Annotated in this window: 46 protein-coding genes (2 of these 46 running past the window's edge); 16 read left to right on the top strand and 30 right to left on the bottom strand. The window is 55.9% G+C overall.

Annotation, left to right across the window (positions count from 1 at the left end; all coding sequences use genetic code 11):
* Both C1719_RS08380 and C1719_RS08375 read left to right on the top strand, forming a co-directional pair.
* Positions 1–347, top strand: partial view of a 4Fe-4S dicluster domain-containing protein gene (locus tag C1719_RS08380; protein WP_102374688.1) — the 3' portion only. 226 nt of this gene lie to the left of the window's left edge; the window shows 347 of its 573 coding nt (coding positions 227–573); its start codon lies off the left edge, out of view; it ends in the stop codon at positions 345–347.
* Positions 344–1,237: a 4Fe-4S binding protein gene (locus C1719_RS08375; protein ID WP_102374687.1), complete on the top strand. Its 894-nt coding sequence runs from the start codon at positions 344–346 to the stop codon at positions 1,235–1,237. The genes C1719_RS08380 and C1719_RS08375 overlap by 4 nt, the downstream gene beginning before the upstream one ends.
* 164 nt (positions 1,238–1,401) lie before the next feature.
* On the opposite strand, the gene C1719_RS08370 is transcribed toward C1719_RS08375, so the two are convergent.
* The 3 genes from C1719_RS08370 to C1719_RS08360 form a co-directional block, all read right to left on the bottom strand.
* Entirely contained in the window at positions 1,402–6,336 is a 4,935-nt protein-coding gene (locus C1719_RS08370; protein WP_180963537.1) for a cell wall-binding repeat-containing protein, read from the bottom strand.
* A gap of 101 nt (positions 6,337–6,437) precedes the next feature.
* The gene (locus C1719_RS08365) at positions 6,438–9,866 is read right to left on the bottom strand and encodes a cell wall-binding repeat-containing protein (protein WP_180963536.1); all 3,429 of its coding nucleotides are present in this window, start codon (positions 9,864–9,866) and stop codon (positions 6,438–6,440) included.
* A 1,559-nt stretch (positions 9,867–11,425) separates the two neighbouring features.
* Positions 11,426–12,985: a helix-turn-helix transcriptional regulator gene (locus C1719_RS08360; protein ID WP_102374684.1), complete on the bottom strand. Its 1,560-nt coding sequence runs from the start codon at positions 12,983–12,985 to the stop codon at positions 11,426–11,428.
* 420 nt (positions 12,986–13,405) lie between these two features.
* Here C1719_RS08360 and C1719_RS08355 point away from each other — a divergent pair, with 420 nt between their 5' ends.
* From C1719_RS08355 to C1719_RS08340, 4 genes are all read left to right on the top strand, one after another.
* On the top strand, positions 13,406–14,671 hold the full coding sequence (locus C1719_RS08355; protein ID WP_180963535.1) for an MFS transporter: 1,266 nt from the start codon (positions 13,406–13,408) through the stop codon (positions 14,669–14,671).
* Positions 14,672–14,878: 207 nt separating this feature from the next.
* The gene (locus C1719_RS08350; RefSeq protein WP_102374682.1) at positions 14,879–17,095 is read left to right on the top strand and encodes a molybdopterin-containing oxidoreductase family protein; all 2,217 of its coding nucleotides are present in this window, start codon (positions 14,879–14,881) and stop codon (positions 17,093–17,095) included.
* On the top strand, positions 17,088–17,429 hold the full coding sequence (locus tag C1719_RS08345) for a 4Fe-4S dicluster domain-containing protein (protein WP_102374681.1): 342 nt from the start codon (positions 17,088–17,090) through the stop codon (positions 17,427–17,429). The genes C1719_RS08350 and C1719_RS08345 overlap by 8 nt, the downstream gene beginning before the upstream one ends.
* A gap of 114 nt (positions 17,430–17,543) precedes the next feature.
* Entirely contained in the window at positions 17,544–18,686 is a 1,143-nt protein-coding gene (locus C1719_RS08340) for a YkvI family membrane protein (protein WP_102374680.1), read from the top strand.
* A 115-nt stretch (positions 18,687–18,801) separates the two neighbouring features.
* Here C1719_RS08340 and C1719_RS15715 read toward each other — a convergent pair whose 3' ends face one another.
* Positions 18,802–19,167 carry a hypothetical protein gene (locus C1719_RS15715; protein ID WP_180963534.1) on the bottom strand — a complete coding sequence of 122 codons (366 nt, stop codon included), beginning with the start codon at positions 19,165–19,167 and terminating at the stop codon, positions 18,802–18,804.
* Here C1719_RS15715 and C1719_RS16210 point away from each other — a divergent pair.
* Positions 19,157–19,918, top strand: a complete 762-nt coding sequence (locus C1719_RS16210; protein WP_180963533.1) for a helix-turn-helix transcriptional regulator — start codon at positions 19,157–19,159, stop codon at positions 19,916–19,918. The two genes, C1719_RS15715 and C1719_RS16210, sit on opposite strands and share 11 nt — an antisense overlap.
* Positions 19,919–20,046: 128 nt before the next feature.
* Here C1719_RS16210 and C1719_RS08330 read toward each other — a convergent pair whose 3' ends face one another.
* Entirely contained in the window at positions 20,047–21,429 is a 1,383-nt protein-coding gene (locus tag C1719_RS08330; protein WP_180963532.1) for a helix-turn-helix transcriptional regulator, read from the bottom strand.
* Positions 21,430–21,740: 311 nt separating this feature from the next.
* Here C1719_RS08330 and C1719_RS08325 point away from each other — a divergent pair, with 311 nt between their 5' ends.
* Positions 21,741–23,330 carry an FAD-dependent oxidoreductase gene (locus C1719_RS08325; RefSeq protein WP_180963531.1) on the top strand — a complete coding sequence of 530 codons (1,590 nt, stop codon included), beginning with the start codon at positions 21,741–21,743 and terminating at the stop codon, positions 23,328–23,330.
* Positions 23,331–23,477: 147 nt separating this feature from the next.
* Here the strand turns inward: C1719_RS08325 and C1719_RS08320 are convergent, their stop codons facing one another.
* Together C1719_RS08320 and C1719_RS08315 are read right to left on the bottom strand one after the other, a co-directional pair.
* On the bottom strand, positions 23,478–24,896 hold the full coding sequence (locus tag C1719_RS08320; RefSeq protein ID WP_102374677.1) for a helix-turn-helix transcriptional regulator: 1,419 nt from the start codon (positions 24,894–24,896) through the stop codon (positions 23,478–23,480).
* Between the two features lie 164 nt (positions 24,897–25,060).
* The gene (locus C1719_RS08315; RefSeq protein ID WP_102374676.1) at positions 25,061–27,589 is read right to left on the bottom strand and encodes an oxidoreductase; all 2,529 of its coding nucleotides are present in this window, start codon (positions 27,587–27,589) and stop codon (positions 25,061–25,063) included.
* An 895-nt stretch (positions 27,590–28,484) separates the two neighbouring features.
* Here C1719_RS08315 and C1719_RS08310 point away from each other — a divergent pair.
* From C1719_RS08310 to C1719_RS16075, 7 genes are all read left to right on the top strand, one after another.
* Positions 28,485–30,164 carry an ATP-binding protein gene (locus C1719_RS08310; RefSeq protein WP_180963530.1) on the top strand — a complete coding sequence of 560 codons (1,680 nt, stop codon included), beginning with the start codon at positions 28,485–28,487 and terminating at the stop codon, positions 30,162–30,164.
* Between the two features lie 3 nt (positions 30,165–30,167).
* Positions 30,168–30,848: a response regulator transcription factor gene (locus C1719_RS08305; protein WP_102374674.1), complete on the top strand. Its 681-nt coding sequence runs from the start codon at positions 30,168–30,170 to the stop codon at positions 30,846–30,848.
* A gap of 108 nt (positions 30,849–30,956) precedes the next feature.
* A complete protein-coding gene (locus tag C1719_RS08300; RefSeq protein WP_102374673.1) occupies positions 30,957–33,581 on the top strand; it encodes a molybdopterin-dependent oxidoreductase in 2,625 nt (874 codons plus the stop codon).
* 15 nt (positions 33,582–33,596) lie between these two features.
* Positions 33,597–34,175 carry a 4Fe-4S dicluster domain-containing protein gene (locus tag C1719_RS08295; RefSeq protein WP_102374672.1) on the top strand — a complete coding sequence of 193 codons (579 nt, stop codon included), beginning with the start codon at positions 33,597–33,599 and terminating at the stop codon, positions 34,173–34,175.
* 111 nt (positions 34,176–34,286) lie between these two features.
* On the top strand, positions 34,287–34,973 hold the full coding sequence (locus C1719_RS08290; protein ID WP_180963529.1) for a TorD/DmsD family molecular chaperone: 687 nt from the start codon (positions 34,287–34,289) through the stop codon (positions 34,971–34,973).
* Between the two features lie 985 nt (positions 34,974–35,958).
* On the top strand, positions 35,959–36,318 hold the full coding sequence (locus tag C1719_RS08285; protein WP_102374670.1) for a helix-turn-helix domain-containing protein: 360 nt from the start codon (positions 35,959–35,961) through the stop codon (positions 36,316–36,318).
* A 404-nt stretch (positions 36,319–36,722) separates the two neighbouring features.
* A complete protein-coding gene (locus C1719_RS16075) occupies positions 36,723–37,229 on the top strand; it encodes a hypothetical protein (RefSeq protein WP_102374669.1) in 507 nt (168 codons plus the stop codon).
* Between the two features lie 367 nt (positions 37,230–37,596).
* Here C1719_RS16075 and C1719_RS08275 read toward each other — a convergent pair whose 3' ends face one another.
* The 15 genes from C1719_RS08275 to C1719_RS08210 all read right to left on the bottom strand — a co-directional run bounded on the left by C1719_RS08275 (position 37,597) and on the right by C1719_RS08210 (position 47,830).
* Positions 37,597–38,406 (bottom strand): rolling circle replication-associated protein, encoded by an 810-nt coding sequence (locus C1719_RS08275; RefSeq protein WP_146007872.1) that lies wholly within the window; start codon positions 38,404–38,406, stop codon positions 37,597–37,599.
* Positions 38,407–38,653: 247 nt separating this feature from the next.
* Entirely contained in the window at positions 38,654–38,869 is a 216-nt protein-coding gene (locus C1719_RS08270) for a hypothetical protein (RefSeq protein WP_102374667.1), read from the bottom strand.
* A 65-nt stretch (positions 38,870–38,934) separates the two neighbouring features.
* Positions 38,935–39,588, bottom strand: coding sequence for a zonular occludens toxin domain-containing protein (locus tag C1719_RS08265; RefSeq protein WP_102374666.1), 654 nt, complete (start codon positions 39,586–39,588; stop codon positions 38,935–38,937).
* A complete protein-coding gene (locus C1719_RS08260) occupies positions 39,585–39,842 on the bottom strand; it encodes a hypothetical protein (protein ID WP_102374665.1) in 258 nt (85 codons plus the stop codon). Before C1719_RS08260 ends, C1719_RS08265 begins: the two co-directional genes overlap by 4 nt.
* 8 nt (positions 39,843–39,850) lie before the next feature.
* Positions 39,851–41,602 (bottom strand): hypothetical protein, encoded by a 1,752-nt coding sequence (locus C1719_RS08255; protein WP_102374664.1) that lies wholly within the window; start codon positions 41,600–41,602, stop codon positions 39,851–39,853.
* A 73-nt stretch (positions 41,603–41,675) separates the two neighbouring features.
* On the bottom strand, positions 41,676–41,834 hold the full coding sequence (locus C1719_RS15710; RefSeq protein WP_180963528.1) for a hypothetical protein: 159 nt from the start codon (positions 41,832–41,834) through the stop codon (positions 41,676–41,678).
* A gap of 161 nt (positions 41,835–41,995) precedes the next feature.
* Entirely contained in the window at positions 41,996–42,190 is a 195-nt protein-coding gene (locus C1719_RS08250; protein WP_146007871.1) for a hypothetical protein, read from the bottom strand.
* A gap of 156 nt (positions 42,191–42,346) precedes the next feature.
* Entirely contained in the window at positions 42,347–42,793 is a 447-nt protein-coding gene (locus C1719_RS08245; RefSeq protein WP_102374662.1) for a Lar family restriction alleviation protein, read from the bottom strand.
* A gap of 11 nt (positions 42,794–42,804) precedes the next feature.
* Positions 42,805–43,137, bottom strand: coding sequence for a hypothetical protein (locus C1719_RS08240; protein ID WP_102374661.1), 333 nt, complete (start codon positions 43,135–43,137; stop codon positions 42,805–42,807).
* 152 nt (positions 43,138–43,289) lie between these two features.
* Positions 43,290–43,721, bottom strand: coding sequence for a hypothetical protein (locus C1719_RS08235; protein WP_102374660.1), 432 nt, complete (start codon positions 43,719–43,721; stop codon positions 43,290–43,292).
* Positions 43,722–43,862: 141 nt separating this feature from the next.
* The gene (locus C1719_RS08230) at positions 43,863–44,273 is read right to left on the bottom strand and encodes a MerR family transcriptional regulator (RefSeq protein ID WP_102375994.1); all 411 of its coding nucleotides are present in this window, start codon (positions 44,271–44,273) and stop codon (positions 43,863–43,865) included.
* A 360-nt stretch (positions 44,274–44,633) separates the two neighbouring features.
* Entirely contained in the window at positions 44,634–45,077 is a 444-nt protein-coding gene (gene dut, locus C1719_RS08225) for a dUTP diphosphatase (protein WP_102374659.1), read from the bottom strand.
* 3 nt (positions 45,078–45,080) lie between these two features.
* On the bottom strand, positions 45,081–45,527 hold the full coding sequence (gene nrdR / locus C1719_RS08220) for a transcriptional regulator NrdR (protein ID WP_102375993.1): 447 nt from the start codon (positions 45,525–45,527) through the stop codon (positions 45,081–45,083).
* Between the two features lie 96 nt (positions 45,528–45,623).
* Positions 45,624–47,141, bottom strand: a complete 1,518-nt coding sequence (locus tag C1719_RS08215; protein ID WP_102374658.1) for an ATP-binding cassette domain-containing protein — start codon at positions 47,139–47,141, stop codon at positions 45,624–45,626.
* Between the two features lie 392 nt (positions 47,142–47,533).
* Positions 47,534–47,830, bottom strand: a complete 297-nt coding sequence (locus C1719_RS08210; protein WP_102374657.1) for a hypothetical protein — start codon at positions 47,828–47,830, stop codon at positions 47,534–47,536.
* Between the two features lie 115 nt (positions 47,831–47,945).
* On the opposite strand from C1719_RS08210, the gene lexA reads away from it, so the two are divergent.
* Entirely contained in the window at positions 47,946–48,590 is a 645-nt protein-coding gene (lexA, locus tag C1719_RS08205) for a transcriptional repressor LexA (RefSeq protein ID WP_102374656.1), read from the top strand.
* 84 nt (positions 48,591–48,674) lie between these two features.
* Here lexA and hflX read toward each other — a convergent pair whose 3' ends face one another.
* The 8 genes from hflX to rny form a co-directional block, all read right to left on the bottom strand.
* Positions 48,675–49,985 (bottom strand): GTPase HflX, encoded by a 1,311-nt coding sequence (gene hflX / locus C1719_RS08200; protein WP_102374655.1) that lies wholly within the window; start codon positions 49,983–49,985, stop codon positions 48,675–48,677.
* A 186-nt stretch (positions 49,986–50,171) separates the two neighbouring features.
* Complete coding sequence (locus C1719_RS08195; RefSeq protein ID WP_102374654.1) at positions 50,172–51,329, bottom strand: LL-diaminopimelate aminotransferase; 1,158 nt, start codon at positions 51,327–51,329, stop codon at positions 50,172–50,174.
* 18 nt (positions 51,330–51,347) lie between these two features.
* A complete protein-coding gene (gene dapF, locus C1719_RS08190; protein WP_180963527.1) occupies positions 51,348–52,274 on the bottom strand; it encodes a diaminopimelate epimerase in 927 nt (308 codons plus the stop codon).
* 13 nt (positions 52,275–52,287) lie between these two features.
* Positions 52,288–53,256: a tRNA (adenosine(37)-N6)-dimethylallyltransferase MiaA gene (gene miaA / locus C1719_RS08185; protein WP_102374653.1), complete on the bottom strand. Its 969-nt coding sequence runs from the start codon at positions 53,254–53,256 to the stop codon at positions 52,288–52,290.
* The gene (gene miaB / locus C1719_RS08180) at positions 53,246–54,640 is read right to left on the bottom strand and encodes a tRNA (N6-isopentenyl adenosine(37)-C2)-methylthiotransferase MiaB (RefSeq protein ID WP_102374652.1); all 1,395 of its coding nucleotides are present in this window, start codon (positions 54,638–54,640) and stop codon (positions 53,246–53,248) included. The genes miaA and miaB overlap by 11 nt, the downstream gene beginning before the upstream one ends.
* Before the next feature lie 26 nt (positions 54,641–54,666).
* On the bottom strand, positions 54,667–55,014 hold the full coding sequence (locus C1719_RS08175; RefSeq protein ID WP_281255977.1) for a stage V sporulation protein S: 348 nt from the start codon (positions 55,012–55,014) through the stop codon (positions 54,667–54,669).
* Positions 55,015–55,144: 130 nt separating this feature from the next.
* The gene (locus C1719_RS08170; RefSeq protein WP_102374650.1) at positions 55,145–56,230 is read right to left on the bottom strand and encodes an ATP-binding protein; all 1,086 of its coding nucleotides are present in this window, start codon (positions 56,228–56,230) and stop codon (positions 55,145–55,147) included.
* Between the two features lies 1 nt (position 56,231).
* A protein-coding gene (gene rny / locus C1719_RS08165) for a ribonuclease Y (RefSeq protein ID WP_102374649.1) crosses the window boundary here: on the bottom strand, positions 56,232–57,671 show its 3' portion. Its footprint extends 93 nt past the window's final position; only the last 1,440 of its 1,533 coding nucleotides appear in the window; its start codon lies beyond the right edge, outside the window; the stop codon is at positions 56,232–56,234.

Below are 57,671 nucleotides of genomic sequence, written 5' to 3'. Positions count from 1 at the left end.
ACGCGCGGACTCCTTATCTTGATTTCAAACGGGGGTACTGCGATTTCTGCGGGAAGTGCGTCGGGGTGTGTCCGACCGGCGCGCTTGAGGCGTGGGATGGCGATTCTGAGCCGCTTATCGGTGTTGCTGTGGTCGAAGCGGCCAAATGCGTCTCGTGTGAAAAATGTGTTCCTGCTTGCTCCTACGAGGCATTGTCGTGGAACGACGAGAGCAGGCTACCTCTTGTCGATGAATCTCTCTGCAACGGATGCGGAGCATGCGAATACGCATGCCCGTCTTCCAGCCTTAGCTATTACGATGGCGATGGCAGACGAGCGATTCGCGTTGTCGGAAGCATGGTGTCATGATGAAGATGTCGCGCATGCGAGCGCTCGTTGCGCTTGTCGTTATCGGTTTAACCATCGGGTCGTTCGTGTTTCGTCTCGGGTTCGGGTCGTATTCGTCGTTCGGCTTCGGTGGCTTGATGTACGCGTGTCCGGTGGGCATTCTCGAAAGCATGCTGAGCACCAAGATTCCCACGTGGAGCGGTGTTTTTTGCTTCGCCATCGTGGTTGTGATCACCCTTATTGCAGGCAAGGCGTTTTGCTCGTGGATATGCCCCACTCCTTGGGTGCGCCGTATCTTCGGCGTGAGGGATTCGAAGAACGACGATGCGCGCTTGGGAAGCAAATGCGCTTCATGCTCCTGCGATCAGCTGGAAGGGGAGCGAAAGGTTGCTCATCGTGCAGCATGCAGCAAGGATCCGTTACCCGCAGTTGGAGGCAAGCGAGACGGCAGGCTTATAGACGGGCGCCACGGGGTTCTTGCTGGCACCTTGCTTTCAAGCTTCGTTTTGGGCTTTCCCGTCTTCTGCCTCGCGTGCCCCATAGGGTTGACATTTGCCTCCGTTTTAGCGATTGGCTACGCGTTTTCCCAGCACGTGTTCATGTGGGACTTGATCGTGTTCCCCGCTGTGCTTGTTGTCGAGTTGGTTATTTTCGGATCGTGGTGCTTTAAGGTATGCCCCGTATCTGCCATGCTGTCGCTTCTTTCGAGCAGGAAGCGAATCGTTCGTCCGCGCGTGGGCGAAGACGCTTGCCTGAGAACGCAAGGGGTGGATTGCCGCGTATGCGTGGATATCTGCCCTGAAAAGGTCGATCCCCATAGCCTCGATATACCCGAGTGCACCCAGTGCGGTGCATGCGTTGACGCTTGTCCCATGAGGGCTATTTTATTGGTTCCCAGTGCCAAGAGGTGAGGGCTGCGACGGGTTTTCGGGGGAAGATGATCCCTTCGTTCCATCGCTGTTTCTTTTGCGCCCCGTTCGGAGCGAACCCGTTTACGATGGCGTCTCCTTAAGAGTTTGCACCTCTGTCGCTGCTCTTCTGAGGCTTGGCTCAATGCCGAGCCAAGCCCCTTCACTCATTGTCGGATGGCTTTCCGTATGGCGGCATGGATCGCGTCCGAGACGCTGTTCTTGTCGCCCAGCACGTAGACCTTCTCCGCCTGCGACTTGTGCGGGGCGATCACCTTCGAGACGCAGAGGGTTCCGTCCGCCCCGTCGTCCACCAGCAGGAGGGGGGAGGCGCTGATGCCGCCGAGCGACGAGGCCACGAGGGCGTCCGCGTACTTGCCCTCCCGCCCCGCCGTCGCGACGGCGTTCCTGCACGTGAAGCCGTTTCGAAGCGCCCACTCCGCCGTGAGCTTCGAGGTCTCGTAGCGGGTTTCCCCGCTGAAGCGGACGGTCGCCGCATGCTTCTTCAGCGCCTTCTCGGCGCTCGCGGAGACCGAGTACCCGGAGCCCATGACGAGCACGGTGTCGAAGCCTCCCTTCCGGATGGCGTCGAGCGTGCCTCCCGAGAGGCTCCCGTCCGAATCCGCGAGGAAGATCGGCGCCTTCAGGCGGTAGGCGAGGGGGGAGGCGGAGAGCGCGTCTGCGGCCTTGGAGCCGGTGGCGACGATGGCGGTGGTCCCCCAGCCGCCTCCCCCCGCCTCGTGGATCTTGAGCGCCGTGTCGATGCGGTCTTTGCCGCCGACCCTCTCGGCGTTGCCCCCTACGAGCCTCTTGATGTCGCCGAACGTCTTGTCGGAGACCGCGTTCTTGTCGCCGAGGACGTAGGCCTTGGCGGCCCCGAGGCGCTTGATCTCGGCTTTCGTCTCGGGGGTGAGGGAATCGGTGTCGGTCAGGAGCACCTGGCCCCCCTTCACGCCGGCGAGCCCCGCCGCCGCAAGCGCGTCGGGGAAGTTGTCGCCGCGCGCCACGACGACGGTCCCGCACGACCCGCTTTGCGGGAAGGCCCGCTGGGAGACGAGCGCCATCGTCTTGTAGCGGTCGGCGCCCCCGCAGCGCTCTGCGACCGCAGGGGCGGGTTGGGGGTCGGGCCCGGGTTCCGGTTCGCCGGCTTCAATGGTAAACGTTGTTTGCGCGGTGCCTGTATAATTTCCTGCACCCGTCACTGTCACAGTCGCTATTCCGATCGCGCTGTTTTGGCTATAGGAAACTTCGAAATCGGTTCCTCCCGTAAGCGCTACGCCCCCGAGCGAGACGTTCACGTTCGGTTCAATCGCTGAGCCAGTATGGGGAAATGAGTACGAAGATAGCTCTACCTTCGCATCGGCAAGCGAGGTCGGTGCAATCTCGAACCCGATGGTCTTGCTGCCGCTGTATTTCCCTTTTCCTTCCGCAATCGCAGAAGCCGTTCCCGCGTTGACGTTTCCGTCGTATCGCAGGTCGTAGTCGACGCCCGTTTCAAGCGCCACACCCGAAAGAGCCAGCTCGACGCTTGGTTCGATTGGAGATCCCGTGTAGCATTGGTCCTTTATTTCTTCTGCAACAGCTTCCCCGATGTCTTCAGTAGGCCGCTGCTCGATTGTGGTTTTGTCCAGCTCAATGCTTTCGATCGCGTTACCTGCCGAATCCCGTAAAACAAGATCGGGTTCGCCCGAAGAGCAATCTGCATACAGTTCGTCTCCGTTTAGGTCAGTGGCCTGCACGGTGGCCGCGTTTCTCAAATCGGAATCTTCGGCCGTATCCATGCTTGCCAGGCGGCAATCGGTGACCGTGCCGCCCGAGAAAGATACCTCGACAGCGGACGCGTCGTATTCGAACTCGAAAGACCCTTCTCCGTTGCTCAAGAAATAGCCATAAGGCTCGAATGTTTCGCAAGGAGAAGCGGCATCCATCTCATGCAGCATATTGCCGTCCAGATCGCGTACGTACGCGGTTTGGACGCCCTTGACGGCCACGGAAGCAATGGTGCCGCCTTCGCTGGCTTCTAGAGACTCCGACCGGACCGAGCGAAAATCGGCTTTCCCGCTCATCAGCTTTTTAAGGGTTGTCTTATCTCCGTTTTTGTCGAGGATCTCGAAGTCTTGTCCGAACAGGCGATTTTTGTTTAGGTTGATTCTGGACTCACCATATTCAATGACGTAGTATTCGCCCGTTTCCGAAACGGACAATCCGCTCATTTCTGCATGAGGCAGGTATAACCTGTCTTTTTGGAGCAAGCTTTCTTCATCCAGGAGTTTGATGATCTTGTAGGTGCCGTTCAAGGCACCCCAGGCGATGTCATCGGAATCGACGAATTCCTTTCCGAGATTGAAGAATTTTTTGATGTTCACGCCCGACTGCAAACCCGTTTGGGCGTAATCGTCGATCGTCACAGTGCATTTTTCCCCTTTGATTACATAGAGGTCGCCGCCCCAGCCGCCATTCAGCTTCGAGGTTCCGTCTCCGGCAACGATGGTGTCGTTCCAGTTTCCCGTTTTGGCTTTGTCGCTCCCCGAACCGGCGTCTCCCAGAAGAACCAGCTGGGTGAACCAATTCTCCGAATCGTTCCAAACGGAATTGAAGGAATCGGGCTTGCTTGTTCCGAGCGATAAGACAATGCTCTTGGAGAATAGCGAGAGATCCGGTTTCCCTTGCACGGCGCTTGCGAGCGTGCTGAAAAGAGCGGAGGGCTCCATGGAAAAGCGGCCGGTCGCCCGTGAGCTTTCCTCCCTCAACAGGTTGTTGAATGTAAAGGCGCCGTCCACGGCGGAGTACATCGAGCAGATATCAGACGCGTCATCGGAAAGCCCGTTGTCGGCAACCGAAATGGACGGGTAGGACCAGAAATTGTCCATCGCGTCGCGCAGGCCGAGGATGCCCGAAGACAGACGATCGTCGTAATAAGTTGGCGTATAGTAGTGGGTGCAGGCGATGCCATCCACGCCCGTATAGTTTGCAAGATCTAGGTAGCTGTTGATGACCGCCGCGTCGTAGCCTGCACCCGAAGCGTTGAAGATGCAGCCTTTCGCCCCTGTCAGCGTGCAGACATAGGAGGCAAGCGAACCTCCGTATTCGCTTCCCGTGATGAACATGCGATCGGCTCCGTATCGGTCCGCATATGTTCGATAAACCTGCAAGGCGTTTTTCAAGTGCTCGTCCGCGGTCTTCAAGTCCATGCCATGATGGTTCCCGAACGCGATGATGCAGCCGCTTCCGCTTTCGATGACGACATAGTTCGGCGAAAACGAGTACTCCAAGACGCGGGCGGAGTCAAGCTCCTGGTCGATGAGGTCGCAGCGCTTTGCGTCCGATCCTTTCCATATCGGCCGATCGTAGAAGCTTGCGGCCTCCGTCCATTCGGAAAGCTCGCAGCTCGTCAGTTCCCGTAGGATAGACGACTGCCCGAGCACGCCCTCGGTACCGCCGCTCGTCACGAACGCCGCGAGTTCGCTCGCGGCAACGGCGGTGAGGGGATCGGGCTCGATCCAAGGGTCCACGACGGGCTTATCCGGAATGCCGTTCGGATCGTTGCTGGCGTATCCGTTCGGTATTCCCCTCAGAGTGGGATAGGGGTAATCTTCTGGCCCCATCCCCCAAACGTTTTCGAAATCAAAGCCGGAGAACAAGGATGCCTTTTTCATACTCTCCTCATCCAGCGCCGTACATTGAGCGGTTGAATCGATTATGGCTGCTTCGAGGGTGGCGCTTTCCAGGGAATAGTTGTCCGATGACGGAACCGCATCCCCATGGTTGTCGCCCCTTGCCCATATGTGGCCGACTTTCGTTTTTGCCGGGTTGTCTGACGTCGCATGCAGGTTTCCCCTGTTGTAGCATCGCGCAACTTCGACGGAATCCATATTTCCGCTGCCTTTTATACCTCCGGCTGATGCCGAATCGTATTCGAGGTCGCCGTTCGTGTTGATCGCCCTTATTTCTCCCGTGTTGAAGCAGTCCGTGATCACGACATGGCTGATGTCTGTCGATGATTCGCCCGCTATGATGCCGGCCGCCACCTGATAGGTTCCTTCGACGTTCGTCGTATTGGAGCTCTCTACAGCTCCCGTGTTGTAGCATTGCCGCACGGTTTGCCCCCATGCGCAAATTCCTGCCACGTAGTTGCTTCCACGGATTTCCCCGGCATTCATGCACTTTTCGAAGGAGGAACATGAGAATCCAGCGATCCCTCCGGCGTATCCCGAGGAAGAGGCCCCTTTCGCAGTCGCCGTAATATTCCCATAGTTCGCACACTCGGAGAAAGACGATCCGTTCGTACTCGCATAACCGCAGATTCCGGCGGCATCCATTCCCGAGACCGCTCCGTAGTTCGTGCATTTTCGGATGGAGACCTCGCTTCCGTCGAGTTCTCCGCATATGCCCCCGCTGGTCAGGTCGAAGCCGCAGCCAACCGGGCTCGTTACGGAGGCGCGGTTGGTGCATTGTTCGATCAGGCTGTTTCCCGAAACGCTGCCGCATATGCCCCCTGTGCGCGTCCAAAGGCCATCGCCGGTGTCTTCGGCGTACACTGTTCCTTCCACGGTGCAGTTGAAAATAGTGGAGTCTTTTGCATGGCCGCATAGAACGCCGATGTAGCGTATGGAGTCGTTGGTCCGTTCGTGGTCCACGAACTTGATATTGGCGTTTTCGAATGCGAGATTTCGTATGGAGGCGCCTCTTATAGCTCCGAAGAGCCCAGTCAGGGCTTGCCTGTTATCCGGTTCGTCGATAGATATCTTCATCCCATCGATGACATGCCAGTTGCCTTCCAGCTCGCCCGTGAATCCATCGGCTCCTATGTTCGAGCCTCCAATCGAAAGAGTTCCAGAGTAGCTTGAGAGGTCGATATCGTCCATGAGGATGAATTTTCCGTCGAGGTCGTTTTCGATGGCGAGAAGACCATCGACATCGTAGATTCCGATGAAGCCGTCGGGGACCTCGCTGAGTGGACTTTCGAAAAGGGAATACCCTATCCCGGGTTCACCTGATTCGTTTATTGTCTCGGCTTCCGCCTCTCGGGGACAAATTGGAAGAAGGGATGCTGTAATGGCGATAGCGAGAAGGGCGGCGAGAAAACGCTTCGAAGCTGCCATTGTCACTGATCCTCCGATCTGTTTCCTGTTAAGTTTTATCCTGAACATACGGTTTTCCAATATGTACTTCTTTTGCATTCCAGAGGATACAAGCATTTTAATTACTCGATGGCTTTCCGTATGGCGGCATGGATCGCGTCCGAGACGCTGTTCTTGTCGCCCAGCACGTAGACCTTCTCCGCCTGCGACTTGTGCGGGGCGATCACCTTCGAGACGCAGAGGGTTCCGTCCGCCCCGTCGTCCACCAGCAGGAGGGGGGAGGCGCTGATGCCGCCGAGCGACGAGGCCACGAGGGCGTCCGCGTACTTGCCCTCCCGCCCCGCCGTCGCGACGGCGTTCCTGCACGTGAAGCCGTTTCGAAGCGCCCACTCCGCCGTGAGCTTCGAGGTCTCGTAGCGGGTTTCCCCGTTGAAGCGGACGGTCGCCGCATGCTTCTTCAGCGCCTTCTCGGCGCTCGCGGAGACCGAGTACCCGGAGCCCATGACGAGCACGGTGTCGAAGCCTCCCTTCCGGATGGCGTCGAGCGTGTCTCCCGAGAGGTTCCCGTCCGAATCCGCGAGGAAGATCGGCGCCTTCAGGCGGTAGGCGAGGGGGGAGGCGGAGAGCGCGTCTGCGGCCTTGGAGCCGGTGGCGACGATGGCGGTGGTCCCCCAGCCGCCTCCCCCCGCCTCGTGGATCTTGAGCGCCGTGTCGATGCGGTCTTTGCCGCCGACCCTCTCGGCGTTGCCCCCTACGAGCTTCTTGATGTCGCCGAACGTCTTGTCGGAGACCGCGTTCTTGTCGCCGAGGACGTAGGCCTTGGCGGCCCCGAGGCGCTTGATCTCGGCTTTCGTCTCGGGGGTGAGGGAATCGGTGTCGGTCAGGAGCACCTGGCCCCCCTTCACGCCGGCGAGCCCCGCCGCCGCAAGCGCGTCGGGGAAGTTGTCGCCGCGCGCCACGACGACGGTCCCGCACGACCCGCTTTGCGGGAAGGCCCGCTGGGAGACGAGCGCCATCGTCTTGTAGCGGTCGGCGCCCCCGCAGCGCTCTGCGACCGCAGGGGCGGGTTGGGGGTCGGGCCCGGGTTCCGGGGTTTGTCCGACGATCCTGAAAGACATCCAGGTATTGCCCGTAAACAAGCCCATGCCCGACGCGCATACGTAAGCCTCGCCCGCGTCTGTGTTCTGCTCATAGGAAAGCGCGTAATCGACGCCTTCTTCGAGCAGTATGCCGTCATAGGTCATTTCCACGCTTGGAGTGATGGGGTTTCCCGTCCAGTTCTGGTCTGGGATATCAGAGCAGTCGGCATAGTAGATATCGATTGCTTCGGCCGAAGTGGATGCATCGATGTCTTCTTTGGTGATGGGCAGGGTCCCAATTTCGCTTTCGGAACCGTCTCCATTCATGCCTACGAGCCGAACATCGCCATCGGTTCTGATCTCGACGCTGTCGAATTCGCTTGGATCCACTCCATCCGAATACTTGATTCCCTCGTCTATGCTGCCGACTGCGGGGCTTGTCATGATGCGGCTCATGGTTCCGTTTGACAAAACGACATTCACCTTCGTTGCGTCGTAAGCCGCATCGACGCAGCCCGTCTCGCCGCAGCATGTGAAGGAGCCGTACGAATCGCAGTAGTCGAAATCCGCATTGGAATCGAGCGAGAGCAACTCGTTGCCCGTTGCAACATCCTGGACGCTCACCGTCACATCCGTTCCTTGGAAGTGGGCGACAACCGCATTGGATGCGTCCGTTGCCGGATCACTTTCCAAAAGGCCCGTGGTTTCCCTTACCGTCTTCCCGTTTTTCTCTCTGTACAGGTCTTCGAGGTTCCTGCCTTCCGCTTTGCGGGCGTTCTCGCCGCTTGCACTGGCATCGATGATCAGGAAGTCGCGCTTCAGGAAGAACCGTTTCTGCACCTGCACGGTGCTTGTACCCGCTTTGATCTCGTAGTAATCGGAATTGGGGAACGGGGCATCGACAAGCGTCACTTCCATGTCCGCAAACGAGCAGTTCCGGAACACGATGGTATCTTGCTTCGTGTCCTTCAGGATCTCGACGGCGGAATCGAGCACATCTTCGAGGCCGTCTTTCACTTTATCGGGCTGTTCGAGGTTGGTGAACACGATGGTTTTCATCACGCCCATGAGGCCCTTGCAGAGAACGTTGCCATCCGAAGCGCAGGTGTCGCTGATGCGGACATCGGCATCCTCTCCGATGACATACAGGTCGGAGCCTTCGTTCCCGATAAAACGGGAGGAGCCGGAACCCGCCACAAAGATATCGGCCGTCTGCCCTCCCCGCATGAGATCGCCATCGCCTGAACCCGTGTAGATGATCTGCGGGAGGAACATATCGTAGGGGCCGATTGCCCCGTCAACGCCTGTGAGCCTTGTGTCTTTGCCGGTCGTCCCGAGTGTGAGCTGGATGCTTTTTTTGGCGAAGGAAAGATCGGGTTTGCCCGTATCGAGGTTGTTGACCGTATTGGCTATGGATGTTAGCACAGCGGGCGTATCCGCTATGTAATACGTCTTCGCCTCGTAGACAGGAGCTGATTGAACGGAATTGCACAGAGCGTAGCCCTCTTCGGTTGTTTCATACAGCGAATTCAATCGGTATTTCGAACCGTTCGGATTCGCATTGATTTCAGCCGATCCGATCACGTCTGTTCCGTAGCCGTAGAGAAGCCTCATCGTCGAGGCGTAATAGTTCGTGCACATCGGGCTGTCGATCCCTTTGAAATTGTTGCCGTCCACGAACTCACCTTGCGTGAGCCAGGAGAGCTTTGCGCCGTAGCCCGCCGAGGCGTTGAAGACGTTAGCGGGGCTGCCCGAGGTGTTGGACACGTAGGAAGCCGCCATGCCGCCCAGGAAGCAGCCCGTCACGTGTATGGGGGAGCTGGGGTTCGCCTGCCTCACTTCCTGCGAAACGTCCATGGCGGCATCGAAGCAGCCTTTCGTATCGCTTTGAAGGATCGAGTTGAAGGAATCCGCGTAGGTGATAATCCCTTTCGGGTCGAGCGCCAGAACAATGTGTCCCGTATTGGGGTCCTTGAGCGCCACGTGCTTTCTCGCGCCTTCTCCTTCGGCACTGACGAACTCGTATCCTGCGAGGACTTCCCCGAAGAAATCCGAGTAAGTTTGCTCCCGACCGTCCCAGATGGTTTTGTCCTTCGAAAGGAAAGGGGCGGATGCAAGGAAATCGTCTACGGTTTGCCCGACCCAGGAGGAACCGGGATTGAAGCCTGCGAGCTCGCATGCAGCGAGCTGTGCGAGTGGCTCGGTGGCAGGGTATCCCGAATGGCCCGAATCCGGCGGCTGGCTATTTGAAGCCACCCGCAACACGGGGTAAGGATAGTCTCCGCTTCCCATCTGCCATACGTTTTCGAAGTCCCATCCAGCAAAGGATGACTGTTCTTGCATGGCGGAAGGGGAGAGCGGCTGCCCGCTGTCATTGTCGTTGACATGATGGGCTGAGAAGATGCTGGATGATGGATAATAGCACGAGATGTAGTGATTATTGTTTTCTACGAAATATTCATCGAATGCCACAATGCCACTTGCATATGAAAAATCAGTGTCTTCTACTCCCGCCATCGGTATGGATACGGCGGAAGAGCTACCGATGCTGTAGCAGCGAGCAACCTGCTCTTCAGCAGGAGGTTCGGGGCTGCTTCCGCAGTATAAACCTATGATACCTCCAGCATAAGCCTCAGAGCCAAATTCTCCATCTGCGATAGCCTTAGCGGATACATCGCCGTTATGGTAGCAATCTCTAACCCCTCCGCTTGGGCTGTTAAAGTAATAACCAACGATACCACCCGCCATAGCGTTGTAGGAAATATTTTCAACAGATATGGATCCTATACAATAGCAGGAGGAAATCGAACCTCTCGTCTCGCCAACCAGACCGCCGGCCGCTTGAGTGCGATGCCGCGTCACCATATCGGAGGGGGAGATGATTGCCACATCAGCGATACTGCCACATGAGGAAATATCCCCCGAACTAGAATATCCTGCAAGTCCTCCACACCAAATGGAGGCGTCTGCCTGTACGGACACCTTACCCTCGTTTTTGCAGAACAATAAGCTATCATAATGAGTACTGTATTCAGCGGTTATGGAGCCGACTACGCCCCCGACCATGGCAGAATCCGAACCTGTGTGCCCTTGCAGGTGGTTTGCAACGACAATGGTTCCATAATTAATGCAATTCGTTATGGTTGGGGACTTGTAAGCTATCCCCGCTATGCCGCCAACATAGAGATTGGCGGATGTTGAATCGGTCGTTATGGATACATCACTTGTGCAATTGTCAAATGTGGTATTTGATGCATCGGCAGCGATTCCCGCCACATTGTAGTCGCTTAAACCGAACACATCAATTCCCGTAAGCGAAACGGAACCGGAAACCATCAGGTTTTTGAACGTAGCGAATTTCACCGCACCGAAGAGTCCGGCGTAAGCGCTATGGGTGTCGTTCATTTCATTTACCGTGACATGAAGAGACGTGATTCGATGTCCGTTGCCGTCAAGCGTGCCATTGAATTCGCTTTTGAACCGTCCGATCGGATCCCATTGCAGACCGGATAGGTCGATATCGTCCATAAGGATATAGTTGGCATTAAGGTCGTTTCGGATATTGTCGAGATCTTCGGCGGTATAGATTCCGATATAGTCTTGGGGAACACTGTCTATCTGTTCAACAGGCACCACGAAGTCGTTGCTTGTTGCTTCATCAGCATATGCCGTCTTATCGTTCAAGCTGATGTTGAAGCCCAAGAAGCATAGATATAAGACGATAAGCGCCGCCATGTAAAAACGTTTTTTGTTAACCGTTCCCATTCCCGCTCCCAACCCAATTCGATTAGCGTTTTAATTATAAATGGGTTTGCGGTTTCTTGGTGCTGAAGGTAGCCTAACGGTCCATGCTGAATGAAAAAATGCTTGCGGGAAGAAATCCGTGGGCAAAAGAGCTACACACGTTGCCCCTCATGCGAATATCCAGACCTAAAGGTAGCGGATCAATGGATATCAATCTGCGAAGAAATGTCGAAAAACAAAATCTTGATCCAGGTGCCTCTCGGGAAATTAGATTAATCCCCGTCTGGTCAGCTCGCCTCGTGGCGGGTTGCCGCCTTCTCCTTTTCTAGGCATTCTTCGAAGATCGCTAGAAGCTCTTTTCTGCTGTTGATCCGCAGCTTCTGATAGATGTGGTACACATGTGTCTTCGCCGTATGCGCCGAGATGCAAAGCGTCTCGGCAATATGCTCTGCACTGTACGCCTTGAGTGCCAGCTCGAGGATCTCTGCTTCACGCGAGGTGAGCGAATACTGCTCGACAAGGCCGGCGCACGAGCGCTTCCATGCGCCGGCCCTCCTCGAAGCGCCTTCGTCATCAGCTTTCTGGGATACGCTCTCGACAGACGATGAGGAGGCGGCTGAAGCAGCGTCAGAACCTTCAGTGCGATCCCTTTCTTCCCGAACGAATGTAACGAGAACGGCGAGAATCGCGATCATCGCCAATTTTGCATACTGGAGCAAATCGGGAATAGCCGATACGGCAAACGTCGCAATCGCCGCAAGGGAGCCTGCCAGAAGCCCTTTTACAAAGGAGCGCGATCCTAAAACGATAGGGTAGAGGGGAGGTACGGAATATTCCTTGGAAAGAAAGCAGTGGGTATCGAAAGCGAATGCAACGAACATCGCGCACCCGGCGAAGATCAATGCATACGTAACAGCGGCAAGATTCTCGCTCACCATCGTCCAGGGCAGAAGGCCGACGACGAAAACCGGAAACACGCTGCGTTGTATGACCCCGATCTGCATACGGTTTTGATTCTTCACCATCAACCAGAGAGATACGGCGGTGCCTGCGGCGAACCCTAAGGAACCCGCAATCCAAAGCGAATCGCCGCCAATCGCCTGCGATTCGTTGACTTCGCCGACCACCAACCCGACGGTGATTCCGTACAGGACGAAAAACCAACCTGTTTTAGAGTTGAGCATAAGCCTGTCGAATGCTTGAGCAGCCAAAAGCCTCTCAGGGTTGTCGGTTTCGACGAGACCTTTCGCATAGCAGACACCGCACAGCGATCCTGCGGCTGAAAGGGCGATGAAGCAGATGACGCATGCCCACATCCCGATAAGGGACATAGTGCAAAAGAGCATGATTCCGCAGATCATCGATGCGCATAGGCAAACGGCAAACGTGGTGCGCTTGAACCCTGCCGCAAACTCAAGTGCCAAAAGCGCCGTTACGCCGATGGCGTAGCCTCCAACGACCGAGGCGATAACGGAGAGGACGACAGAAGGGAGGTAGCCGAACGCATGAGCGGCTCCGAGGATCAGGGCCGCAACGGCGCATGCGGCGCCTCCGACGATGATGACCTTCGCCCGTTTCTGGAAATCCTCAAACGCCGGAACGCGAAGAACGGTTACGTATGCCAGGAGCAGCCCCGAGACGGCGAATGCTTCGGGAAGAAGGTTCGCCAAGGAAAACGTTTCAATCCGAACGGTTTGCGGTGCGGCAAAAAGAAAGAAGGCGATGCCGTACCAGGCGAAGACGAGATGCGCAACCGAATACAGCGACAAAAGCAGTTCCCTGTCGCTCTCGGCACTCGTTACCCGTGCTAAATCTATCGTATGGGAAAGATCGGTGCTGTGGCTCACGTCGTCCTCCTGCCTCGCGTATCGCACGGGGCATGCATTGCATTGCGTTGATTTGATTGCTGTGTTGTTCAGCTAGGCGCCTGCCCGCGATGAACCCCCGATTTGCCGCAAAATCATCGCATCCCATCGCAAGTCGCCTTGAACGGTTGCTAGCATAGCCTATTCTGCGGCACATGAACAGAGCGGCCGGGAGTGGGCATATATGTGCCGAAAGCCCGCATAATGGTTTTCCATATATCTTGAACTGGGAAAATGCCCTTCTACTACTTTTCGTGCTAGATACGTGGTATGTACTGCAGCTCTTCGAAATGCGTCTTTTCTTGCGATTCGAGCAACTGTGGCGAACCCTATATTGAACGATATCGCTTGCCAGAAAGGAGGACTGGGAAAGCGAAACATCCGAATTCGAAAGGGGTTGAAATGACGGAAGTCACAAAGGCTCGCGCAACAGCAGCAGCTGTTGGGTGCGCAATCATTCTGACTACGGGAACGGGCATGACCAACGTTCTCAATGCGATGATCCCGGACATCATGGTGGGATTGGGGAACCCGCCGCTTACGTTGTTCATGCTCGGTCCCAGCGTCGCCACCATCATGGCGTTTCTCGGCAGCATGGTTGCCACGAAGCTCATTGAAAAGCTGACGCCCAAATGGTCGCTTCTGATCGGCACCATCTGCGTGACGCTGATGCTTACGGTGTTCGCCGTGGCCGACCACGTATGGATGTGGATCGCCGCAAACGCCGTCAACGGCATCGTCATGTCGTTCGGGGCTCATGCCGCAGCATCGGGCGTTACCGCCAAGTTCTGGGGTTCCCGCACGCAATCGGTTTACGGCATCGTTTCCGGCGTCTATTCTCTCATGTGCGCTGCAGAGGTGTTTCTTGGTGCGTGGCTCTTGAGCATCGCGGACTATCGTACGGCCATGTGGTTCCTGGTTGTCAGCTGCCTGGTCCTCGGCGTTGGCGCCAACCTGCTTCTGATCGGCAAGATTCCCGGTAAGCCTCTGCATTTCAAAGAAGATGACGTTAAGGTCGAGGAGACCCCCGTTACCCAGATCGGCGTCGATTTGAGCACGGCTCTGAAAAGCCCCTGCTTCTATTTCTTCGCCGCTGTCGTGTTCATCGGCGCGTGGGCGATGAGCGCGATCGGTTCGTTCTCTACGGTGTTCTTCACTACCTACGGCGTCGATTCGGCGACAGCAGCCTCTTGGTTCGGCATTCATACGCTGGCGGGAGCCATCCTGATGCTTTTCGCTGGTTTTCTGACGAATAAATTCGGGGCACGCACAACGGGCGTGATCGTGTTCGGGCTTTTCATCATCGGAATCGTATCGCTGTTCGTATGGTCTTCGGCTGGCGGATTCCCGCTCGTGTTTGCGGGTATGGCGCTCACTTCGACCATCCTCGTCGTTGCCATCCTGCCCTCGCTGTTCATCCCCGATCTGTTTGGCATGAAGCACTACACCAGCATCAACGCCGCTTGTATGGCCGCGTACTTTCTAGGTCACACGGTTGTCATGGTCGCGCTCTCCGGACTCACCGAGATGATGGGCATCAACAACGCGTTTCTCTTTACCGCGTTTCTCGGGGCCATCGCTATCGCCTGCATGATCCTTGCATATGCGACTCGCCCTATGAAGAAGCTGGAGAAAAAGGACGCCGGAACCGCTTTATCCGAATCGTAAACGCAACGGCACCGCTCATCCGGGCGGCTCGATCACCCGGATGAGCACCTTGCGATGTCTCATCTTGATTCGGGCAGGTGCGTCGATCGCCGCAAACCCCCTTCCATCCTCCTCGCCGAAGCAGGGAGCGGCAACCAGCATGCCTGCGAACGAATTGATTTCGCATATCGCTTAACGACACCGAGAGAAAGAGTAAGGAGACAAGCAATGACGGTTAGAAAAACCCGCACGGTGTGCACCACGTGCCATGCGAGATGCGGCGCGGTTGTCTATTCGGAAGACAACAAGATAGTGCGTGTGGAGGGCGATCCGGACAGCCCGCGCTCCCAGGGCGTGTTCTGCGGATCGGGTTTATCCCAGAAAGAAATCCACAACGATACCGATGGGCGCATTCTCTACCCGATGAAGCGCGTTGATTGGGATCCTAAGGGCGAGCGCCATCCTGAAACCCGAGGAACAAGCGAGTTCGAGCGAATTTCATGGGACGAAGCGCTCGACATCATCACGGAAGAATGCTTCCGCATCAAAGACGAATACGGTCCTGAGGCCATCGTCACAGGACAGGGGACGGGTCGCACGACGAACCACTGGCACTGCCGGCTCAATTCCTCGCTCGGGCTTGAAGGCTGGTCGCTCGCTCCGACGCATGTATGCCTCATGCCGCTTATGCTTCCGAACGCCTTCACGCTGGGAATCTACAGCGACTGCGACGGCGATATGGCGAATGCGAGCACGATCGTTCATTGGGGGGCGAGTCCCGCAACTCAGCGCTCGAAGGCGAAGATGATCCTCGATCGCATCGAATCGGGACAGACTAAATACGTTGTGATCGACGTTCGCTATACCGACTTGGCCAAGAACGCCGACTACTGGCTTCAGCCCCGTCCCGGTACGGATTGCGCCTTGGCGCTCGGCCTCATGAACGTGCTTGTGGAAGAGAAGCTCTACGATTCCGATTGGATAGAGAAGTGGACCTACGGGTTCGACGAACTTGCCGAACGCGTGCGCAACTACCCGCCCGAGAAGGTTTCCAAGATCACCGGCGTGCCGGCAGACGACATCGTCGGATGCGCGCGCCTGCTCGGAACCAACGGCCCCACCGCATTCCAAACCATCCTGGGCCCCGGTTGCATGCATACCAATGCGATCCAGACGGGCCGCGCCATCGCCTGCCTTCAGGGTATGCTCGGACACCTCGATGTGCCCGGTGGAATTCCGATCAACGTCGCGTTTTCCGCAATGCTCGATGATCGCATCACCCTATGGGATCCCATGAAGGACCCCGGTCGCTCCGACCTGTTCACCTTCGGCGGCGAGGATTACCCGCTCTACAAAGTATTCGGACGTTCGAATGATCCCGCAACAACCTTCGAAGCCGCCATAACCGGCGAGCCGAGACCCGTCAAGATGATGGTCTTCATCGCGAACGACCCGCTTTTGTGCTACGAAAACGCCAATCGCGTGCACGAGGCTATCACTTCGCCCAACGTCGACACGATCGTGTCGAAGGATTTCTACTTCTCGCCGACGACCAAGCTTGCCGATATCGTGCTTCCCTCATCCGACTGGTCCGAGCGCGACACGATTGACGAAGAGCTTTTCGGAGGACTCGTTATCTCCTCGGAGCGCGCCGTCGACCCACCGGGGGAATGCTGGGACGACTGGAAGTTCTTCCTCGAATGGGGCAAACGGCTCAACCCCGAACACTGGCCGTGGAAAGACGAGAAGGAAATGGTGCTCTGGAGGCTGCGCGAGCTTCTTGGGATGGATATGACCTGGGAAGAGTACGTCGAAGGAGCCTACTTCAAGCTCGATGACGGCAGCGGAAGCGAGGGGCCGGTCTACAAGAAGTACGAGAAGGGGATGATCCGCCCCGACGGGCAGCTCGGCTTCAATACGCCGACCGGACGAATCGAGTTCTGGTGCGACGCCCTCGCTCGATTCGGCTACGATCCGCTTCCCGATTACGATGAACCCGCCGAAACCCCCGTATCGCAACCCGAACTTGCGAAGGAGTACCCGTTCACCCTTGTCACAGGGCATCGCCTCTACGCCTTCTTCCATTCGGCATGGACGAACATCCCCGCTCAGCGCGAGCTGTATCCGCACCCTTTCTTCCTTATACACCCCGACGATGCACGGGAAATCGGGGTCGACAACGGCGAGTGGGCGACCATCGAATCGCCGCGCGGACGCATCAAATCGAAAGCGCATGTAACCTACGAGATCCTCAAAGGCGTCATTGCCGTTCCGCGCCATGGTTGGCGCGACGAATGCAAAGAGCTCGGCTTGCCTGGGTACGGATGGGATCAGGCAAATCCGAACGTGCTGGTTCCTTCCCGCCCGGCCGAGCCGCGATACGGCGCAACCGCGATGCGCTCGTCGTTGTGCCGCGTAAAGAAGGGAGTTGATTTCAATGAGTAATATCGCCATGCTGCTCAATATCGATCGATGCACGGGTTGTTTCGCCTGCCAGACCGCTTGCCGCTCGAACAACGGATTCAGCTATAAGGAAAAATGGATGGAGGTCGTCCGCCGCGATCCGGGCTACGTCGACGGAAAACTGCGCCTTTACCACCTTGTGGCTCCTACGATCGATAAATGTGTAGAATGCTACGAGAAGGATCCGAATCCTCTGTGCTCCAAGCTTTGTACGACAGGGGCTTTGCATGTCGGCCCCGTCGAGAACCTGATGTGGCTGCAGGAAAAGAGCAACGTCGTCATGTTCATGCCAAAAAAGGCCAGTAACGACCAATAGCGGAACAGAGCGCTGCCCGCACATGTGGCGCGTCATCTCGGGAAGAGCGGCGCGCCGCTGCGAGCGGGCAGGATCGGACATGCTTGCATCGTCTTCAGATGGGGGATAGGGGATATGACCGAAATCGCCAAAGGCGAAGCTCAGCCGATCGGGCTGCAGGCAGATGATCGCATCGATATGAAAAGGGTGCTCAAGACCACGGGTGCGATTATCGGATTCATGATTGGAGCGGGGTTCTCAACGGGTCAAGAGACGCTTCAATACTACACTTCAGAGGGATGGGTGGGCATTGCGGGCGCGTTCGTTGCATACGCCTGCGTGTTCCTCATCTTCTACAGCTTTATGGTTACGGGCGTTCGGACGGGCATGTGCCACTCGAAAGACATCTTTCGCTACTACTGCGGTAAACGCATCGGTGCGTTTTACGAGATGGCCACCGTTTGTTTGCTGTTCTTGGTTTCCGTTACCATGGTGTCTGGGGCCGGCACGGTTTTCGGGCAGTACTTCGGCATAAGCGAAGCGATCGGTCGGGGCATAATGTGCCTGCTTATCATGGTGTCGGTGCTTGCCGGCTTGCGCAAGCTGCTCGACGTTCTCGGCTTTCTGGGCCCGCTCATCATCACCTGCCTTGCATTGATCGCGATTGTATCGCTCGCCGGGAATCCGGGTGGAGTGGCGCATGCCCCCGAGTTCATAGAGTCATGCGACCCTCCCATCTTGAAAGCCTCCGGATTCTGGCTTTTGTCAGCCGTTCTGTACGGTATGTCCAACGTCTACCCGTTGACCTCGTACGCTTCAGCGCTCGGAGCGAGGTCTTCCTCCAAGAAAGAGGCCGTTTTCGGCGCCGGGTTGGCTGCCATCGCGTTGGCTGTCGGCGCCTCGCTCGTTATCCTATCCCAACTCGCCAACATCGAACTGGTCTACGATCAGGCGGTTCCCACCTTGGCGCTTGTTCAGCACTATATGCCTGCAGCAGCTGCCGCCGTATTCGCTATCGTGCTGTTCTTCGGCATCTATACGACGGTGACCCCCAGCGTCTGGGCTTTCGCTCAGCATTTCGGCGACGATCACTCGAGGCGATACGCCTTATCTACCGTACTGGCCGTCATCGGCATCTTCATTGTGTCGTTTCTGCCGTACGAGCAGCTGCTCAACGCGATCTATCCCTTTTCGGGATACCTCGCTTACTTCATGATCGGCGCAATGATCGTGAAGCATGCGCGTCTGTTCCTCGAGAAACGACGCAACGGTGAATAGCGACGGTCCCTTGCGCCCTGGAAGATAACGCATTCAATCCTTTTGGGTCTTTGCGGGCTCGGCGACGCTCTGCAAATGCGGGAGCGTCGCCGAAAAACTATGGACCTTGCCCGATCTAGTCATGGCACGTGTAGCACTGGAACACGTCGGCATGATGGCACGAGATGCATTCGTCATGGGCGGATTCTTCGATTCCCTTGTCGGAGTGCATGGAGTGGCAATCGCCGCACAGGATGCCGGCATGCTGTTCCGATGAAAGAACCGAGTGGGGGTTTACCGCTGTTCCTTTGGAATCGGTGACCGAAGCGATTCCCTCCGTTGCCGAGACAAGGTTTTCCAGAGTGCCTTCATGGCATGAAAGGCACAGCGAATTCTCGACTTCGGTTTGTTTGAGCTTGGTCAGCATCTTGCTTGCTGAGGTCGCGTCGCTATGCGCAGCAGCCAAAGCATCCTCGTCTGTGTGGCAGTCGATGCAGGTCATGCTGGCGTGGGCAGATGCTTCGCAAGCGGATTCACCGATGCTTGCGGCAGCGCTCGCTTTCAGCGTGTACTTCGCCAAACCATCCAACAGATCGAGCGTCGCCTCGATCATTGCCGTTTGCTTCCTTTTCATCATCGGCCTGTTTCTGCTTTTCGCTGATCCCAATCGAATATCCGCCTTCGGAATGGATGTAATCAGCATTGCGAGAAATTGTCTCGAGTTCCTTTTGCTCTCCCTGCTGCTTTCAACCGTTCGCATGAGAAAATGCCCTCCGCCTGCACAAGTCCTGAAATATTACTTGCTGCCTTTGTATGCAACGCAGTTCATCAGCTTCTGGGCGGTTCCCGCTCTTATGTCGGCGATGGGTGAAACGGCTGAAGATCGCGTATACGGAGTTATTGCTCTGTGCGTGTTTTTGCTCATGATAGGGATGCTCGTGTCACTGGGAGTCCTGCTGGCTGCAAGGGGAAAGGCGAAAAGCACGGCGGCATCCGCCGCCAATCAGGGCTCAGAAGCAAAGGGGCAGGCAATTCTTTTATCTTCGGAAATGAGTCGTCGGTACGGCCTTACGGAGCGAGAGGCTGAAACGGCTTCTCTTCTGGCGCAAGGTTACAGCTACAAAAGAATTTCGGAACGCCTTTTCATCTCGGTAAGCACAGTGCAAAGCCATACGCGCAGCGCCTATAGGAAATGCGGTGTAAACTCACGTGAAGAGCTGATGGACTTAGCCGAGTCAATCAATCGCGAGTAAGATCGAGATTCGCTCGCTACAGCAAGGGGCCTCTGCTCTCGAACGGAGGACATCCAAGTGTTTCTCAGACGACCATCGGTAAGCGTTCGAAGCGCAGCGGCGAGAGGATCTGCGCAGACCATCGAATCTCAAACCTGTTTACGGGATTCGATAAGATCGAAGAGCTCGCGTTTCGAGTGAATGCCCATCTTGGCATAGATGTGCTTGAGATGGCTGCTCACCGTGTCGCGGGAGATGACGAGTCTCTCCCTGATATATCCCGAATCGCGACCCGACGCGAACAGTTCGAACACCTCGGCTTCGCGTCTCGTGAGGCCGTATTCCGCAATGAGAGCGCACACCGCGTCGTCGCGAGTTGACGGCATCTCGGGCAGCGGCGGTTCAAGCGCGTTGGTTTCTTCTACGGACGCCGCGCTCGCGCCGCCCAGCGCGTGGGGCAGAACGAAAAGCGCCACCGCTAGAAGCAAGACGAGCATTGCGGTGTTGAGCGGCTCGATCGCAATCCCCGGCACCGCCAGATGAATAAGCGCGAACGCGGATACGCCGATATGCCGAGGCACGAGTGCGAGTCCGGTGAAATACGCGGTTGAGCGCTCCATGCGTTTCGAGTACTCCACTGAGGCGAGGATGAGAAAAACGCATCCCAGTAGATTGGCGGCATAGTTGATGATATACGCCAACAGCAGGGCTCCGCTCAATCCGGACAGGGCGACCACCAGGGCGCCTCCAGTGAGCAGCACGACAACCTTGATGGCCGACGAAGTGTGAGTGCTGCGGGAAAAGAAAAAGTCGTAACAGACGCAGACCAAGGCGATGACAATGCCCACGAGTGCCCTGAAGATGAATTGCGGGTCATCGGCGACGCGCATGGACGCGGTTTGGGATTCAACCACTTCGATAGCAAACCATACAACGATATAGAGCACAAAGGTGAAGGGCACCATGCGGGAGGGGAGTATCTTGGAGAACTCGTTCGCCGAAACGTCTCCGAGCGCCGCTCCGTTCGAAGAGGCGAGCCCTTCGAACGGAGCATTATCGCATTTCATGAACCAGGCCAAAACAGCGATGGAGACCACGATCATGAAGACGAGCAGCACTTTGTCTGCCATGCCAGGAGCGACAGTGATGCCAAACGCCAAAACCAAGGAGAACGAGTAGCCTACAGGAACACCTAAGGCGAGATGATTCGAGGGGATGCCTACAAGGACTTTTTGCCAGCACAGTTGCAGAAAGGCCGTACCGATGCCGGTGAATGCAGCGCCGACAACGCACAAGCCGAATGCGGGATCGCTCTCGGCAAAACCCGATACGGCAATAAGGACGGTTCCCATGATTAAAAGAAAACCAGACGCCACCATGGGGCGGCGGTCGGAGAGGTATTGGTCAATGCGCGCAGAGACGCTCATTGCCGCCAACAGACAGACTGCGAATGAAATGATTGAGACGGGCCATGCAGCTTCATAGAACGATTGTCCCGAAACGGCTTGCGCAGGAAGCAGCGTATCGCTCATAAATGCGGCATAGGGCCAAGCTTGGAACATTGCCCAACCCGCGAATAACATTGGTAATGTCTTGCTGCTGTATTGAGCGGTCATGCGGCCCTCCCGAAACGCGCTTTTCACATGGTACCACTCTTGAGGCCGAATGCTGCAACGCACTCGCCACTGACGGCTGCTTCGAACTGCCCGTTTCGGAAATATCACGCTTAAAGGGTGATACGTTTCCCCCTCGAACCGTGACGCGCATCCGACCCCCAGAGAACATAATGGCACCATTCGGAGCTGCAATTTTTTCGCAGCGAAGCCATATAAAGGAGGGCGTTATGACTAAGAGCAACCCAGTCAATCTTGATCGGAGGAGCTTTCTCAAAGGAAGCGTAGTCGCAGGTTTCGGTGTAGCAACAGCGGGAATGATGACCGCATGCAGCTCGAATGGCGCAAGCGACGTGCGGGCGGACAAAGCGGCTGCCGACACCGATGCCCCGAAGACGGTCGCCGAGACCGTCGACTGCGACGTGGTTATCTTGGGCGGCGGTATCTCCGGTCTTGCCGCTGCGGTGCAGGCGGGCGAGAACGGACTCAACGCGATTCTGCTGGAAGCTGCGGGCGAAGTTGGCGGAAACGGCACGGGCGTCGAGGGGATCTTCGGATGCAACACCAGCGCCCAGCAGGAACAGGGTATCGAAAAATTGCATCCCGGCGAAATCATCCGTCATGAGCTAGAGACTTCGTTGCACCTCAGCGATGGCGTTGCTTGGCATGATTTGGTATCCGCATCCGCAGAGAATTACGACTGGCTTGTCAGTAACGGTGTCAAATTCAGCGGCCTTATCAATGATTACGGCGGACTCTTCGACACCATGCATTGGTTCGAGGGCGGCATGGCAGGTGTCGGCTACGTGCCCGCCATGAAGGACAAGGCGCTTTCCTATGGCGTCGACATCCGCGTTAACACGCCTGCGCAGAGCCTCATTTACACCGACGGCAAGGTGGGGGGCGTGTATGCCAAGAACGAGGACGGCGAAGACATCCAGGTCAATGCCAAGGCCGTCGTACTTGCTACGGGAGGCTTCGGCTACAACGACGACCTGCTCGGCCGCTGGGGCTTCAATATGGAGCATCTGATCAAATGCGGCAACCCTATGAACAACGGCGATGGCATCAACATGGGTCTGGCCGTTGGCGCGAAGGATTGCGTTGCCGACGCGTGTTTCCTCTTGGCTCCCGGCATCACGGGCTTAGGCGCCAAGAGCCAGGCCTCTGGCAAGCTGTGCTTTGGAGGTCCCTTCATGTGGGTAAACAAGGATGGCAACCGCTTCGTCAACGAGGATCTGGGCGGCGAAAACATGATGATGACCTACATTCCCAGTTTGGAGCAGGGCGAGACCTTCTGTCTTGCCGACAGCGCCATTTTGAACGCGGCACTCGACGGCGAAGCAAATGCCACGGCATCAGGCGACGTTGACGCACGCACCGACTTTGAAGAAGTGCTGGCAACCAACCCAGCGGACAACGTTTACCAGGCCGATACCCTTGAAGAGCTTGCGAGCAAGTTCGGTATCGACCCTGTCGGTCTCGCCGATGCCGTCAAGCGATACAATGCCTCCTGCGATCAGGGCGAGGACGAAGAATTTGCCAAAGCCCCTGCGATGATGGTGCCCGTCATCGAGCCACCGTATTACATGTGGCGTCTGGATCCCTCCGTTATGGTCGCCATCGGCGGCTTGGGTACCAATCGCAACATGCAGGTGCTCAACGAGGGCGGCGAGCCCATTGACGGCCTGTATGCGATCGGCACCGACGGCGTAAGGCTGTACCGCAAGGTGTATCCCATCCAAATCGCCGCTACTTGCTGTGGCAACAACGTCAATTCCGGGCGCATCGCCATCAATAGCATCACCGCGAACCTGTAAGCGGGTTTCGGGCATGAACCTTTAACGCTGTCCCAAGCCCAACGCTGACCCCCTCCTCGTCTGCCGCTGAGAAGAAAAGCAAATCGCCCTGTTCGCCGCAAGAAAAAAAACGAACAGGGCGATGCTTTTCTACTGGAAATCCAGACTTTACTTGCCTGCATCCAATTCACCTTCGATCAAGTCAAGCAACTCCTGCCTCTTGTGTATATCGAGCTTGCGATATAAGTTTTTCGCATGAGTGCGAACGGTGTCGAGGGACACAGTCAAATTCTCCGCCACCGCCTTAAGCGTGTTTCCTTCTGCCAACAGCAGAGCGACTTCTGCTTCCCTGTTCGATAGCGAATACCGCTCGGATAGCTTGTCGATAACGGCTTTCAGCGCGATCTCCGACGGCACTGAATGCTGGTTGGCTGCGGTCGCGACCTTGCTTTTGTAAACGACGACGAGCACTCCCGCAATTACGGCGAGAGCCATGACCGCCGTCAGTATCGTTGCGGATATCTCCTGATGGGCGCTTGCGATTTGAAGGTCGTTGTCTCTGATGAAAGACGCGATCGTGCTCGGAATCTGCGAGATGATCAGCTGCCCCAAGCAAAAAAACGGGATAGCCGGCAGTTTTTGCTGATAGATGATGCTCGCCATAAAGACCCATGCGAACACCATAAGCGTTCTCCTTGTAGCGCCGAGCAGTCCGGAAGCGGCGCCGGGAGCTATCGATGAGAATGATGAGTACACGAAAAGACCCACGAAGATTATCACCATCAGGAAGGGCCAGAGCGTATCGGGATCGTTTCTCTTCAAGCCGTAAATCCAGATCGCATACGCAAAGAATATCAGAAGGTTTACGGCGATTATGAGATATCTGTACAACTGGTCAGCACTTGCTTGGAGAGTCTGGCCAAGGAGCGCTATCCCGATGGACGAGAGCGCGCAGAGGATTAAAAGAATGATCGGGTGGATGGGGATTTTTCGCAGTTGCGCTCGCGTGATCGGGGACGGATCGTTTTCGGGCGCAACTGTTTTCTCAAGTGCCCATATCAGACAGAAGGCCGCTGCTAGCGGCAGCGATGCGGAAACGAACGAAACGGCATCTGAGGGAATCGAAGTGAAGAACAAAGGGAGAACCCCAACGAGTACTTCGCTGCCTGCGATCGCTAGCGCCGATTTGCTCGGCTCGATCGAGCCGAGCAGCTTTCCGAATGCGAGTAGAAACACAGCGCTTCCGACGCCGCGGAGGATGAGCGCCGTGAAAGCCGACTGCTCACTGCCGTGAACGGGGGAGAATAACAGGAACGATCCTATCGCCTGGAGCGACGCGGCGGCGACAAGCACGATGGATGCCTGTCGAGAGGTGTACGGACAGAAACGCTCGGCTATCAGCAGCAGAATCATCGCGCAGAGCTGTACGGTGATTTCGTTGGGGCCGTTCTGAGCGTTGGACGCGATAAACGCTCCCGAAGAAGAGAACCAAGATGTTAGCTTGAAGAACGCGATGGAAAGGCAAGACAGCAAGAATGTCCCGGATAAGAGAAAATTATCGCGTGGCTCGGTGTCTCGAAAAGGCATTCGGGTTCCTTCGAAGAAAACTGACGTTATCGGATTGTATCATTTGAAGATTGGCATTGCGGGAGCGGGGTTTCGATATTTTGAAGTCGGCGCACGCGGTGAAACGGGATGCGCACCGGGTTTGAAGCCGGTGCGCATCCCGAATCGGATTTGCTGAGCTGATCTTACAGAGCGCGGGCGCACAAGTTGCCGGAAAGCACGGCTTTCTGGATGTTATGGGGCTCGGCGCAATCACCTACGGCGTACGTTTCGATGCCGGCTGTTTCCAGCTCATCTGCCAGCGACAGGTTGGGAACCATGTCATAGAATTCCACAACGCTATCGCACGGAATCGTCTGCGTCAACCCAGAGTCGGTGGTAATCGTCACTCCTGCCTCGTCGACGCTCTCGATAACGGCTTGGCTCCAAATCTTGACACCTTCCGCTTGGAGATACGGAAGCATGTAGGTCTTAAACCAACCGGATTGGCCCTTGTCGACGGCATCGGCGCCATTCGGATTGACGATTGCGACGCTTTTCCCTTGGGATAGAAGGAATGCGGCGAAATCGATCGCCTGCACGCTGGCTCCGAGTACGACCACTCGTTCTCCGAGCGCTGCAGGGCTAAACGCATCTTCCGGTGAAAACACGTTGTCTCCGGAGAACTTGCTTTCTCGAGCGCCGCCAACTGCGACTACAACGGCATCCGGCGCCTGCTCTTTTACGAAGGAGGCGTCTACCTCCTTGCCAAGTTCCACGTTGACGCCGTTTTTCTCAAGCTGGGCGGAGATGTAGGCGATATAGTCGTCGAAGCGCTCGTGGCTGCCCTTCACGCCTCGTGCGAAGTGGAGAAGGCCGCCGAGCTTGGTTTCGGAGTCGGAGATCGTAACGCTATGACCGCGCTCTGCGGCTACACGTGCTGCCTCCATTCCTGCAGGACCCGCACCGATGACCATGATGTTTCGCTTGGTCTCGGCAGGCGCAGGCGTCATACCTTCAGGCATCACATCGGTGAGCGAGTTGAAGGACGAGGCGTTCATCCGGCAGCTCGAGGGAACGGCCTTATTGGTTCCGATGCTGTCGTGGCAGTGCATGCATTTCATGCACGGTCTAACATCTTCGCGACGGCCTTCCTGCATTTTCTTTACCAACTCGGGATCGCAATTCAAGGGGCGGTTCATGAACACCAGGTCGATCTGCCCCTGCTTCAGTGCTTCGTTCAGGTAATCGGGACCCATGCGAAGGTCCATACATGCCGCGCATCCGACAGGGACGTCTACCGCTTCTTTGATGGCAGCGACCAGCGGGAGGAAGGAAGCGAATCCGGAATGGCTGCCGTCTACGAGCCCCCCGAAATGGGACTTGTAGTTGAACTTGGTGCCAAACCCGGTGAGCCCATCGGCTTCCGGAGCAATGTGCTGGACGTCAGGCGCCCAGATGTTCATTTCCTGCGCCTTTGCGCCTACGCGAACCTGTATCCAATCGGCACCGGCGGCAACGAGAGCTTTTGCAATCTCCTTCGCCTCTTCGTTGGTTATGAACCGAGCGTCGTCTCCCAGAGACGCATCGTTTTCCTCGATGCCGTTGATCAGGGCGCCGACAGGGAAGTCTTCGCCGTTAACCTCCTTTATTTTCGATATCATGCGGCAGAAGAGACGAGTGCGGTTTTCGATGCTCTGAGGGCCGTACTCGTCTTCGCGCTTGTTGACCCTTCGCGTCAAAAAGCCGTTCAGGGCATCTGCGCTGGCCCCCTTGATCTCGATGCAGTCGAAGCCAGCCGCCTTGCTGCGCTCGGCGGAGATGCCGACATTTTCGATAAATTGGTCAAGTTCTTCAATCGGAGTGTCGTTTATCACGGAGTCGGGGACGGTCGGTGCCGCGCCGCCGAAGCACATTTGGAATCCGATTTTGCTGCCGGCATCGTGTACGGCCTCCACCAGAGGAGAAACCAAGCCAATGGCTTCATCGACGCTTCCCTTGATCTTGTCGAGCGAGTCGGGGGAAATTCCGGTGTTTGCCAAAACACCGCCCGCAAGAACGATCAACGATACGCCGTTTTGCGCCATCGCTCCGTACAGCTCGGTCGAAACGGTGATCTTATCGTTGTTGCTGTCGGCCCATGGGGAACTGCCGGCGGATTTGATAATGCGGTTCGGCAGCTCCATAGCTCCGAGCTTAATGGGGGAGAATACCTCTGCGCAATCTCCCTCGAACGCATCAAACTCTTCGTCTTGCGGGTTGAGCTCCTGCACCGCTACGGCATCCGCCATGCCGAGCGCCTGGAACATGCAGGCATCAATGCCCTCTTTGATGGCAAGGCTGCAGAACGTGGCACCGGTAACGGCATCGACTTCGCTTGTCTTTCCGTTTTCGACGACCGCGGCGCAATAATCATCGATCGCCGAAGCATAGACGGGGAAGTAGTCTTTTTCGGAAGAGCGCAGCACCTGATACGTTGCATCCGTGAGGCTCTTTTCATCGAAGGTGCAGGTTATCTCGGCAGTTGCGTAAGGCGTCTTCTGCTTGCTGGTGTAGGTCCCTTCTGCATAGAGCTTGCCATCGGGGGTGGTTTCGTTCGAGCAGCCTGCAAGCGTGACCGAAGCGGTCGAAGCCAATCCCAAGGCGGTCAGAGCCATACCTCCGACGAAGCCCCTGCGCGAGAATCCAGTTTGCCCCCTCGCTTCGCTCGGTTGTTTCGTTGTTTCGTTTTCCATTCCTCTCCCTTTCTTTCGATCGGTATTCGCTTTTGCATGCGAACGAAGCAAAAACTAAAGAACGGGCCTGAGTCAGACAATCGCATTGAGCGGGTGAAAGTGACCCTAGTGACTCACATTGTGGATGTGAGTTTCAAGAAAGGGGAGGTGAAAGACTGTTATTTTGGAAATCTTATATCAAGACATTGGCTAAAACCGGACCCAGCATTCCATGCAATCGAGCAGTCCGGAAGATGAAGGCGATGATGCACATGACCTCCGCATCCAAAGGTATTCGGTGTCCCGAGCGGGGTTGCTCGGCTTGGATATTCGCCTTCGTATCCGTCGGCTATACGCTGCATTTCTCGAAGATATGCTTCAAGTAGAATCGGAACGCGTTGAAAACGAGACATTCCACGTCTTGGACCTTCTGCCTCGCATTCCCGTCCTAGGATCATGCGGTATGCCTTCGTCTCCGTAGGTAGAATATGGAGCAAACGCAAGAAAGATGGCGAGACCGCCGTTCGACGTCGTTTATGCAATCGCGGACGACAAGGTTTTCTCGTTCTCGACATTGTACATATGAAAAGCGCGAGTTAGCGGCTGCCTTCATACCATGGAGTCCAGAATCGACATGAGGCCCGCGTCGCCGCGGCGACGCGAAGCGACGGCGTTGAGGGAGGCACCGCCTGCGAATCAGCGCATAAGAAGCGAAGCTGCGATTTCTCGGGACGCGGTAGGTCGGAAATGCCTGGTTCCCGATTGGACTCGCATTCGGACGGCGCCGCATTGCGCCGCGGAGGCAATGATGCTATCTTTTTGTTTTTAGGTACAATCGAAGGCCATGCCTCCCCGCCCTTCGACGTGCCGGCCACATAGGGTGTGCCGCGGAATGACTTCTCGGTTGGGAATCGCCATGGAATGGAAGCTCAAATACAGGATCGCCTTGCCGGTGACAAGCGTCGTCGTCGCGCTGCTGCTTGCAAGCATCCTTGCGGGATACTTTCAGCAAAAAGAGCAAACCGATCAGGCGCTCCACGAGCAGGCATACATCCTTTCCCAAGAGATGTCGGCCATATGGGATTTCATGTCCGTTAACCAGTCCAAGATAAACACCGATTCCGACGGCTCGTACAGCTTCAAAGGGCTTCACTGCTCGATAGTGGGCACTTCTGTTGGGGCACTGTTCTCCAGCAGGACGGACTATGTTATAAGGTATGTGTCGGACACTCCCCGAAACCCTCAGAACGAAGCGGACGAGCTGGAGGCCGAGGCGCTCCAGGCGTTCCGCAACGACGACTCCCTCGGCGAGTACACTTCCTACGGGACCATGAAAGGCGATGTTCCATACTACCGATACGTCATCCCCCTCAGGATGGAGACCAGCTGCGAACCGTGCCATGGCTTTCCTGCGGGGGAGACAGATGAGACGGGTTTTCCGAAAGAAGGCATGGAAAAGGGCGACATCGTAGGCGCTGCGAGCATCAGCATCCCCATGAGCATGTACGAGGACTCTCTGGCCGATAGGGTTTTTTCTCAGGCTGCTATCTCTTTTCTTGCTTTCGCCTCCTGTCTTTTTGTTGTGTACCTTGCCGTCGTGCGTTATGTCGTGAGGCCTCTTGAGGGGATAGGGGCAGCCGTTCGAGACATCGGATCCGGGAAGCTTAGCGTACGCATAGATGCCGTCGAGGTGAATGCCAAAGACGAAATGCACGACCTCGTCGGTCATTTCAACAAAACCGCCGAAGAGCTCGAGACGCTGACGTCTGGTTTGGAGCGAAAGGTTGCCGAGCGAACGGCGCAGCTGGAAGAAGCCTATGCGGACCTCAAGGAGCAGGCTTGCCGTCTCGAGTCGCTGAACGAGCGTCTGGAGGCTGAAGATCGATACAAGTCCCACTATTTCACGATGATGAGCCATGAACTCCGAACGCCGCTGACGGCGATTCACGCATATGTCGACATCCTTAAGGGCATGGAGCCCGGCGAAGGCTCTTCCCGCTGCGAGATCGTCGAGAAAATTCATGCCAGTACGGTATCCCTCTCGAAGCTCGTCGGCAACATCTTGGAGATGGCAAAGCTCGAAGCGGGCAAGGTCGAACTAGAGACGCAGATTGTTGACGTGGTCGATGTGATGGGGTCTCTCGAAAAGACCCTTTCGCCGCTTGCCCAGGCAAAGGATATACTGCTGTACTTCTACATAGCCGAAAAGGTTCCCTTGTTCTTGGCGGACGAGGAAAAGCTGCTTCACGTCATCGAAAACCTGGGGAGCAACGCGATAAAATACACTTCGGAAGGCGGCATCGTGGTAATCGAGGCGTATTATCACAGAAAGGACGATACGATACGATTCGCCGTTACGGACGATGGGGCGGGTATACCGGCGGACGAGCATGAAATCATTTTCGAGAAGTTCAAGCAGACGAAGAGCTCCTTGGCAAGACCTGTAAGCGGCAGCGGGTTGGGGCTTGCTTTGGCGAAGGAATACGTTGAGTTGCACGGCGGCTCGATACAGGTAACGTCGGCGCCGGGCGAAGGTAGCATATTCCGCGTTATCCTACCGTGCGAAAAGCCGGATCTCTTCGGCGAGGAGGTATGAGGGATGAAGATCCTGATCGCAGACGACGATGCCAGCATTCTCGACGTGGTGTCGTTCTATGTGCGCAAAGAAGGCCATAAGCCCGTTACTGCGCGCAATGGGCGCGAAGCGCTCGTTCTATTCCGCGAGATACCGTTCGATCTGGTGATACTGGATGTGATGATGCCGGATAAAGACGGATTCGAAACCCTTTCCGATATCCGCACGGTCAACGAGGACGTTCCCGTGATAATGCTTTCCGCGAAAGGGGAGCTGGAAAGCAAAGGCAGAGGCTTCGGCCTGGGCGCCGACGATTACGTTACCAAGCCCTTCGAGTCGGAGGAGCTGATGCTGAGGGTGAACTCATGCCTGCGCAGGCACAGGATTAGGACGGAAACCAAGCAAGGCGGCGTAATTGCTTTGGGCGATCTCTCCATCGATGCGGAGAAGCGCGAGGTCGCAGTTCGTCGGGAGCGTAAGGTGATGACCGCGAGGGAGTTCGATCTTCTTCTGTGCATGGCAGAGCATCCGAATACCGTTTTTTCTCACAAACAGCTGCTCGAGGCCATCTGGGGGGCCGATTACGTAGGGGATCCGGGGGTTGTGAAGGTCTACGTTCGAAAGCTGCGCGAAAAGATCGAGGACGATCCCGCATCTCCGAAGCATCTTTTGACCGATTGGGGAATCGGCTACCGTTTGGTGTGAATTCTTGCATCTTACAAACGCAAACAATCCTTAACGAACGTTAACCGGCTCTCGTCTGATCCCGTTGGTATAGTTGCTTTCTGGAAAGTCAGAACGGGAGGAGAGAGAATGTCAGGAATAGTCAGCGGCTCGATGGGCGTCAGCCTTGACCGCAGGTCGTTTCTAGCCGCCACCACTGCCAGCTTGGCAGGGCTTACGCTCGCCGGCTGCTCGCCGAAAGGCAATGCGGTAACCGATGCAGAGGAGGGGGAGGAAAGCACAGCATTCGAGAGCGACGGCAAGTGGGTCTCTGCCGCGTGTTGGCTCAACTGCGGCGGCAAGTGTTACAACGCCGCCTACGTGGTCGATGGCGTAGTGGAATACCAAAAGACCGATGACACTCATGAGGACTCCATCGAGATGCCCCAGCAGCGCGCATGTCCGCGAGGGCGGTCGCTGCGGCACGTGGTGTACGCGCCCGACCGCATTCGCTACCCTATGAAAAGGAAAGGTTGGAGCCTCGAGGATCCCAACGGCGAGATGCGCGGCAAAGACGAGTGGGAGCGCATCAGCTGGGATGAAGCCCTGGATTACGTCGCCGCCGCATTGAAAAAGGCGATCGAGCAGGACGGCAACCGATCCATCGTCTATCCTGGATGGACGTTCCAGCATACGTTTGGCGGCAACATTCTTCCTGGTCTAGGCGGTTGTACTTTGCTCAACGACACGTCGTCTTACGGTACTTACAACCGTGCATGCTCCATGTTGGGGCACAACGCAGGGGGCGATGCCAACGATCGCTATGATCTCGTCAACGCCGATTACATCGTTCTTTACGCATGCAATCCCGCCTGGGCATCTCCCGGTGCGCCTTCTTTGTATTTCAAGCAGGCGAAGGACACCGGCGTTTCTTTCGTATACGTCGGTCCCAGCTACAACGAGACCGCCGATCTTCTCGACGCGCGCTGGATCCCCGTGCGCCCCGGCACCGACACCGCGTTTATGCTCTCCGTCGCCTACGAGATGATTAAGCTCGACGAGGATCGCGGAAACGTTATCGACTGGGACTTCCTGGACAGATGCACCGTCGGCTTCGATGCCGAGCATATGCCCGAGGATGCCGTTCTCGACGAGAACTTCATGGATTACGTCCTGGGCAAGTACGACGGCGTTCCCAAAACCGCCGAGTGGGCCTCCGAGATCTGCGGCACTCCGGTCGAGGATATCAGGTGGTATGCGGAAACGATGGGCAAAGAGAACGCGGTTAGCGTTTTGCATTCCATGGCTGTCGCGCGCTGCAACGACGCAGACGACATCCCGCAGCTCTTCATGACCATCGGCGCGATGGGCGGTCATGTCGGCAAGCCCGGTCACAGCACTGGCGCTGCGTATTCCCAGTCGGCGGGCAACAACGGATTCGATATTGTTTCCGCTGGTGCGACGGGTATCCAAAGCCTGCCCAATCCGGTCGGAGACGTGATCGACGCTCCCGATTTGTGGCAAGCGATTCTGGATGGCAAGTATCGCTACTGCAACGGGGCGATGTCCGATCCCTCTACCGTCGAGGATCGCGAGATCAAGATCCGCGTGTTCTACAACATGTGGCGCAACGGCCTGCAGACCATTCAGGGCATCGCCACCGGCATCGAGGCGTTGCGTACTTTGGACTGCGTTATCCATCAAGGGTACGACTTCAACCTCACCGCGCGCTACGCCGACATCCTGCTGCCAACCCAGACCCAGTGGGAGCGCTTCAGTCCGTACTTCTTCCTGACCTCCAAGGGCCGCGAGTTCCAGATTTACCCCAACAAGGTTATCGAGCCGCTGTGGGAGGCCAAGTCCGATGAGGAGATCGGCATCGCCCTCCTCGAGCGGTTCGGCGTCGACCCCGCAACCGTGCTTCCTATTTCCGAGGAGCAGCAGTACTTCAACCTCATTGCGGGTTCCACCGTGCTTGCCGAAGACGGTGCGACCGAAGAGCCTCTCGTAACCATTACGCAGGAGGATCTGGATCGTCTCGGTTTCGAGGGCAAGCCTCAGGAGGGAAAGATTTCCTTCGACGATCTTATGGAGCAGGGGATCTATCAGGTTCCGCGCAAGGAGGGCGACAATTTCGGTCACGTTGCTCTCGTCGCGTTCCGAGAGGACCCCGAGGCGAACCCCGTCAACTCCAAGAGCGGCAAGATGGAGATCTACTGCCAGACCAAGGCCGACGGCATCAACGCCATGGGACGCAGCGTTATCAAGCCGTACCCCTCTTACAGACCGGCTCTCCATGGCTACGAGGAATCCTTCGCCGATTGGGAAGGGAAGGTCAAGGGGGACTATCCGTTCCAGATGTACAACCCCCACTATCTTCGACGTGCTCATACCGGCTTCGACAACGTTCCTCAGCTTCGCGAAGCCCTCCCGAACTGCGTGTTCTTGAACGCCGAAGACGCGGCGGAGAAGGGCATCGAAGAGGGGGATGCGGTGCGCATCTGGAACGGGTACGGGCAGTGCTTGCGCCATGCCACGTTGAGCCATCGCCTCATGCCCGGGTGCGTGGCCCTGCCCCATGGCACGTGGTGTGATTTGAACGACGACGAATCGATGGACCGCTCCGGATCCGACAACTGGATGCTTGCGCCCGATACGAGCGGCCTGGGAGTTTCCGGCTACAACACCAATCTCGTGAACTACGAGAAGTGGTCGGGCGAGGATTTGGCTGACGACAAGGATCGCGTGTTCGGCCCTGTCGGCGGCATCGAGTAAGGAAGGCGGATCAACATGACGTTAGGTTTTTATTTCGATGGAAATCGGTGCATCGGCTGCCGTGCGTGCTCCATCGCGTGCAAAGATTTCAAGGATCAGCCCGTAGGCTCGAACTTTCGCCGGGTGACCAGTTACGAGACGGGCTCGTTTCCGACGGCGCGAAGCTGGCACTATTCGATGGCCTGCAACCACTGCGCATCGCCGGCTTGCGTGGCGAACTGCCCGACGGGCGCCATGCATGTCAACGAGGAGGATGGCACGGTCATCCACGACGACGAGATCTGCATCGGCTGCAAGACCTGCACGGAGGCATGCCCGTACGAGGTGCCTCAGTATCGAGAGGATTTAATGATCGTCCAGAAGTGCGACGCATGCGCCGTGCGGAGGGCTACTGGCGGGAATCCTTCGTGCGTAGACGCCTGCTCCATGCGTGCTCTCGATTTCGGCGATGTTGATGAGATGATAGCGAAGTACGGCGACGATCTCGTGTCCGATCTGCCCTTCCTACCCGAATCGTCAACCACGAAGCCGACGACGCTCATCAACCCGAAGCCCGCTTCGCTCGCCGAAGACTACCGCCAGACGGCCGAATAACTTCGAGCGGCCATGGCGAGTCGGGCACGTTCACCCTCTTTTTTTGGCGGACGTGCCTTGCGATGAAGGGAGAACGGAATGGGTTCGAGTCAAACGAAGGGGGCAGAGTCTGTGGACGGAGAAGACCTGTTGGCTGCTAGACGGTATCTGTACGGGCTTTTATGGCTCGTGCTTGCAGGGGAGCCGAAAGAGGAGTCGGTGGAGGCCCTTGTTTCCGACCTGGCGCATGAGGCCGTGTCAATCGTCGATGCCGGCGACGACGGTCTTTCAGCCTCGCTCGAACGTGTTAGGAAAGAATGGGATTCCCTTGTCGGCGGCAGTTCGCCAGAGCCTATAGATGCCGTGAGGGGCCAGTACATGAAGGCGTTCGTCGGACCCGGCAAACTCGCCGCATATCCTTGGGAGTCCATGTACGTGGAACCCGCGCCGGGCTTATTCCAAGACAGCACTCTGGCCGTTCGCCGATTCTATGCCGAGCAGGGCATGAGGCCGGCGCGCCTGAACGCGGAGCCTGATGACCATATCGCAACGGAGCTCCATTTCATGATGAAGATGAGCGAGCGGTCGATTGGCGCAGGCTCCGAATTTCCCGAGATGGCGAGTGTCCAGATCGCCTTTTTGGACGACCATCTCCTGCGGTGGATTGCCGAGTATGCGGCGAAGCTGCGGGAGTCGAGTACCGCCCCGTTCTACAGCGCGGTACTCGAATTCGCAGAAGCGTTCGTAAACGAGGACAGGGTTCTTCTCGACGGCTTCGCGGTACCTCGCTCCTCGGCATGCCAAACCGCCTCTCCCTGAGATTAGCGGGTCGACGCGTATGTTGGGCGGCGGTCAATGCCTTCGGCTCTCGGAAAACCGCACGCCGAAGGCATTGGACCAAGGGCGAGGCACGCAGGCCGCGAGAGAACATATATAGGATGCATCGCAGCGAGTTGCGAGGGGGCCCGTGCAACTCGCTTTGCCCAGACTTTGCGACGAAGGCATGCTGCATGCGGACGAAGATCCTATTTTGTTGCAACTCTCGCCCAGGGAGGATTGGCGGGGGATTCCGCTGCCCTACGAATTCTAACAAGCGAAATTGATTCAGGATGCCGCGAATGCGAGACGCCGCGGTTCGCGCGCGGCGTCTCGATGATTGTCCTGTTTACATAAGCAAGGCAATCATCGAAAGGAGCAGGCCGCGTTCCCGGCTCTTGCTCTCGAAACGAGCCCCCACTGGGCTGACCGAAGGCCCCGGCCCCCGCAGGCCGGGATCAGGGCCACCGCCTTTTTCCTTTATCGACCATGGCATGTATATATTTAAAAAGGGGAAGTACCTTGTCTATTCGCAGCATGAAGGGAATCGAATGATGATTTTTCCAGCGAAGCGCAGATACCGACACTGATCCCTGCAGTGCAAACTGGTTAGTCTCGCAATCGAATCAACAGGGGCATCTATCAGCACGTATGTCCTCCATGAAGCGTACACAAGAGGTTTCGAAGCCGATTAAGTTGCAAGACTTACCGCACTCATGGAATGCGCTGTAGGGGGTATAATTGCAGCATTTAACGCTCTTCTCCGCAATCTGCACATAGATACGCGCGTTACAGATTGCAATTAACCCGTTGCGCTACGCCTGTAAATTGAATTCTCGTAAGACAGTTCCTCTCTTGCAGTCTTGCATAAACCTAACTCCCCGCAAAGCCCCGAAAACCCGCAGATAATGCGAACTCCACAAGCGCCCCACAACAGGGGCGTTTCCTTTCTTCCCGCAGTGAAAACCCGACGGGGAAGGAGGGCCGGATGGCCGATTCCGAGAAGGAGGGGCGGACCCGGCGCCCGCTTGCGTACGACGACAGGGTGGCGATAGGGCACGGCCTGAACAGGGGCGACCGCATAGCGTGGATCGCGCGCTCGATAGGGCGCACCCAGCACATGGTGGCCGAGGAGGTGAAGCGCAACTGGACCGACGACCCGCGCGGCCACCTGACCATCCAGAACAGGAACATCTGCGTCAAGCGCGCAGCCTGCGAGGTCAGGAGGCTTTGCAAGACGACGTGCATGGCGCCTTGCAGAAAGTGCCGCGACCGGCTCTGCAACTCGCTTTGCCCGGACTTCGAGTGCTCGCCGTGCCCGAAGCTGGAGCGTACGCCCTTCTGCTGAAACTCGTGCAATCAGCGGCAAGGCTACGGATGCTCCCACCTGTACCGCTTCTACGAGGCTAAGTACGCCAGGATTTGGCGAATGCCCGCAAAGCGAGGCCAGAAGCGGCATAGACTGCGACCCGGAGGTCTTCGAGCACGCCATCGACGTCATCAAGGACGGCCTCTCCAAGGGGCAGAGCCCGCAGCACATCATAGCCGCCAACCCCGATGACATACCCTTCGGCGCGAGAAGCCTCTACAACTACCTGGCGGGCGCCAAGATGGGCACGCTAACCAAGCTGGATTTGCCCAAGGCGGTGCGCTACAGGCCGCGCAGCAAGTCGTCAGACGGGGGAAAGTCGCCCCAGATACCGCGCGCAGCGCCTGGAAGGCCGCCGCTGGTCGGACTTCCAGGCGCTTTTCGTGCGCCGCATCGGCTTCCAGTTCTACATCCTCCTGCCCGACAAGACGACCGAGAGCGTCATCCATGCCATCGACACCTTCCAGGACATCTACGGCACCCGGTTCGGCAAGGTGTTCTCCCTGGTCGTCTGCGACCGCGGGTCTGAGTTCGCAGACGCCGAGCGCATCGAGCACGGCAAGAACGGCAAGCGGCGACTGAGGCTGTACTACACGGACCCCCAGCAGTCCCAGCAGAAGCCCAAGGCCGAGCGACGCCATGCCGAGCTCAAGCGCATCCTGCCCAAGGGCAAGACCGACTTCGACAGGCTCACCGGCCGCGACATGGCGGCCTGCATGAGCCACGTGAACAGCTACATGGTTGGGTCGATGGGGTGGGCGAGCCCGATGGACCTGGCTATGGCGCTGTTCCCGAAGGGTCTTTTGCGTGCTTATGGAGTCGAGAGAATCGACCCGAAGGAGGTGAACCTGACGCCGAGCCTGGTGCCGCACGCCATCGTGAAGTTGTAGGCGTCGCCCGGAAAAGAGAATAAGGCGGCATGCTTGCCGCAAAAACTATCTTCCAGTCTTGCAACGCCATGACGGTAGGTCTGACCTGGTGTTCTCTGAAACAGGCGGCTTCTCCATAACTCGATATCTGACGAAACGTTTTGAAAGAGTCGAAGATAGTGATTCTAAGATATGAGCTGGAATTGAAGAAGTGGAAGAGAGCGAACCTCTGATCTGCACAAATGCTCTCTAACGTGAATGCAAACGACCCGCAACCCAGTCAGCCGTTACAGGTATTCCAGCTTTACATAAGATGCAGCTTATGTAAACCAAAATGAAATAATCTGTAAAGCTAGGGTAGGGGATACCCTGATACTTTACTGCTTTGTCAAATTTTAGCGTACAGCTCGCGCTTAATGCTATGTTGCTGCCCGCTATCGAACACAATAGACGTTTCACTATCCGAAATCAACAAATTTTCTTCGTCGGACACAAAATCTAGGTACTGTTCGTATGTCATGCAACTAGATACAGGGCGTTTAACGCCACGAGAGCAATTGTAAAGCCTTATACCGCTCTCATAGTTCATAAGCCTGCCGCCTTTCTTAGATTCGGCCTTATCGTCCGTCAGGTAGGCGCAAAGGTAATTACCAAGATTATTGATATCGTTGGAAAAGCCCTTGACGTTAACGAAACCATGAGACCATGCGTCTCTAACGGGATGATCATCTTCATTGTTGGGCATATAAGGAGCAGGGCAGGGGAAAAAGAGAACCATATGAATATGCCAAGCCCCGCACCCTTGCTGCTCTTTCACGTAAAGATATTCAAAATCACCGTACATGCGATGCATCTTCCTCAAGAAAGGTTGCAAATCCTTCCGCAATTGCGAGTTATCGGTCATGTTCTCGGCATAAGTTAGGGTTATATACTTGATCTGATCGGGAGAATCGTAATTGCAATTAATGAGAGCCTTCAAACGGTTAAACGACTTCCTCACGCTATCCAAGCTATCGCCCTTGGTTTCGGCCTTGGGCTTGTAAAAACCGAACTGCTGCGTCGAAGTAATGTAATACACTTCGTCGTTAACTTTGCGAATGCGACAATGCTCGGGCGGGAAGAAAGGGCAATGCACGAGCATTGCGGTATTGCGGCAATCAAGGTACTTGATGTAGCAAGACGGAGCAGCAAGGGACATGAGAGACCTCCAAAACGTCCGCATTGTGTCAGTATAATCAAGTTAATAAGGGAGCCGGACACCGCGCATGCTAGGGCTAGCGCCCTGGCATGCGCTCGCCGAGACCAGTACGGATAAAGAACCGCAATGAAGAAAGAGCGTCGAGACGCGGCTAAACCTTGGAGCGGTTTAGCCCATCCCCGAAAATGTAAGCTAAAAATATTTACGCTGCTGCCCGCAGCGCAGGGACAGAGGTAGACCCGATGTATCACATGTCGTTGGATTTATTGTACAGTCTATGCATGCGCTCCATCTGCTCGCGCGTTAATCCAGTTTGCCGTATCTCGTCAAAATGATCGTACCAGTATGTTTGCCAATAATCGGACTGCTGTTTCAACTGCTTTTTATGCTTACGCGTAAGCGCAGCCGCAACGATAGCGCCACCGATGCATGCCGCAGCCAACAATAGTATCAGAGCACCCATCAAATCACCTACCGTCATTGCTAACCAAATACATCAACAAATGAATCATAACACAGTGCGAACCGCTAAGGCGCGCCCGCCGCGCCCGCAGGGGACCCCCCGACCCCCTGCGGGTCACGTCGGAACGCGGCATAGCTGTCGTACATGCGATAGATGCTCTTGCGCACACGAAACATCGAAACGCCTATGCGCTCATTAAGCGGATAAAAACGCTTGACCGCTATAAATACCTCGCCAAGAGCAAGCAACGTCATAATCTTGCCCTTGATACCGAAATTACCGAGCCTACGGTGTATCACCTCGTACTCAATTAAACTCCGTATCTGACGATCTATCATGCGGTCAAATTGCGCAATGAAAATAATCTCATATCCGTACTTACGATGCTGGCTGAAAAACTCAAGCCAGTCGGCACGGTTCTTGGCCTGCCATTCGCGACTGTTAAAAATCAACTGACACTCATCGATAACCAGTAAAATATGATCTTCTTTGAACCTTCTGCCACCTTCAGACCAATAACCTATTGCGTAATCCTTCAAATACTGCGGTGTCAGCGCATCATTCGGGCAATACGAAAAACAGTTGAAACCCTTGACCTCGCAATTAAGACTGTAATTTGCAATGACGGGCTTCTTGTAATTAAGCGAATCCCGTATGGCTTTGGTTGCATGCAAGCTCTTACCGCTACCTGGAGTACCGCTGTACAGAGTAATTGTCATTTGCCGATCACCCTAACTATCTTCGTAACAAGCCCAGCCCCATAGTAGGCAGCAAGGCCAGCAAGCCAGAGCGCCAAAACACCTAGTATCTGCCCAATAGGAATAAACCAATTTAGCCATGCCAAACCGTCCGTAGCAGCGACAGTACCCCCGATGGCAGCCACGATATCGGGAAACGGACACACATCGACATTGGTATGCACCCATTGGAGAGCATCGTAAATCATCTGGCCAAGCCATCCTATAACGTCCATGAAACCACCTATCCCATCATCTTCTTTGTTACAAAAATTAGCCCGATACCAAAAAGAAGCAACTCGACCGTTCGCAGAATGGACGCAACGGAATCATAGTCAGACAGATCGACCGAAAGCGAGTAATCGCCCACAGGGGTAACCAACGGAAACTCGAAAGCGGGAGCCTTAGCGCTCGAAGAGAGCAGGGAGACCATATCGTACAAATCCCAGGGTAGACAGATGGGAAAGATCATGTAAGCGTCAACATCCTTGAATTTCGACCAATCGAAATCGTCGCGAGGTTTGAAAAAATCAGGAAGGGCCTGAATCGCTGCAAGCAGACCAGCGAACTCGCCGGCGATATCGAGCGTCGCTATCCAGTCCCAGACCTGCGCAAGCCATTGCACCAGCCCCAAACTCTGAATCCAAGTCCATACGTCGGCAAGCCATCCAGCAAGTCCAAGGGACGAAAGCCACTCCCAGAGCAGCGAGAGAGGAGAGAGGAGCGAAACCAGATCGACGTTCCGCAACCAATCCCAAACATCAGACAACCACTGTGCCATGTCCAGCGATTGCATCCAAGCCCACACGTCGGCGCACCACGCCATAAGGTCATCCCACCAGCCAGCTAGGGCGCTGCTAATACCGTCGAGTATAGCAGGGATACGATCAAGGCCAAGCAACAAGGTCAACGCAGCGAGGATCTTGTTAAGAAGCGACCCAATATCCGCATCGCCCCCTTCGCCTTCGCCGCCCGAACTGTTTTCGAGAGCCCCAGTGCCCTCCATAACGTCAGTGTAATCATAGCCAGCAGCCAACTGATCGGCGGTAGGAGACCACACCTTAACCTTGTCGGCAAAATCGCCCCACGTCCTGCCGCCAGCAAGCACGCTGCCAACCAAAGCACCAGCAACCGCACCGTCAAGCACCTTGCCCCCCGATACAGACCCAACGCCGTCAGTCCATTGACCAGTGGCAAGATCAAGCACTCCCATTGTCTTTACCGAATCTCCGAACTGAAACCTAATCTTGGCATCGGAAGAAACCGACAGCTCGGTAAGATCATCAAGATAATACCTATTGTCAAAATAAGAAGACGTTAAGTTCCAAGCCGAATCACCTGGTTTTAGAGAGTAAGTACCGCCCGACCCGATCTTTTCAATCCGATAGAGACCGTCCGTTCTACCGTAGGTTAATCCAAGCATCCCATTCGTAACACAAGTAGCGAGCCAAGTACCTTCATACGATATGCTAGGATAAGTCGCCATGATGGGGTAATTAGATGTCGCACCCATAGAAAGATCAACGTCCGTAACTCGAAAAGAAAGCGTTTCCCCATCTATCTCAACTACAGTAAAAGGATTAACAGCCGAGCTTTCGACCTCGGAAGCCCCGAGGACGTTAGCCCACGTATCGAGATTGGAAAGAAAGCCAGAAGATAGCAAAGAGAGCATAAGCATGCCGTCATCACCGACGGCGTTGTTAAGCTCGGCGGCCAAGGCATCCGAGGTAGTGCCAGACCAGCGAACAAAATCATTCCAGCACTTTTCAAGATTCAAATCATATTCAGATTGAGTAGAGCCTACAACAGCTATGCCAGCCAGAGAAAACAGAGTCACCGCTATAGGTACGGCAACTATCGGTATCGCCTCCGCTTCCTCGGGCTGTGTAAAATCGTCTAGCGAAGTGCCCGTCTTAGGCAGTACGCCAAACGTCGCGACAACGACAGCAAGCACCACGCAAAGCGCCTTACAACGTATCTTGGATGTATCAAACATATCACGTCCTTAACGGTAACGGGCGTCCCCGAGATTACGAGAACGCCCGAAGGGGAGGGGAAGCCCGCCAAAACTACTTAGCAAACTTTTTGAAAACGCGGATGCCGAGACCGACAACCACAAGTGCGCCCATAATGGGCAGCACAACGGGGATGATAGCCCCGATAGCGCTCATCGCATCGCCAGCAAAGCTGGTAATCGCAGTCGTAAGAGACGTAGTAATTGCTTCCATATCTTTCTCCTTCCTACACTCGTTTGAACAAACTGATTGCGGCGTACACCAAAAAAGAGACCAGCCAGCCGATCACAGCCAGCAGAACTCCAGCAGGAGCGGCACCGAAAAACGATGCCAAAAAATCTATAAAAGACTGATCGTAATATGTCGTCAAAATATCAAGCATGCCATTTACGAGTGATGCAGAGACCGAAAACCAAACCGATCAACAAGACGATGGCGACGAAGATGAATATCAGGGTCATCTCCATCGAACCCATCAATGTCATCAGATCGGTCAGATGCTGTTCCGTCAGGGAAAAGCCATCTGTCGCGCTCGCGGTCGACAAGGCACCCTCTAACGCATTTTCCATTGCCATCAACTCCTAATCCGTCCAGCTCAAACTCAACGCTAACAAGCCGCATAGCATGGCAAGCGTTGTACTCGCATAAGAAATCAGAAACCCCGTCGTAAACATCCTCGATATCCCTTCGCTCGCCATCGGTGAGTTCCAGCAACTCGACTCCCATCACGCCACCACCTTCGGAGAACGCGCAACGAAAAGGCACCTGCCGTTCCAGGCTTTGATAGCCTGCCGCTCGCTATCGAAAACGCCGAACCGGAGATGCCCTCCGCAGCAGGTTATGGAGCCGTCGCGATACTCGGGCTTATCGCCGCAGAAAGGGCAATCATCGAAGTCATCGAAAACAAGATCGCCCTTGCAGTAGCGCACGAAATCGGACATGCCCGCATCGGCATCGGTCATAGCGCTTATGTAGCCCTGCGCGCCGAACACCTGATCAAGCAGATCATCGATGACGGACATGGCGACTTCGCCCGACTGGTAGCCCATGACAACGAGACCGTTGTAGGGATTGACGGCGAAGGTCAGGAGCTGACCGCGCGGAAAATAATCGTCGGAATAATTCGCGAAGCTCTTAAAATCGAACGTAACCGAAGCATTCGTCCCAGGCATCGCGCACCGCCCTAGAACGGATGCACTTCGGCGGCGGCCTTTTCCTCGCTCTGCGAGAGCGAGGGCGCATCCTTCCAGACCTTCTCGGTAGGGTAGACGTTCACCAAACGTCCTTTGAAAGTGTTGAACTTGGGATCAAAACGAAAATCTACAAGAAGGTAGGAATCCTGATAATCCTTAAGAACGGAGATATCGAGATCCTTCGGAACCGCGAGGATGAACGTATCGGCGGTACCGCGAACCGAGAAGTTCGCACGACGGTAGAAAACAGTCTCGCCGTTGGACTTGTCCACGAACGAGTTCTCGACAACACCCAGATAAACTGCTGAGACCTTTGCGCGCATAATATAACTCCTTTACTTACCGTTGCAGTAAGCAGGAGAGTACGCCCGCAACCCAGCCAGCCGTTACAGCTATTCCAGCTTTACATAAGATGCATTATCAATAAAACGTGTTTACAAAGGAGAACCACGGAAAAAGGCGTCTTGACACCGTTTTATCCCCATGTTGAGTTTCCGCTGTTCGAACCGCCAGTCGATGGCGCCGCTCCCTCTGGAAACAACTTGGAGTAATCACCGGTCTCAAGAGCTTCGATCATCAACGGATAAACCGATACCACGTAGATAATATTCAATACAAGCGCTATTGCAGTTACCACCAAAGCTACGATGCACGCAGTCTGCAGGCGTTTCGCCATCAAGGCCATCGGGCCGTTGTTTCGCATAAGGTTTCGGATTTTACGGAATGCGAGGATTCCGCACACAAGTCCGATCACGCCAAGGAACACCCCGCCGATGATCATCGATACCGGACCCGTTATGCTGGCCGCAATGACGAGATTCTGCGCCGACCGAAGCTCTCGGGCATCATCGTAGTTAAATTGCTGCTGATTTGGGGTATGCGGTGGCAGATTGTTCTCGTCGGCCATCTGTTTTCCTTTCAAACGCAAAATACGGGCCTTTGACCAGGCATTTTACAAACAAAGCTCTGAGAGCCGTTCTAAGGCCCCGTTTTGACTTCCAACGACTCCTAGGTCATCGTTTTTCAATCTTTTAACGCCTTAGAAAGCTTAAGAATTCGCATTCTTATTTTTTAGGCATCCAAACTCATTGCGGAGGGTCTTCAAGCTCTCTTCAAGCTCTTCTCTTTGGTACTCGAGCACTGTTTCACGCGCTTCAAGTATCGCCATGCGTTCAGCGCGACTCGAATCGCCCTTCAAGCTTAGTCTGACATAATACTGTATGCCTTCGATGGACAAGCCGCTTTTCCTCAAAGCATCAACAAGATGTAACGCATCGATGTCGCGATTCGAAAACCAGCGAACCTTGTTTTTACCGCGACGCAGTTCGGGAAAAAATCCGCACTTATCGTAATATCGAATCGTGAATGCAGAGATCCCGGTCATTTCAGAAACCTCGCTGATCGGATACTCGGGCGAAGTTTCACCCAAGGAGGTTTTTCGCGCCGGCGTTTCGCTCATGGTCGATCCTTTCGAATAGCGCAGCATTTCCGTGACGGTCGCATGCGCCTTTGGAAATCGAGGGCAATGCTCGATTCATTTCCTTTTTTCATTAGAGTAACTCTAACCCTGACTCTGTTGAACTTGCTTCGTTTGCTCAGCATTAGAGTAACTCTAATGCTGTATATATTACCTTAGAGTTACTCTAAGGGCAACCTTGAGATAGCCGTATCATGAAAATTAGGAGGCCCCTTTCGGGGCCTCCTTCGGTAGCAGCTGCGTATGTGGTTTGTAAACTACCTTTATCGAGAAAGCGGGGGTCTTCTGCAGTTAAACTGCGTTTGCCCGCTTATCCCGCATCATATGGGCCAGCCGCGAGCCCTATGCCGAACCGCTGCTTCCAAAGCCGCCCGCACCACGCTCCGATTCTTCAAGCTGGTCGCAAGCCGCAAGCGATACAACAGGTGTAGCCATGATCACCAACTGCGCAACACGATCGCCTCTTTTTATTTCAATCTTTGCAGCAGGGTCAAGATTTATCGCGATTACTTTAATTTCGCCTCTGTAGCAACTGTCGATCAAACCAGGGGCGTTGACGATCGACAGCCCTTGCTTTATCGCCAAGCCGCTGCGAGGTACAACGAATCCCGCGTATCCTTCGGGAATGGCCACGGCGATACCGGTCGGCACGAGCGCCCGCTCGAACGGGGCCAAGGACATGTCGGTCGAAGAACGCAGATCAAGCCCCGCATCTCCCGGATGAGCGTAGGCGGGCATTTCGAGTCCGGAATCGATAAGGCGAATCGGTACTTCTATTTCAGCCACAGGTTAATCCAAACCCTCGAGAGCAGTCGCGAACTCCTCGATGTTCTGAAAATCCTTATACACGCTTGCAAAGCGCACGTAGGCAACATCATCGAGCTTGCGAAGACGAGCCAGCACCATGTTCCCAAGATCCTTCGATTTGATTTCATTTTTCATATCGTTGCGAAGCTCGGCTTCGATATCATCGATCAGGCTCGTTACCTGCTCAGATGATATGGGACGTTTCGCACATGCAATCAGAACGCCCCTGAAAAGCTTCTCACGGTTATACGCCTCGGACGATCCGTCTGACTTCACGATTACAAGGGGGTTGTCGCCTAAACGCTCGTAAGTGGTAAAACGGCGACCGCAATCAAGGCATTCCCTTCTTCGCCGTATCGAAGCACCATCTTCCGAGGGGCGCGAGTCCACGACTTTTGATTCGGCATAACCACATGAAGGACAGCGCATCATACTCCTTTGTTGGTGTTTCGGTTACTTTACCATACTACATATTGTGTCACAATGCGCTTTGCTTTCTTTTGACAAATCACCAAAAACCAGTTGCTACGATACGACGAGAACCGTATCGCCTCTGCACGAACCTCCTGCCGCTATCCCTCCCCCCTCGAAGTTCCAGGATATATCCGTCAGAGCTGAAAGGAATGCTTCGTCATGTGATACCAAAACAAGAGCGCACGCGCACTGCGCCAGCACGTTTTGCAGCGCCTCTATCGAAGGAAGGTCGAGATGGTTGGTCGGTTCGTCCATGACGATAAGCTGCGGGCTTTCAAGCAGTCCTACCGCAAGCATAGCCTTCCTCAGCTCTCCAGGACTCAACTCTTCTCCGGACAAGATGCGCTCGGGAGGAGAGTTGAGACGTGCAACTATCGAAAGCACACCCCCAAGATGCGATGACGAGCCGCCCTTGAGCTTTTCGAGAAATTCTCTCCCCTCTTCAGGCGTCACCTCCTGCGGAATATAGACAAGACGATCGCCGAGATCGAAAGACCCCGCAAGCAGCATTTTCAAAAACGTGCTTTTACCGGCTCCATTTCGCCCGCGAAGAGCAATGCGATCGGTCGGGCCTACGAAGATGTCGGGATAGAGCAAACGCCGGGTCTCTCCCATCTGCACGGCGCCGCCCTGCACATGTGCGACGTATCGGCGCTTCGATGGCTCCGCGTGGATATCGAGGGGCTTGTCGTAAATCTTCTTGGTGCGGGCTCCGTCAAGTCTTTCCTGAGCAAACTCGATCTTCTTGTCCATTTGGGCAGACAAGAGCCCCGCCTTTCCATCTTGGCCTGAATACACGGCAAGGCGGAGTTTTTCACGACCGTCGCTATCATGTTTGTCGAGCTTGCTTCCCGATCGTCGCGCACTGCTTTGGCCTGCCACGTTTTTCCTGCGCGCGGCTTCGGTTTTTGCACGAGCGAGCTGGTCGCGAGCGTTTTTTCTCTCGGTTCGCGAAGTCTTTTCGCGCAGATCAAGCTGCTCTTTCGCGCTGGTGTACGCTCCGGGGATCATTGTTCCCTTCCCTGATTCCAGGAAAAGGCAATGGGAAACCAGCTCGTCGAGGAAGAGCCTGTCGTGAGAAACCAGAAGCCCGATCCCCCGGTATTCTTTGAGAGCATCCAGCAAAACCGCGCGAGTTTGCCGATCGAGGTGATTTGTCGGCTCGTCAAGCGAAACAACCGCTGGGTTAAGTGAAAGTGCGCAGGCGATCTGTATGCGCTTACGCTCGCCGTGCGAGAGCGTATCGTATCGCCAGAGCCAATCGTCTTCCAATTCGAGCATCGTTCTGAGGCGAACAGCATCTGCCGAGTAATCGGATGCAAAATCGAGCAGATTCACTGGAGCGTCTTCGGTAGCCTGAGCGCAGTAGACTCCCGAAACAGCCGGTCTGATCGAGCCCGAATCTGGCTTACAGATCCCGCAGAGCAACTTGAGCAAGGTGCTTTTGCCAGCACCGTTGCTGCCGACGATTCCCGTCCAACCATCGGCGAACGTGACCGACAGGTTTTCCAAAGCGGAATTCGGCGCATCTTCGTATGTGTAGGTAATATCGTGCAGCGTAATGAACATAGCGGCCTCCATTGAAACAAGGCGCAATGCGAGTGCGATGCGAGGGTAATTCGGAAAACAGAACCAGCGACAACGATTGCACACCCGCTTGCGACAATAGGATACTGTCTCTTGCTTGGGTGCCCGAAGGCAATCGTTATATGCGCATGTCCTTCTCCTTGACAACGGGAACAACGCCAGCGGCGATTGGATGATGGAAGTGTACCATAGTACCAACGAGATTTGAAGCATGCGTCCGTCATGGAGCAATTTCGATCGTAAATCCAGCAGCCTCGCGCGAATCACAATCAGGCGACAACGAAAGCCACCTGAAAAGAAATGCGCCCCGGATGACCGGGGCGCGTACGCAGCTTCCTGCGGAACGCAGCTTCCGCGGAAGACGGATGAGTCGATTACAGGCCGATGAAAATAGTGGCGAAAGCGCTCGCGGCAAGAATGATGCCGGCAGACACCGACTGCCAAGGAGCGATGCGGCCGAAGCCTTTTCCTTGGACGCTTCCCGTTCTCAATTCGCGCATGAGCGCCAGATCGACCATCTTCATGCGACGATCCTGCGTTGCATGCTGGCCGTTTGAGCGAGCATGCGACAACGGAAATTCGATAATGGGCGCTTGAATCTGCTGTTCAGAGGCGTCAACCTTGAGGGCGGCTGTTCCGACCACGCTGTAGTGTGCTTCGAAATTCTTCATAAATGTTCCTCCCTGGTCTTGCCTAGAACCTTTGTTCGTGTATACTATATGGCGAACAAAAGTTCATGTCAAGATATTTTTCAAACATTTGTTCGAAGTTTTGAAAGGAAGCCCTATGGCAGAAAAAGTCACAAAGCGCCAGCAGGCGGTTCTCGATTGCATCGAGGATTGCATTCGCGAGAAGGGATACGGCCCCACCGTGCGTGAAGTGTGTCAAAGCCTGGGTCTCTCCTCCCCTTCGACGGTTCATGTCCATCTCAAGGCGCTTGAAGACAAGGGCCTCATCAAACGCGATCCCCTGAAGTCGCGCTCAATCGCCCTCACTTATCAGCTCGACGATCCTGCGGGTTCCGGCTTCGACGATATCGTCCAGCCTGCGTTCGGAAACTTGGTGAACCTTCCCCTTGTCGGCGATGTCGCAGCCGGCTCCCCCATTCTTGCGGAAGAGAACATCACCGATACCATCACCCTTCCCACTGAAATCGTCGGCGACGCAGCGGCGTTCCTGCTCTCCGTCCGCGGCGATTCCATGATCGAAGCGGGCATCAACAGCGGTGATTACGTTGTCGTCAAAGAACAGCCCACGGCCAATAACGGCGACATCGTGGTGGCCATCATGGACGACGGGGCGACGGTTAAGCGCTTCTACAAGGAGTCGGACCATATTCGCCTGCAGCCCGAGAATTCGTCAATGGATCCCATCATTACGACCGATTGCTCCATCGCTGGAAAAGTTGTTGCCGTTTTCAGGCGCCTTTAGGTACTGCACTTACGGTATTGCAGGAATGCACCGACCCCGATCCCGCAAGGGATTCGGGGTCGTGTCTTTTCACGCCGCTTCCGGTTACGAAGCTTTGCTTTTGTCCTCTTCGATTAAAAACGTATCGAAAAGCGGGGCGTAAGCCGGTCCTATCTGCATATCGATGCGCGTACCGCTCTCCCCATGCTCCTCTCGCACGATCAACGCGCGCTCATGGGCAATCGACACAAGATCGCCCCGATCATAGGGGACAAGTACGCTTACCAGCCGATCATGGGCCGATGCGACCACGGCGATCCTGCGAACCAAATCGTCGATCCCGGCCTGGGTAAGGGCCGATACGGCGATCGCATCGTGATGACGATTCGCAAGGGCGCACAACTCCCCTTCATCGAGCAGGTCGACTTTATTGAATACTTCGACGCGCTTGATATCCTGTGCCCCTATCTGGCCGAGCACCTCTTCGACCGAACGCATCTGAGCCTCACGCTCCGGTGACGATGCGTCGATAACATGCAGTATCAGATCGGCTCCCGAGATCTCGTCGAGCGTCGATTTGAATGCTTCGACAAGATTATGGGGAAGCTTTTGGATGAACCCGACGGTGTCTGTCAGGGTGATCTCGCGTCCCTCGGGCAAAACGAACTTCCTCGTGGTCGAGTCAAGCGTGGCAAACAGCTTGTCATAGCTGAGAACGCCCGCATCGGTGAGCGCGTTGAGCAAACTCGATTTACCAGCGTTGGTGTAGCCTGCAAGCGATACCTTGAACATGCCGCTTTTGTATCTGCTTTCGCGCTGCAGCGCCCGCACCTCCGAAAGCTGTTTGAGCTCTCGCTTGATCGAGGTGATGCGCTTTCGCACCATCCTCCGGTCGACTTCGAGCTGGCTTTCGCCCTCGCCGAACCTTGATCCCACGCCGCCGCCCATGCGGTTGGACGCAAGATGGGCCCACATGCCCCGCAATCGGGGAAGCAGGTATTGGTTCTGGGCCAGACGAACCTGCAATCGGCCTTCTTTGGTTGCTGCATGCAGGGCGAAGATATCGAGGATAAGTGCCGTTCGGTCTATCACCTTCACATCCCTCGGAACTATTTTCTCGAGGTTCGTTTGCTGCGAAGGCGTCAGTTCGTCATCGAATATGACGACGTCGGCCGCGAAGGAGCGGCACAGCTCGGCCACTTCCTCGGCTTTTCCCGACCCGATGAACGTACGGGCGTTCGGCGTATCGAGTTTTTGAGATGCGGTGGCTACCACATCAGCACCGGCTGTATTGGCAAGCCGCTCGAGCTCGGCAAGGCTCTCGGAGACCGGCCAGGCAGCATCGCCTCTGTCGATTCCGACGAGAACGGCACGCTCGCGCACTTCTTCAATTTCAAAATGTTTGGTATGGGACATGGTTGCAAAGCCTTTCATAAGGTTGGAATACAGGTGGAAACGAGATGCGCTACCGCAACCTTATCGAGGCGACTCCCATGCCATGTCCCTTCTGAATCGATTTCACGAACTCAGATACTACCACGGGGATCCTCCCTATTACAACAGGCAGGCAACTTGTTTTCATTCCGTCGCCGACGAAAGTGGCTACGCTATCTCCTTGATCCGCCTGACCGCCTCGAGAAGCCTGTCATCGGACGTTGTGAGCGAGATGCGGATATAGCCCTCGCCGTCGGGGCCGTACCCGTTTCCGGGCGTCACGATCACGTGCGCCTGCTCGAGCAGCTTGGTTGCGAACGACTCCGACGAGTAACCTTCGGGAACCCGAGCCCAAACATATATCGTCGCCTTTGTGTCTTCACATGTCATGCCGATTGCCCTGAGCGCCTCGACAACCGCATCCCTGCGACGTTGGTAAAGCGCGCACATGTCGGCTACGCACTGCTGAGAGCCGAGCAGTGCGGCGATAGCCGCTTCTTGGATTGCGGTGAACTGTCCCGAATCGAGGTTGTTCTTCACCGTTCCCAAAGCAGCGATCGACTCGGCATTGCCCGCTGCAAAGGCGATGCGCCACCCAGTCATGTTGTATGCCTTCGAAAGGCTGAAAAACTCGATACAGCACTCCTTTGCCCGCGGGCGCTCCAGGATCGACGGAGCGCTGTATCCATCGAAGCAGATTTCGGAATACGCGTTGTCATGAGCCAAGAGTATGTCGTTTTCCAAGCAAAAGTGAATCGCCTTATCGAAGTATTCCTCGGTTGCAACGGCACCAGTGGGATTGTTGGGATATCCGATGAACATGATCTTCGCCTTCGAAAGAACTTCTTCTGGCACATGATCGAAATCAGCGAGGAACCCGTTTTCCTCCCTCATGGGCATGTAATACGTATGACCGCCCTGAAGCATTGCTCCGCCCGAATAGACCGGATATCCGATCGACGGCGCAAGCACGTAGTCGCCGGGATCGACGAAAGCTGTGTGGAGGTGAGCGATGCCCTCCTTGCTGCCGATAAGCGCCAGCACTTCGGTTTCGGGATCGACCGAGACGCCGAAGCGGCGATGCATCCACGTGGCGCACGCCTGTCGATACGCTGCAGAGCCCGCATAGTCGGGATACTGATGGTTTAGGGGATTGCGGATGGCTTTCTCCATAGCCTCGATTATGTGGTCGGGCGTCGGACGATCTGGATCGCCTATCCCAAGCGAGATCACGTCAACCCCTTGTTCCCTAAGGGCATCGCGCTTCTTGTCTATCTGCGCGAACAGGTAAGGGGCCATGCGATTCAAACATTCTGCCGTTTTCATTTTAAATCCTCTCATCCGCTACGCGGGCAAATGTATTGTTCCCGAAAAGCTTTCCCTCGCCGGACCCGTCATCAGAACGTGTCCATCCGCGCACCATTCGATCGAAAGCGTCCCGCCTCTGAGCACAAGTTCGTTCGATCTGCCGGCTCGGCCTGTAAGCGCCGCCGCAACATGCGTTGCACAAGCTCCCGTACCGCAGGCAAGCGTTTCGCCGCATCCCCGTTCGAACACGCGCATGGTTAGCGCATGCGATCCCACCACAGCGAACTCGATGTTCGCCCGTTCGGGGAACACGGGGCTCGCCTCGAAAAACGCTCCTGCACGTTCGATATCGAACGTCTCCAGACTCTTATCGTGGGAATCGGAGAACAGTTCGTCCGGAAGACCGTCCATGTCGTCCAGGAAGCAAACGGCATGTGGGTTGCCCATGGATACGCAAGTGAAAGAGAAGCAGCCCCAGGGCGATTCAAGGGAAGCCTCGCGCACGTAAGACGCGCCGCTTTCGGTTTCCGCGTTGGCTTCGAGCAAGGTGGGGATTGCGCTGGGGGAAAACTCGGGGATGCCCATGTCGACCGTCGCCTGGGTAAGCTTCCCGAAATCATCCGTCTCAAACGAGATCCGCCGTTCGCCGGCGCGCGTCTCAGCCACGAGTTGACCCGATTCAGCGGAAACGTAACCGCGATCGACAAGGAATTTCGCGAAACACCGCACGCCGTTGCCGCACATTTCGGCCAAGCTGCCATCGGAATTGATGTAATGCATATACGCCGCGCACGATGGATTTTCAGGGGGTCTGACAAGTATGATGCCGTCGGCCCCGATGCCGAAATGCCTGTCGCAGAGCCAGGCAACCTGATCGGGTCTCAATTCGATATCGCGTGAAAAGTCTTCAATGAAAACGAAATCGTTTCCCGCTCCATGCAGCTTTATAAAATCGAGATCCACGCTTTGAGCCTTTCTAACGTTCTTGCGCACCCCGATCATGCAAATCGAACAGTACGCGCTCGGCCAGCCGCCCCGCATCCCCCTCGTCGGCATCGATCCATACGATGCGCTTGTCTTTCCTGAACCATGTTCGCTGCCGCTTGGCGTAGCGTCTCGTTGCGGTTTTTATACGCACCACTGCGTCATCGAGGGTTCCTTCGCCTTCAAGGGCGGCGACGATCTCTTTGTATCCTATCGCTTGAGGCGCCGTTACACCCTCTCTGAACCCCCGCTGTAACAAGGATTTTACTTCCGCAACCAAACCCTGCTCGATCATTGCATCGACACGGCTCTCTATGCGCTGGGCCAAGACCCCCGGCGTCACCTCAAGCCCGTAGACGATGGCATCGATTGCTTGAGGCATCGATTGCAGGCGCGCATGCTGCGCGGCGTAGTTAGTGCCTTCCGAGAGCATCTCGAAGGCACGCACAACCCTTCGGACGTTGTGGGGATGGATAAGCTGCGCGCTTGCAGGATCGACGCGATTGAGCTCCTCCCACAGCGCCTGCCCCCCCTGCTCGTCCGCAAAACGCATGTAGCGTTCCCGCACAGGGTTTTCGACCTGCTCCCCTTTAGGAAAGTCGTAATCGTCGATGGCGGCCCGAATGTAGAGGCCGGTGCCGCCCGCAAGAACGGACCGTTTGCCGCGCATCGCAATATCGGAGAAGCAGCTGCGTGCATAATCTTGGAAAAGCGCCGCCGAATACGGCTCGCCCGGATCCACCAGATCCAGGCCATGATGAGCGACTATGCGATCTTCGGGGGGAACCTTCCCCGTTCCGATATCCATCCCCTTGTACACTTGCATCGAATCGGCGCTTACCACCTCGCCCCCGATGGCCGCGGCAACCAACTGGGCAAGGTCGCTTTTACCCGAAGCGGTGGGGCCGACGATGCAGATGACCGGCCTGGCGATGTCCGCTGTCGAATCGCTATTCGGCATCGCTTTTCAGCATCCGCCCGGCATCTTCGTCTTCGATGACGCTTCCCGACAAGTACCACGTGCGTGCTTCTTCCACCTTGACGGAAACGAACGTGCCGGCAAGCTCGTCGGCAGAAGATCCTTCCGGTACGCGCGCGTGGACGGTTTGATTTTTGGGACTCTTCCCAGAAAGCACCGATCGATCGCGTTTCGATGCGCCCTCTACGAGCACCTCGATCGTCTTGCCCGCATCAACCTGATTGCTCTGCCATGCCTTTTCCTGAACGAGATCGACCAATCGGTCGAAGCGCTCCTGAATCACCTCGTGCGGCGTATCGTCGACCATGCTGGCCGCTGGCGTTCCTTCGCGCTTCGAATAGATGAACGTGAAGACCTGGTTGTAACCAACCTCCTCGACGAGACTGTACGTCGCCTCGAAATTCTTTTCGGTCTCGCCGGGAAACCCGACGATGATATCGCTTGAAAGAGCGATGCCGGGACAGGCTTCGCGAAGCTTCTCGATCAAGCCAAGGTAATGATCCCTCGTATAGCGTCTGTTCATCGCCTCGAGTATACGATCGGAACCCGATTGGACAGGCAAATGGAGCGCAGGCATGAGCGACCCGAGCGTCCCGAAGCGCTCGATGACGCCGTCAGTCAGGTCCTTCGGATGGCTTGTTGCGAACCGAAGCCGAGCGATCCCCGTCGCGTCAACCTCATCGAGCAGATCGGCGAACCGCGGTTCGCCGTACAGATCGCGGCCGTAGGAGTTGACGTTTTGTCCAAGCAGCGTGATCTCTTTCACGCCCGCCGCGACATACGTCCGCGCATCCGCGATGACATCTTCCAAGGGACGTGATTTCTCCCGTCCTCGCACATAGGGCACGATGCAGTACGAACAGAAGTTGTTGCACCCGATCGTGATGGGAAGCCAGGCAGCCCAACTGTGCTCGCGGACGCTTGGCAGATCGGTGGGAAACGTCTCAGCCGAATCAAGCACTTCCACATGATGGCCCCCGGCTTCGATCGCGCTTTCGATGAGTCTGGGGAGCGAAGCGAGGTTATGGGTGCCGAACACCACATCGAGATGGGGAAGCTCGCGCACGAGCTTCTCGCCGTCGCGTTGGCCGATGCATCCGCCAACCGCGATGATCCGATGATCGAGCTTCGACGATTTCGGCAATGGAAGGTTTTTGAGCGAGGCAACCTGCCCCAACAAGCGGACATCGGCGGCCTCCCTTACGCAACAGGTCATGAACACGACCATGTCGGCTTCGTCGTAGGTGTCGACCTGCAGGGCGCCGAGCCCCTCGAGCATGCCCGCTATGCGCTCGGAATCGTGCTTGTTCATCTGGCATCCGAACGTACGGATACAGAACGTCGTATGGGAAAACGTATGATGCATGGGCCTATGTCCTTGAAAATGGGCGGTTATTCGTCGATGCCGAATTCCCCCGAAGAGCCCGACTCCCTCTGAACGCCCCTCGTATAACGCGGTTCGACGGTGAATCGAATCGCGGTACGGTACTCACCGTCGATAACGATATCGGCAAATGCGGGAACGCAATAGATCTCGATGCCTATCGGGGAAAGGAACCCTCGGGATATGGCGATAGCCTTGACGGCTTGGTTAACGGCGCCAGCTCCAACCGATTGGATTTCCACACTCACGCCATCCTTTATCATGCCGGCGATGGCCCCCGCAACCGAAGCCGGAGAAGACTTCGACGATACTTTGAGGCACCCCGTTTCGGGTCGGTGTTCGGTTGAGTTTGACACGCGCATATCCTTTGGTCGTTGTAGTCCGTATCACGTGCATGTAGTCGTTGGATTAATATGCTGTCGAATTGTCCATATGTGCTTTTCAAACGTGTGGTTTATTGTAGCCATTAATGAATGGCCGCGCAACTTAAAGCAGCTTTGATATGGGAAAGTTCACGTGTATGCCATCACGGGAAACGTGGATTTCAGGCCGCACGTCGGGTTCGAGGTAGTACCGCTGCGCGAGCTCCGCAAAAGCGTCGCGCATCCCGTCGGAAAACGCATCGATATCGGAGCGATCTATCTTCAATCCTCGCGCATCGGCGGCAAGAGCCTTTTTCCCCGCCTTTCGCCTCTTTGCGGCTGAACGTTCCTCGAAGGCAAGCGTTTCCGATACCGGATCAAGAACCGCAATGCCGCCGTCCATGATCCTTCGCGCCGACCTTTCGGATATATCAAGCCCGATCCCTTGGGCCATCGCGGCGAATTCCGCCGGATCGGCAGAAAGGCACAGACGCTTCATGACGGGGAGATCGGCTGGATCGGATGCGAATGCCCTGGTGCTCGCCGAAACCGTCGCATTTCCGTATTCGTACAGCGTTGCGGCGATTTCAACGGGCGCGCCGCTGTACACCGATACGGTCTCCCTATGCTCGAAGGCGAACTCGCCCACCATGCGGTTTATATTGCGGGGGCCTCTGACGCGAATCTCTCCCTCGTCGGTATGCGAGAATACGGGCATGCTCGACTGATCGGTTTTCTCGGGCAGTCGATCGAGGTTCGTCTCAACAAACAGGGCAGCGCCCTTTTCGGGAGCCGAAACTGCCACGCGCGCTATTTCGGCATTCTCGGCAATGGAGAAAAGCGCCATGCCCCTACCGTGAACGCCCCACTTGTCCATGTGCACGGTGTCGAGTTTCGATGTTACCCGCGGTTCGAATATAGCATCCTGCATCGATTCCGGTATGCCCGCTCCATCGTCGATCATGCATATCCTACGGGCAGAACCCTCGCGCGAAAGCGAGACGAAAATGCTTCGGGCGCCCGCATCGCGTGCGTTTCGCAGCATTTCGATGACGATATCTTCAGTTGATCGGATGTCATGGCGGGCTTGCCTTCGCTCCGCCTCGGCAATCCGTAAACGAACGAAGCCATCCCCGAGATCGTCTTCGACTCGGAGATGGCTGTCGCCGCAGACTTCCTCGATGAACGATGTCAACGATTGGTCGGTCATGCTATTTTGCTACTGCTGAGGCGCGGCTTTCGCGGATCACGACAACTTTGACCTGCCCGGGATACTGCATTTCGCTTTCGATCTGATGGGCGATATCGTGGGCAAGCACCGTTGTGGCAGCCTCGTCGACGACTTCGGGGGTCACCATAACGCGAACCTCGCGACCTGCCTGGATGGCGTAGGTGCGCTCGACGCCCTTATGGGCGTTTGCGATCTCCTCAAGCTTCTCAAGGCGTTTGATGTAGGAATCGAGCGTTTCCTTACGAGCTCCCGGACGAGCGGCTGATACGGCGTCTGCGGCCTGCACGAGCACATCGAGCACGCTGTTCGGCTCGACATCGTTGTGATGAGCCTCGATGGCATGGACGATTTCGGGCTTCTCACCGAACCGACGCGCCAGATCGGCGCCGATCACCGCATGGCTGCCTTCGACCTCATGATCGACGGCTTTTCCAAGATCGTGCAGCAGACCGGCACGCTTGGCGGGAATAGGATCGAGACCGAGCTCGGCTGCCATGACCCCGCTCAAATAAGCGACCTCAAGCGAATGGTTGAGAACGTTTTGACCGTAAGAGGTGCGATACCTGAGCCTTCCGAGCGTGCGGACGAGTTCGGGATGCAAGTCGTGGATGCCGGTATCGAACGTCGCCTGCTCCCCTGCTTCCTGCACGCGTTGGTTCACGTACTCTTCGGCTTTGCCGAACATCTCTTCGATTCTAGCGGGATGGATGCGCCCATCGGCGATGAGGTTCTCCATCGTCACGCGGCCGATCTCGCGACGAACGGGATCGAAGCACGAGATGGTTACGCACTCGGGAGTATCGTCGATGATGAGATTCGTTCCGGTCAACTGCTCGAAGGAACGTATGTTGCGGCCCTCACGCCCGATGATGCGGCCCTTCAGATCGTCCGACGGAATATGGATGGCAGATACCGTGTTTTCGGCAGAATGATCTGCGGCCACACGCTGGATGGCAAGGCTCAGTATCTCGCGCGACTTCTTGTCGGCCTCGGCTCTCGTGCGAGCCTCGGCATCGCGTATGATGGCGGCAGATTCATGCGTGACCTCTTCCTTAAGCGTGTCAAGCAACTCTGCCTTGGCCTCGTCGGGAGACATGCCCGCCACGCGTTCGAGACGACGGTTGATCTCCTCGGCGGCCTCTTTCAGATCGCGCTCTCTGCGTTCGAGCTGACCCTGCATGGAAGAGATTTGATGCTCGCGCGTATCGAGCGACTCGACGCGGCGATCGAGCGACTCCTCGCGTTGGGACAAGCGGTTTTCAGCCGTACGCACTTCGCGTAAGCGTTCCTTGTTTTCCGCTTGAGCATCCTGCTTCATTTTCAATACTTCGTCTTTTGCTTCGACGATCGCTTCTCTTCGGAGCGTTTCGGCTTGTTTCTTCGCATCCGCAACGAGGCTCTCAGCCTCTTGTGCAGCACG

Source organism: Raoultibacter massiliensis, assembly GCF_900199545.1.
GTDB classification, from domain to species: domain Bacteria; phylum Actinomycetota; class Coriobacteriia; order Coriobacteriales; family Eggerthellaceae; genus Raoultibacter; species Raoultibacter massiliensis.
Note: the sequence above shows the minus strand (reverse complement) of the source record. Positions and strands in the feature narration are given on the sequence as shown.

What these genes read in the sequence shown, in the direction of transcription:
- C1719_RS08315 (WP_102374676.1), bottom strand. Translation starts at nt 27,589, where the DNA reads ATGGAAAACGAAACAACGAAACAACCGAGCGAAGCGAGGGGGCAAACT.
- C1719_RS08260 (WP_102374665.1), bottom strand. Translation starts at nt 39,842, where the DNA reads ATGGACGTTATAGGATGGCTTGGCCAGATGATTTACGATGCTCTCCAA.
- C1719_RS08215 (WP_102374658.1), bottom strand. Translation starts at nt 47,141, where the DNA reads ATGTTCATTACGCTGCACGATATTACCTACACATACGAAGATGCGCCG.
- C1719_RS08195 (WP_102374654.1), bottom strand. Translation starts at nt 51,329, where the DNA reads ATGAAAACGGCAGAATGTTTGAATCGCATGGCCCCTTACCTGTTCGCG.
- C1719_RS08320 (WP_102374677.1), bottom strand. Translation starts at nt 24,896, where the DNA reads ATGCCTTTTCGAGACACCGAGCCACGCGATAATTTTCTCTTATCCGGG.
- C1719_RS08250 (WP_146007871.1), bottom strand. Translation starts at nt 42,190, where the DNA reads ATGGAAAATGCGTTAGAGGGTGCCTTGTCGACCGCGAGCGCGACAGAT.
- lexA (WP_102374656.1), top strand. Translation starts at nt 47,946, where the DNA reads ATGGCAGAAAAAGTCACAAAGCGCCAGCAGGCGGTTCTCGATTGCATC.
- C1719_RS08210 (WP_102374657.1), bottom strand. Translation starts at nt 47,830, where the DNA reads ATGAAGAATTTCGAAGCACACTACAGCGTGGTCGGAACAGCCGCCCTC.
- C1719_RS08245 (WP_102374662.1), bottom strand. Translation starts at nt 42,793, where the DNA reads ATGCCTGGGACGAATGCTTCGGTTACGTTCGATTTTAAGAGCTTCGCG.
- C1719_RS08310 (WP_180963530.1), top strand. Translation starts at nt 28,485, where the DNA reads ATGGAATGGAAGCTCAAATACAGGATCGCCTTGCCGGTGACAAGCGTC.
- C1719_RS08285 (WP_102374670.1), top strand. Translation starts at nt 35,959, where the DNA reads ATGGCCGATTCCGAGAAGGAGGGGCGGACCCGGCGCCCGCTTGCGTAC.
- C1719_RS08350 (WP_102374682.1), top strand. Translation starts at nt 14,879, where the DNA reads ATGACGGTTAGAAAAACCCGCACGGTGTGCACCACGTGCCATGCGAGA.
- C1719_RS08375 (WP_102374687.1), top strand. Translation starts at nt 344, where the DNA reads ATGATGAAGATGTCGCGCATGCGAGCGCTCGTTGCGCTTGTCGTTATC.
- C1719_RS08275 (WP_146007872.1), bottom strand. Translation starts at nt 38,406, where the DNA reads ATGTCCCTTGCTGCTCCGTCTTGCTACATCAAGTACCTTGATTGCCGC.
- C1719_RS15710 (WP_180963528.1), bottom strand. Translation starts at nt 41,834, where the DNA reads ATGGAAGCAATTACTACGTCTCTTACGACTGCGATTACCAGCTTTGCT.
- C1719_RS08345 (WP_102374681.1), top strand. Translation starts at nt 17,088, where the DNA reads ATGAGTAATATCGCCATGCTGCTCAATATCGATCGATGCACGGGTTGT.
- miaA (WP_102374653.1), bottom strand. Translation starts at nt 53,256, where the DNA reads ATGCCGAATAGCGATTCGACAGCGGACATCGCCAGGCCGGTCATCTGC.
- C1719_RS15715 (WP_180963534.1), bottom strand. Translation starts at nt 19,167, where the DNA reads ATGACCTGCATCGACTGCCACACAGACGAGGATGCTTTGGCTGCTGCG.
- miaB (WP_102374652.1), bottom strand. Translation starts at nt 54,640, where the DNA reads ATGCATCATACGTTTTCCCATACGACGTTCTGTATCCGTACGTTCGGA.
- C1719_RS08170 (WP_102374650.1), bottom strand. Translation starts at nt 56,230, where the DNA reads ATGACCGACCAATCGTTGACATCGTTCATCGAGGAAGTCTGCGGCGAC.
- C1719_RS08240 (WP_102374661.1), bottom strand. Translation starts at nt 43,137, where the DNA reads ATGCGCGCAAAGGTCTCAGCAGTTTATCTGGGTGTTGTCGAGAACTCG.
- C1719_RS08330 (WP_180963532.1), bottom strand. Translation starts at nt 21,429, where the DNA reads ATGAGCGATACGCTGCTTCCTGCGCAAGCCGTTTCGGGACAATCGTTC.
- C1719_RS16210 (WP_180963533.1), top strand. Translation starts at nt 19,157, where the DNA reads ATGCAGGTCATGCTGGCGTGGGCAGATGCTTCGCAAGCGGATTCACCG.
- C1719_RS08300 (WP_102374673.1), top strand. Translation starts at nt 30,957, where the DNA reads ATGTCAGGAATAGTCAGCGGCTCGATGGGCGTCAGCCTTGACCGCAGG.
- C1719_RS08270 (WP_102374667.1), bottom strand. Translation starts at nt 38,869, where the DNA reads ATGGGTGCTCTGATACTATTGTTGGCTGCGGCATGCATCGGTGGCGCT.
- C1719_RS08340 (WP_102374680.1), top strand. Translation starts at nt 17,544, where the DNA reads ATGACCGAAATCGCCAAAGGCGAAGCTCAGCCGATCGGGCTGCAGGCA.
- C1719_RS08295 (WP_102374672.1), top strand. Translation starts at nt 33,597, where the DNA reads ATGACGTTAGGTTTTTATTTCGATGGAAATCGGTGCATCGGCTGCCGT.
- C1719_RS08265 (WP_102374666.1), bottom strand. Translation starts at nt 39,588, where the DNA reads ATGACAATTACTCTGTACAGCGGTACTCCAGGTAGCGGTAAGAGCTTG.
- C1719_RS08355 (WP_180963535.1), top strand. Translation starts at nt 13,406, where the DNA reads ATGACGGAAGTCACAAAGGCTCGCGCAACAGCAGCAGCTGTTGGGTGC.
- hflX (WP_102374655.1), bottom strand. Translation starts at nt 49,985, where the DNA reads ATGTCCCATACCAAACATTTTGAAATTGAAGAAGTGCGCGAGCGTGCC.
- C1719_RS08325 (WP_180963531.1), top strand. Translation starts at nt 21,741, where the DNA reads ATGACTAAGAGCAACCCAGTCAATCTTGATCGGAGGAGCTTTCTCAAA.
- nrdR (WP_102375993.1), bottom strand. Translation starts at nt 45,527, where the DNA reads ATGCGCTGTCCTTCATGTGGTTATGCCGAATCAAAAGTCGTGGACTCG.
- C1719_RS08235 (WP_102374660.1), bottom strand. Translation starts at nt 43,721, where the DNA reads ATGGCCGACGAGAACAATCTGCCACCGCATACCCCAAATCAGCAGCAA.
- C1719_RS08255 (WP_102374664.1), bottom strand. Translation starts at nt 41,602, where the DNA reads ATGTTTGATACATCCAAGATACGTTGTAAGGCGCTTTGCGTGGTGCTT.
- C1719_RS08230 (WP_102375994.1), bottom strand. Translation starts at nt 44,273, where the DNA reads ATGAGCGAAACGCCGGCGCGAAAAACCTCCTTGGGTGAAACTTCGCCC.
- C1719_RS08370 (WP_180963537.1), bottom strand. Translation starts at nt 6,336, where the DNA reads ATGGCAGCTTCGAAGCGTTTTCTCGCCGCCCTTCTCGCTATCGCCATT.
- C1719_RS08305 (WP_102374674.1), top strand. Translation starts at nt 30,168, where the DNA reads ATGAAGATCCTGATCGCAGACGACGATGCCAGCATTCTCGACGTGGTG.